Annotated in this window: 56 protein-coding genes, 1 other RNA gene and 1 pseudogene (1 of these 58 running past the window's edge); 29 read left to right on the forward strand and 29 right to left on the reverse strand. The window is 68.9% G+C overall.

Annotated elements, in window-relative coordinates:
• On the forward strand, nt 1–1,271 hold a 1,271-nt coding region (gene sucB, locus IE660_RS10115; protein WP_203568253.1), incomplete at its 5' end, for a 2-oxoglutarate dehydrogenase, E2 component, dihydrolipoamide succinyltransferase.
• Nucleotides 1,272–1,373: 102 nt separating this feature from the next.
• On the opposite strand, the gene IE660_RS10120 is transcribed toward sucB, so the two are convergent.
• Nucleotides 1,374–2,606 carry an alpha-amylase family protein gene (locus tag IE660_RS10120; RefSeq protein ID WP_203568254.1) on the reverse strand — a complete coding sequence of 411 codons (1,233 nt, stop codon included), beginning with the start codon at nt 2,604–2,606 and terminating at the stop codon, nt 1,374–1,376.
• 43 nt (nt 2,607–2,649) lie between these two features.
• On the opposite strand from IE660_RS10120, the gene lipB reads away from it, so the two are divergent.
• From lipB to IE660_RS10150, 6 genes are all read left to right on the forward strand, one after another.
• Nucleotides 2,650–3,360 carry a lipoyl(octanoyl) transferase LipB gene (gene lipB / locus IE660_RS10125; protein WP_407929019.1) on the forward strand — a complete coding sequence of 237 codons (711 nt, stop codon included), beginning with the start codon at nt 2,650–2,652 and terminating at the stop codon, nt 3,358–3,360.
• Between the two features lie 447 nt (nt 3,361–3,807).
• On the forward strand, nt 3,808–4,770 hold the full coding sequence (gene lipA / locus IE660_RS10130) for a lipoyl synthase (protein ID WP_203568256.1): 963 nt from the start codon (nt 3,808–3,810) through the stop codon (nt 4,768–4,770).
• Between the two features lie 15 nt (nt 4,771–4,785).
• Nucleotides 4,786–5,541, forward strand: coding sequence for a DUF4191 domain-containing protein (locus tag IE660_RS10135; RefSeq protein ID WP_203568257.1), 756 nt, complete (start codon nt 4,786–4,788; stop codon nt 5,539–5,541).
• 21 nt (nt 5,542–5,562) lie between these two features.
• Nucleotides 5,563–7,401: an ABC-F family ATP-binding cassette domain-containing protein gene (locus IE660_RS10140; protein ID WP_203568258.1), complete on the forward strand. Its 1,839-nt coding sequence runs from the start codon at nt 5,563–5,565 to the stop codon at nt 7,399–7,401.
• A 76-nt stretch (nt 7,402–7,477) separates the two neighbouring features.
• A complete protein-coding gene (locus IE660_RS10145) occupies nt 7,478–8,062 on the forward strand; it encodes a 1-acyl-sn-glycerol-3-phosphate acyltransferase (RefSeq protein WP_203568259.1) in 585 nt (194 codons plus the stop codon).
• 151 nt (nt 8,063–8,213) lie between these two features.
• A complete protein-coding gene (locus tag IE660_RS10150; RefSeq protein WP_203568260.1) occupies nt 8,214–9,587 on the forward strand; it encodes an MATE family efflux transporter in 1,374 nt (457 codons plus the stop codon).
• A 319-nt stretch (nt 9,588–9,906) separates the two neighbouring features.
• On the opposite strand, the gene IE660_RS10155 is transcribed toward IE660_RS10150, so the two are convergent.
• Nucleotides 9,907–10,680: a sugar phosphate isomerase/epimerase family protein gene (locus IE660_RS10155; RefSeq protein ID WP_203568261.1), complete on the reverse strand. Its 774-nt coding sequence runs from the start codon at nt 10,678–10,680 to the stop codon at nt 9,907–9,909.
• Between the two features lie 161 nt (nt 10,681–10,841).
• Between IE660_RS10155 and IE660_RS10160 the strand changes: the two genes are divergently transcribed.
• Nucleotides 10,842–11,696 (forward strand): SDR family NAD(P)-dependent oxidoreductase, encoded by an 855-nt coding sequence (locus IE660_RS10160; RefSeq protein WP_203568262.1) that lies wholly within the window; start codon nt 10,842–10,844, stop codon nt 11,694–11,696.
• 63 nt (nt 11,697–11,759) lie between these two features.
• On the forward strand, nt 11,760–12,953 hold the full coding sequence (locus tag IE660_RS10165; protein WP_203568263.1) for an ROK family protein: 1,194 nt from the start codon (nt 11,760–11,762) through the stop codon (nt 12,951–12,953).
• A 2-nt stretch (nt 12,954–12,955) separates the two neighbouring features.
• Here the strand turns inward: IE660_RS10165 and IE660_RS10170 are convergent, their stop codons facing one another.
• The 4 genes from IE660_RS10170 to IE660_RS10185 all read right to left on the reverse strand — a co-directional run bounded on the left by IE660_RS10170 (nt 12,956) and on the right by IE660_RS10185 (nt 16,510).
• Nucleotides 12,956–14,077 (reverse strand): Gfo/Idh/MocA family protein, encoded by a 1,122-nt coding sequence (locus tag IE660_RS10170; protein ID WP_203568264.1) that lies wholly within the window; start codon nt 14,075–14,077, stop codon nt 12,956–12,958.
• A gap of 73 nt (nt 14,078–14,150) precedes the next feature.
• Nucleotides 14,151–15,320 (reverse strand): glycosyltransferase, encoded by a 1,170-nt coding sequence (locus tag IE660_RS10175; RefSeq protein WP_203568265.1) that lies wholly within the window; start codon nt 15,318–15,320, stop codon nt 14,151–14,153.
• Nucleotides 15,317–15,748: an RDD family protein gene (locus tag IE660_RS10180; protein ID WP_203568266.1), complete on the reverse strand. Its 432-nt coding sequence runs from the start codon at nt 15,746–15,748 to the stop codon at nt 15,317–15,319. The genes IE660_RS10175 and IE660_RS10180 overlap by 4 nt, the downstream gene beginning before the upstream one ends.
• A gap of 60 nt (nt 15,749–15,808) precedes the next feature.
• Nucleotides 15,809–16,510: a PadR family transcriptional regulator gene (locus IE660_RS10185; protein WP_203568267.1), complete on the reverse strand. Its 702-nt coding sequence runs from the start codon at nt 16,508–16,510 to the stop codon at nt 15,809–15,811.
• A 109-nt stretch (nt 16,511–16,619) separates the two neighbouring features.
• Here IE660_RS10185 and glnA (IE660_RS10190) point away from each other — a divergent pair, with 109 nt between their 5' ends.
• Together glnA (IE660_RS10190) and IE660_RS10195 are read left to right on the forward strand one after the other, a co-directional pair.
• Entirely contained in the window at nt 16,620–18,041 is a 1,422-nt protein-coding gene (glnA, locus tag IE660_RS10190; RefSeq protein WP_203568268.1) for a type I glutamate--ammonia ligase, read from the forward strand.
• 175 nt (nt 18,042–18,216) lie between these two features.
• Nucleotides 18,217–19,023 (forward strand): aminoglycoside N(3)-acetyltransferase, encoded by an 807-nt coding sequence (locus IE660_RS10195; RefSeq protein ID WP_203568269.1) that lies wholly within the window; start codon nt 18,217–18,219, stop codon nt 19,021–19,023.
• 170 nt (nt 19,024–19,193) lie between these two features.
• On the opposite strand, the gene IE660_RS10200 is transcribed toward IE660_RS10195, so the two are convergent.
• On the reverse strand, nt 19,194–20,870 hold the full coding sequence (locus IE660_RS10200; RefSeq protein WP_203568270.1) for an MGH1-like glycoside hydrolase domain-containing protein: 1,677 nt from the start codon (nt 20,868–20,870) through the stop codon (nt 19,194–19,196).
• Between the two features lie 107 nt (nt 20,871–20,977).
• Between IE660_RS10200 and IE660_RS10205 the strand changes: the two genes are divergently transcribed.
• Complete coding sequence (locus tag IE660_RS10205) at nt 20,978–21,694, forward strand: SDR family NAD(P)-dependent oxidoreductase (RefSeq protein ID WP_203568271.1); 717 nt, start codon at nt 20,978–20,980, stop codon at nt 21,692–21,694.
• A 5-nt stretch (nt 21,695–21,699) separates the two neighbouring features.
• On the opposite strand, the gene IE660_RS10210 is transcribed toward IE660_RS10205, so the two are convergent.
• The 6 genes from IE660_RS10210 to IE660_RS16420 all read right to left on the reverse strand — a co-directional run bounded on the left by IE660_RS10210 (nt 21,700) and on the right by IE660_RS16420 (nt 24,906).
• Nucleotides 21,700–22,314: a hypothetical protein gene (locus tag IE660_RS10210; RefSeq protein ID WP_203568272.1), complete on the reverse strand. Its 615-nt coding sequence runs from the start codon at nt 22,312–22,314 to the stop codon at nt 21,700–21,702.
• A gap of 197 nt (nt 22,315–22,511) precedes the next feature.
• Entirely contained in the window at nt 22,512–23,549 is a 1,038-nt protein-coding gene (locus IE660_RS10215) for an alpha/beta hydrolase (RefSeq protein ID WP_203568273.1), read from the reverse strand.
• Nucleotides 23,550–23,621: 72 nt separating this feature from the next.
• Nucleotides 23,622–23,771: a hypothetical protein gene (locus tag IE660_RS10220; protein WP_203568274.1), complete on the reverse strand. Its 150-nt coding sequence runs from the start codon at nt 23,769–23,771 to the stop codon at nt 23,622–23,624.
• Nucleotides 23,747–24,280 (reverse strand): hypothetical protein, encoded by a 534-nt coding sequence (locus tag IE660_RS10225; protein WP_203568275.1) that lies wholly within the window; start codon nt 24,278–24,280, stop codon nt 23,747–23,749. The genes IE660_RS10220 and IE660_RS10225 overlap by 25 nt, the downstream gene beginning before the upstream one ends.
• On the reverse strand, nt 24,262–24,399 hold the full coding sequence (locus IE660_RS10230; protein WP_203568276.1) for a hypothetical protein: 138 nt from the start codon (nt 24,397–24,399) through the stop codon (nt 24,262–24,264). The genes IE660_RS10225 and IE660_RS10230 overlap by 19 nt, the downstream gene beginning before the upstream one ends.
• Nucleotides 24,400–24,612: 213 nt before the next feature.
• The gene (locus IE660_RS16420; RefSeq protein WP_203568277.1) at nt 24,613–24,906 is read right to left on the reverse strand and encodes an excalibur calcium-binding domain-containing protein; all 294 of its coding nucleotides are present in this window, start codon (nt 24,904–24,906) and stop codon (nt 24,613–24,615) included.
• On the opposite strand from IE660_RS16420, the gene IE660_RS10240 reads away from it, so the two are divergent.
• Nucleotides 24,811–25,344, forward strand: a complete 534-nt coding sequence (locus IE660_RS10240) for a potassium channel family protein (protein ID WP_328701943.1) — start codon at nt 24,811–24,813, stop codon at nt 25,342–25,344. The two genes, IE660_RS16420 and IE660_RS10240, sit on opposite strands and share 96 nt — an antisense overlap.
• 52 nt (nt 25,345–25,396) lie before the next feature.
• Nucleotides 25,397–26,176, forward strand: coding sequence for a nuclease-related domain-containing protein (locus IE660_RS10245; RefSeq protein WP_203568279.1), 780 nt, complete (start codon nt 25,397–25,399; stop codon nt 26,174–26,176).
• Nucleotides 26,177–26,203: 27 nt separating this feature from the next.
• Here IE660_RS10245 and IE660_RS10250 read toward each other — a convergent pair whose 3' ends face one another.
• The 3 genes from IE660_RS10250 to IE660_RS10260 are packed head-to-tail and all read right to left on the reverse strand — an operon-like array spanning nt 26,204 to nt 29,835.
• Nucleotides 26,204–27,445 (reverse strand): vWA domain-containing protein, encoded by a 1,242-nt coding sequence (locus tag IE660_RS10250; protein WP_203568280.1) that lies wholly within the window; start codon nt 27,443–27,445, stop codon nt 26,204–26,206.
• Entirely contained in the window at nt 27,445–28,578 is a 1,134-nt protein-coding gene (locus tag IE660_RS10255; protein WP_203568281.1) for a P-loop NTPase family protein, read from the reverse strand. Before IE660_RS10255 ends, IE660_RS10250 begins: the two co-directional genes overlap by 1 nt.
• A 12-nt stretch (nt 28,579–28,590) precedes the next feature.
• On the reverse strand, nt 28,591–29,835 hold the full coding sequence (locus tag IE660_RS10260; RefSeq protein WP_203568282.1) for a hypothetical protein: 1,245 nt from the start codon (nt 29,833–29,835) through the stop codon (nt 28,591–28,593).
• Nucleotides 29,836–29,996: 161 nt separating this feature from the next.
• On the opposite strand from IE660_RS10260, the pseudogene IE660_RS16665 reads away from it, so the two are divergent.
• A pseudogene (locus IE660_RS16665) lies at nt 29,997–30,194 on the forward strand (DUF7662 domain-containing protein); the annotation flags it as partial.
• 162 nt (nt 30,195–30,356) lie between these two features.
• Nucleotides 30,357–31,319, forward strand: a complete 963-nt coding sequence (locus IE660_RS10265; RefSeq protein WP_203568283.1) for a DUF6884 domain-containing protein — start codon at nt 30,357–30,359, stop codon at nt 31,317–31,319.
• A 63-nt stretch (nt 31,320–31,382) separates the two neighbouring features.
• Here IE660_RS10265 and IE660_RS10270 read toward each other — a convergent pair whose 3' ends face one another.
• A complete protein-coding gene (locus IE660_RS10270; protein WP_203568284.1) occupies nt 31,383–31,877 on the reverse strand; it encodes a DNA/RNA helicase domain-containing protein in 495 nt (164 codons plus the stop codon).
• Between the two features lie 112 nt (nt 31,878–31,989).
• Between IE660_RS10270 and IE660_RS16425 the strand changes: the two genes are divergently transcribed.
• The 3 genes from IE660_RS16425 to IE660_RS10285 are packed head-to-tail and all read left to right on the forward strand — an operon-like array spanning nt 31,990 to nt 36,663.
• Entirely contained in the window at nt 31,990–32,805 is an 816-nt protein-coding gene (locus IE660_RS16425) for an NYN domain-containing protein (protein ID WP_203568285.1), read from the forward strand.
• Nucleotides 32,806–32,848: 43 nt separating this feature from the next.
• Nucleotides 32,849–36,244 carry a GH92 family glycosyl hydrolase gene (locus IE660_RS10280; protein ID WP_203568286.1) on the forward strand — a complete coding sequence of 1,132 codons (3,396 nt, stop codon included), beginning with the start codon at nt 32,849–32,851 and terminating at the stop codon, nt 36,242–36,244.
• Nucleotides 36,245–36,291: 47 nt separating this feature from the next.
• Nucleotides 36,292–36,663 (forward strand): hypothetical protein, encoded by a 372-nt coding sequence (locus tag IE660_RS10285; RefSeq protein ID WP_203568287.1) that lies wholly within the window; start codon nt 36,292–36,294, stop codon nt 36,661–36,663.
• A 247-nt stretch (nt 36,664–36,910) separates the two neighbouring features.
• Here the strand turns inward: IE660_RS10285 and IE660_RS10290 are convergent, their stop codons facing one another.
• Nucleotides 36,911–39,904, reverse strand: a complete 2,994-nt coding sequence (locus tag IE660_RS10290; RefSeq protein WP_203568288.1) for a bifunctional [glutamine synthetase] adenylyltransferase/[glutamine synthetase]-adenylyl-L-tyrosine phosphorylase — start codon at nt 39,902–39,904, stop codon at nt 36,911–36,913.
• 134 nt (nt 39,905–40,038) lie between these two features.
• On the opposite strand from IE660_RS10290, the gene IE660_RS10295 reads away from it, so the two are divergent.
• A complete protein-coding gene (locus IE660_RS10295) occupies nt 40,039–40,806 on the forward strand; it encodes a sterol carrier family protein (protein ID WP_203568289.1) in 768 nt (255 codons plus the stop codon).
• A gap of 13 nt (nt 40,807–40,819) precedes the next feature.
• Here the strand turns inward: IE660_RS10295 and glnA (IE660_RS10300) are convergent, their stop codons facing one another.
• Nucleotides 40,820–42,121 (reverse strand): type I glutamate--ammonia ligase, encoded by a 1,302-nt coding sequence (glnA, locus tag IE660_RS10300; RefSeq protein ID WP_203568561.1) that lies wholly within the window; start codon nt 42,119–42,121, stop codon nt 40,820–40,822.
• Between the two features lie 139 nt (nt 42,122–42,260).
• On the opposite strand from glnA (IE660_RS10300), the gene IE660_RS10305 reads away from it, so the two are divergent.
• From IE660_RS10305 to IE660_RS10320, 4 genes are all read left to right on the forward strand, one after another.
• Complete coding sequence (locus tag IE660_RS10305; RefSeq protein WP_203568290.1) at nt 42,261–43,124, forward strand: DUF2510 domain-containing protein; 864 nt, start codon at nt 42,261–42,263, stop codon at nt 43,122–43,124.
• Entirely contained in the window at nt 43,125–44,015 is an 891-nt protein-coding gene (locus tag IE660_RS10310) for a DUF2510 domain-containing protein (RefSeq protein ID WP_203568291.1), read from the forward strand.
• A complete protein-coding gene (locus IE660_RS10315) occupies nt 44,012–44,896 on the forward strand; it encodes a DUF2510 domain-containing protein (RefSeq protein WP_203568292.1) in 885 nt (294 codons plus the stop codon). Before IE660_RS10310 ends, IE660_RS10315 begins: the two co-directional genes overlap by 4 nt.
• Nucleotides 44,897–44,977: 81 nt before the next feature.
• Nucleotides 44,978–45,859 carry a DUF2510 domain-containing protein gene (locus tag IE660_RS10320; RefSeq protein ID WP_203568293.1) on the forward strand — a complete coding sequence of 294 codons (882 nt, stop codon included), beginning with the start codon at nt 44,978–44,980 and terminating at the stop codon, nt 45,857–45,859.
• Nucleotides 45,860–45,868: 9 nt separating this feature from the next.
• Here IE660_RS10320 and IE660_RS10325 read toward each other — a convergent pair whose 3' ends face one another.
• A complete protein-coding gene (locus tag IE660_RS10325) occupies nt 45,869–46,108 on the reverse strand; it encodes a hypothetical protein (RefSeq protein WP_203568294.1) in 240 nt (79 codons plus the stop codon).
• Nucleotides 46,109–46,154: 46 nt separating this feature from the next.
• On the opposite strand from IE660_RS10325, the gene map reads away from it, so the two are divergent.
• A complete protein-coding gene (gene map / locus IE660_RS10330) occupies nt 46,155–47,024 on the forward strand; it encodes a type I methionyl aminopeptidase (RefSeq protein ID WP_203568295.1) in 870 nt (289 codons plus the stop codon).
• 30 nt (nt 47,025–47,054) lie between these two features.
• Nucleotides 47,055–47,603: a pyridoxamine 5'-phosphate oxidase family protein gene (locus IE660_RS10335; RefSeq protein WP_203568296.1), complete on the forward strand. Its 549-nt coding sequence runs from the start codon at nt 47,055–47,057 to the stop codon at nt 47,601–47,603.
• A 1-nt stretch (nt 47,604) separates the two neighbouring features.
• Here the strand turns inward: IE660_RS10335 and rnpB are convergent.
• The 4 genes from rnpB to IE660_RS10355 all read right to left on the reverse strand — a co-directional run bounded on the left by rnpB (nt 47,605) and on the right by IE660_RS10355 (nt 50,852).
• Nucleotides 47,605–47,972: RNase P RNA component class A (gene rnpB, locus IE660_RS10340), an RNA gene on the reverse strand.
• Nucleotides 47,973–48,018: 46 nt separating this feature from the next.
• Nucleotides 48,019–49,467, reverse strand: a complete 1,449-nt coding sequence (locus IE660_RS10345; protein WP_203568297.1) for an RNB domain-containing ribonuclease — start codon at nt 49,465–49,467, stop codon at nt 48,019–48,021.
• A 26-nt stretch (nt 49,468–49,493) separates the two neighbouring features.
• Nucleotides 49,494–50,228 (reverse strand): zinc ribbon domain-containing protein, encoded by a 735-nt coding sequence (locus tag IE660_RS10350; protein ID WP_203568298.1) that lies wholly within the window; start codon nt 50,226–50,228, stop codon nt 49,494–49,496.
• 63 nt (nt 50,229–50,291) lie between these two features.
• Nucleotides 50,292–50,852, reverse strand: a complete 561-nt coding sequence (locus IE660_RS10355; RefSeq protein ID WP_203568299.1) for a histidine phosphatase family protein — start codon at nt 50,850–50,852, stop codon at nt 50,292–50,294.
• Between the two features lie 266 nt (nt 50,853–51,118).
• Between IE660_RS10355 and IE660_RS10360 the strand changes: the two genes are divergently transcribed.
• Nucleotides 51,119–51,574 (forward strand): SRPBCC domain-containing protein, encoded by a 456-nt coding sequence (locus IE660_RS10360; protein WP_203568300.1) that lies wholly within the window; start codon nt 51,119–51,121, stop codon nt 51,572–51,574.
• Nucleotides 51,575–51,673: 99 nt separating this feature from the next.
• Here the strand turns inward: IE660_RS10360 and IE660_RS10365 are convergent, their stop codons facing one another.
• Entirely contained in the window at nt 51,674–52,117 is a 444-nt protein-coding gene (locus IE660_RS10365) for a deaminase (protein ID WP_203568301.1), read from the reverse strand.
• Nucleotides 52,114–53,043: an acyltransferase domain-containing protein gene (locus tag IE660_RS10370; protein ID WP_203568302.1), complete on the reverse strand. Its 930-nt coding sequence runs from the start codon at nt 53,041–53,043 to the stop codon at nt 52,114–52,116. Before IE660_RS10370 ends, IE660_RS10365 begins: the two co-directional genes overlap by 4 nt.
• Before the next feature lie 64 nt (nt 53,044–53,107).
• Here IE660_RS10370 and IE660_RS10375 point away from each other — a divergent pair, with 64 nt between their 5' ends.
• Together IE660_RS10375 and corA are read left to right on the forward strand one after the other, a co-directional pair.
• Complete coding sequence (locus tag IE660_RS10375) at nt 53,108–54,607, forward strand: aminopeptidase P family protein (protein WP_203568303.1); 1,500 nt, start codon at nt 53,108–53,110, stop codon at nt 54,605–54,607.
• A 1-nt stretch (nt 54,608) separates the two neighbouring features.
• Nucleotides 54,609–55,637: a magnesium/cobalt transporter CorA gene (gene corA, locus IE660_RS10380; RefSeq protein WP_203568304.1), complete on the forward strand. Its 1,029-nt coding sequence runs from the start codon at nt 54,609–54,611 to the stop codon at nt 55,635–55,637.
• A gap of 104 nt (nt 55,638–55,741) precedes the next feature.
• Here corA and IE660_RS10385 read toward each other — a convergent pair whose 3' ends face one another.
• Nucleotides 55,742–55,978 carry a hypothetical protein gene (locus tag IE660_RS10385; protein WP_203568305.1) on the reverse strand — a complete coding sequence of 79 codons (237 nt, stop codon included), beginning with the start codon at nt 55,976–55,978 and terminating at the stop codon, nt 55,742–55,744.
• A 250-nt stretch (nt 55,979–56,228) separates the two neighbouring features.
• Nucleotides 56,229–56,720 (reverse strand): hypothetical protein, encoded by a 492-nt coding sequence (locus IE660_RS10390; protein WP_203568306.1) that lies wholly within the window; start codon nt 56,718–56,720, stop codon nt 56,229–56,231.
• Nucleotides 56,713–56,720, reverse strand: the end of a protein-coding gene (locus IE660_RS10395) for an SAM-dependent methyltransferase (RefSeq protein ID WP_203568307.1). 637 nt of this gene lie beyond the right edge of the window; 8 of the gene's 645 nt are visible here — the last part of the coding sequence; the start codon falls outside the window, past its right edge; its stop codon occupies nt 56,713–56,715. Before IE660_RS10395 ends, IE660_RS10390 begins: the two co-directional genes overlap by 8 nt.

Here is a 56,720-nt window from a genome sequence, read left to right on the forward strand (position 1 = left end):
TGCTCGAGATCCGCGTCCAGGAGGACGAGACCGCCGAAGTCGGCGCCGTCCTGGCCGTGATCGGCGACGCATCGGCTGCCCCGGCTGAAGAGGCTGCACCCGCCGCACCGGCGGACGAGGCCCCGGCTGAGCAGGCACCGGCCAGCGACGAGGCCGAGGCCAAGCCCGAGGCGACCGCGCACGCTGAGCCCGAGGCCCACGAGGAGCCGGTCGAGGCTGCCGCCGAGAACCAGGAGCAGGCCCCACCACAGCCCAAGGAGCCCTCGAAGGTGTCGGCCACCAACGAGGTCGCCCCACGGCGCGGCTCGGACTCCTCCGATGCCTATGTCACCCCGCTGGTGCGCAAGATGGCGGCCGAGCAGGGTGTCGAGCTGAGCGAGATCAAGGGCACCGGTGTCGGTGGTCGGATCCGCAAGCAGGACGTGCTGAGCGCCGCCGAGGCCAAGAAGAAGGCCGCCGAGGAGGCCGAGAAGGCCAAGGCCGCCCCGGCTGCCGAGTCGAAGGCCGAGGCTGCTGCGGCTCCGAAGGCTGCGGCTGCGGCCGACGAGTCGGGCAAGCGGGGCACCACCGAGAAGATCACCCGCCTTCGGGCCACGATCGCTCGGCGGATGGTGGAGTCGCTGCAGGTCTCGGCCCAGCTCACCGCCACCGTCGAGGTCGACATCACCGCGATCTCACGCCTGCGCGCCCAGCACAAGGACGAGTTCAAGGCACGCAACGGTGCCTCGCTGAGCTACCTGCCGTTCATCACCAAGGCGTCGGTCGAGGCGCTCAAGGCTTTCCCCAAGGTCAATGCCACCATCGACACCGAGGCCGGCACGATCACCTACGCCGAGTCCGAGCACATCGGCATCGCGGTCGACACCGAGAAGGGCCTGCTCGTCCCGGTGATCAAGGACGCCGGTGACCTCAACATCACCGGTCTGGCCAAGAAGATCGCCGACCTGGCTGCTCGCACCCGGGCCAACAAGGTCACCCCGGACGAGCTGGGCGGTGGCACCTTCACCATCACCAACTACGGTTCGGCCGGCACCCTGTTCGACACCCCGATCATCAACCAGCCGCAGGTGGCGATCCTGGGCACCGGTGCGCTGGTGAAGCGTCCGGTGGTCGTCGAGGACGCCTTCGGTGACGAGACCATCGCCATCCGCGACATGATGTACCTCTCGCTGAGCTACGACCACCGACTGGTCGACGGCGCCGACGCGGCCCGCTTCCTGTCGTCGGTCAAGGCCCGGCTCGAGGCAGGCGACTTCGCCGGCGAGTTCTGATCGTCCGGTCTTCTCGACCACGCAACTGCGCCCGGGGCTTCTGCTCCGGGCGCAGTGCTGTTGGTGCTGGTCGCGTTGGGCTGGGTGTGTCGCTGGACGAGGTCAGCGCTGCCAGACCACGCCCTCGGGGCCGGTGATGGTGACCCCGGGCGGGTCCAGGCGCAGCGTGGTCTCGAGCCACGCCTCGTCCGACTCGGTCGAGGTGGTGCGGTAGGTGAAGCTGCGGTTGGCGACGTCGACCGCGCGGCTGCGGGCGTTGACCAGCCACGGGTGGCGGCGGCGCAGCCCGATCAGATCCTGGTGGGTTCGCATGGCGCCGGCCCCGAACGGCGACAACTCGTCCGGGCCGTCCGGGAAGGGGGGACGCACCTCGTCGTCCCCGCCCAGGGCGTCGGACTTGGTGCCGGTGTAACCCTGCTCATCGCCGGCATAGACCGAAGGGATTCCAGCGGTGGTGGCGAGCACGGCCATGGCGAGCGGGACGAGGTCGGCGCCGACCTTGGTGGCGATTCGGGTGACGTCGTGGTTGCCGACGAAGGTCTGCGGCACGAACGTGGCGAGCAGGTCGTCGTGGCGGCGCATCGTCCACTCGAGCTCGAAGAAGTTGCCGTCGACCAGGCTCGACCAGATCGCCTTCCACAGTTCGTACTGGGTGAGGCTGTCGACGCCGCTCTCGCGGACGAAGGCCGGGTAGTCACCGTGGATCACCTCGGCCAGGAACCAGGCGTCGGGGTGGTCGGCGCGCACCCGGTCGATCGTCTCGCGCCAGTAGTCAGTGGGCACGGAGTAGGCGGCGTCGAGGCGCCAGCCGTCGATGCCGCGGCGCAGCCAGTGGGTCATCACCTCGACGGCCAGGTCGCGGGCCTCGGAAGTGGAGTGGTCGAGGCGGACCAGATCGCCGTGGCCCTCGAAGACCTCGGCGTGGTTGACCAGCGGCGAGTTCTGCTCGACTGCGGGGTGTTCACGGCCGACGTGGCTGAAGACGCCGTCGAGGACGATTCGCAGGCCGCGTTCGCGGCAGGCGGCGACCAGGGCGTCGAAGTCGGCGTCGTCGCCCAGGCGTGGGTCGATCTGGAAGTGGTCGGTGGTGTCGTAACCGTGGCTGGTCGAGGCAAAGATCGGGCCGAGCAGCAGGCCGGAGCAGCCGAGGGCGACGGCGTGGTCGAGCCAAGCGGTGAGCCGGCTCAGGCGGTGCGCCTGCCACGGCTGGCCGTCGGGAGCGCCGTCGCTGGGGCGGATCGGGGCACCGACGAAACCCAGCGGGTAGACGTGCCACCAGATGGCGTGACGGGTCCACTCGGGGGTGGGCTGGGCGGTGAGCGCGGTCTGGGTCACCCGCCCACCCTACGGCGGTTGTCGCTGCGGGTGGAGGGGTACCATCGCAGCCGTGAGAAGGCTGCAGCGCGAGTACCTCGGATTCGCCGACGACCCCGCGTCGCTGCTGGCCTACCGGCCGTGCTGGGACTACCAGCGCGAGGTGCTGGGCGAGGTGGCGGAGGAGGCTCGTGGCGACACGGTGCTGTACGTGGAGCACGAGCCGGTCTACACGGCGGGACGACGAACCACCCCCGAGCAGCGTCCGTTCGACGGGACCGACGTGGTCGACGTCGACCGCGGCGGGTTGATCACTTGGCATGGGCCGGGGCAATTGGTGGGCTACCCCATAGTGAGGTTGCCTCAAGGTGTGGGTGTGGTCGACCACGTGCGGCGTGTCGAAGAGGCGATCATCCGCTACCTGGCGTCCCTCGACCTGGTCACCGGACGCATCAAGGAGCGCACCGGGGTCTGGTTCGGCGCCGACGGCGATCGTCCCGAGCGCAAGGTGTGCGCGATCGGCATCCGCGTGAGCCGGCGGACGACGATGCACGGGTTCGCGCTGAACCTGACCAACGACCTGGCCCCGTTCGAGAACATGATCCCCTGCGGCATCCCGGACGCCGGCGCCACGACAGTGCAGGCCGAACTCGACGCGCAAGGCCAAGGTCGACGGGCACCGACGCTGCTCGAGGCGGCTGAGGCGCTGCACCCGCTGCTGGAGGAGTTGCTCGCCTTCGAGCCCTACACCCCCAGCCCCGACGTGGTGCGCTGAGCCTCGTCCAGCTGGTCGCTCGCCGACCGGACTCCCCCGCTCAGCAACCCGGCACACCTTGGATCACGCGGCGCATGTGCAAACGTGTGCCAGGTGAGCCAACCTGGCCCGCGCTGACAGCAGTGACGTAATCGCGTCCACCGTGGTGACCGTTGATGCGCCTGAGCGAACACCAAGGTCGGCCTGATCTCGGCGGGAAACCCTCGAATGACCACGACTTTCACGCCACAAACCGGGCAGCGGACGAGGCACCTGGTCGTCCAGCCCGATCAGCGGCGGGAAACCATCGAATAACAGCGCGTTTCACGCCACAAACCGCTGGGCCCCGCCGGCGATCCGCCCGGCCCCACCCAGAGGCCAAGCACGCCCCACCGGCCAGCCCGTCTCCGGCCACCGACCCCACCACGCTCGCGGAGGCCCCTGTCAGGCCGGGGTAAGCTGGCTGATGTGACTATTGCTCCTGAAGGCCGCCGCTTGCTTCGTGTCGAGGTCAAGAACGCCGAGACCCCGATCGAGCGCAAGCCCTCGTGGATCAAGACAACCGCGAAGATGGGCCCCGAGTACCGCGACCTGCAGAACCTCGTCCGTGAGGGCGGCCTGCACACCGTGTGCCAGGAGGCCGGCTGCCCCAACATCTTCGAGTGCTGGGAAGACCGCGAGGCCACCTTCCTGATCGGCGGCGACTCGTGCACCCGGCGCTGCGACTTCTGCCAGATCGAGTCCAAGAAGCCTACCGGCTACGACACCGGCGAACCGCTGCGGGTGGCCGAGAGCGTGCAGCAGATGGGCCTGCGCTACGCCACCGTCACCGGGGTGTGCCGTGACGACCTCGAGGACGAAGGCATCTGGCTGTACTCCGAGACCATCCGCAAGATCCACGAGCTGAACCCGGGCGTGGGCGTCGAGATGCTCGCGCCCGACTTCTCCGGACGACGTGAACTGCTCGAGCAGTTGTTCGACACCCGTCCCGAGGTGTTCGCCCACAACGTCGAGACCGTGCCGCGGATCTTCAAGCGCATCCGCCCGGGCTTCCGTTACGAGCGCTCGCTCGACGTGCTCACCATGAGCCGCGAAGCCGGTCTGGTCACCAAGTCGAACCTGATCCTGGGCATGGGCGAGACCCGCGACGAGATCTCCCAGGCCCTGCGCGACCTGCACGGCGCCGGCACCGAGATCATCACGATCACCCAGTACCTGCGCCCGGGCCCGCACCTGCACCCGGTCGACCGCTGGGTCAAGCCCGAGGAGTTCGACGAACTCGACCAGGAGGCCCGCGAGATCGGCTTCGTCGGAGTCATGTCCGGACCCCTCGTCCGTTCGTCCTACCGGGCCGGCAGGCTGTACCGTCAGGCGATGGCGGCGCGCGGCACCCCGGTCGAGGAAGCCAGCACCGCGACCACCACCCACTGACGAAGAGGCACGACGATGGCGAGCGAGAAGGCCAAGGAACTGGCCCGGCAGCAGAAGGCCGCGGCCAAGGCAGAGAAGCTGCGCAGGAAAAACTCCGACAACCCCCGCGACTGGGGCCAGTGGAAGCAGATCACCGAGACCTACAAGCTGTCGGCGCAGTACGACAAGAAGCTGCACCTCTACGTGATCGGTGCGGTGGTCGCCTGCATCCTGCTCGGTGTGCTGCTCGGCCTGCTGATCAGGCCGTGGTGGATGTGGACGCTGATCGGCCTGATGTTCGCCGCACCCGCCGCCCTGTTCGTCTTGCTGCAGCGCTCGAAGAAGGCCACCTACAGCCGCTTCGCCGGCCAGGCAGGCTCGGGTGAGGTCGCGCTCAACATGCTCGACAAGAAGTGGACGACCAGCCCCGCGATCGCCGTGACCCGGCAGATGGACGTCGTCCACCGAGCTCTGGGCCCCACCGGGCTCTACCTGATCGGCGAGGGCGACCCGAATCGGATCAAGGCACTGCTGGCCACCGAGGCCAAGCGCCACGAGCAGGCCTCGCGGATCGTCAAGCCCACCACGATCATCATGGGCGACAAAGATGGACAGGTCCCGCTGCCCAAGCTCGCCCAGCACATCAAGAAGCAGCCCAAGACCCTCGACGCCGCCCAGATCGCCGACGTGGCCTCGCGCCTCAAGGGCCTGGACGCCATGCGTCCCAAGGTGCCGCTGCCCAAGGGCCCGCTGCCCACCCGGGTCTCGCGCAACGCCATGCGCGGCCGCTGACTTTCGTGACGGCAGCCTGACGTGGCCGGCGTCAACCTGGTCAACGCCGAGAAGATCTCGAAGACCTACGGCACCCGCACCCTGCTCGACGAGGTCAGTCTCGGCCTGTCCGCCGGCGACGTGATCGGCGTCGTCGGACGCAACGGCGACGGCAAGACCACCCTGCTGGGACTGCTGACCGGGTCGGTAGAACCCGACAGCGGACGAGTGACCCGCACCGGCTCGATCTCGATCGGCGTGCTCACCCAGGCCGAACAGGTCGTCGAGGGACGCACCGTGCGCGACCTGATCGTCGACGGTGCCCCCGACCACGTCTGGGCCGCCGACAGCTACCGCCGCGACGTGGTCGAGGAGTTGCTCGACCAGATCGACCTCGACGCCGAACTGTCCCGGCTCTCCGGCGGGGAGCGGCGCCGTGCCGGCCTGGTCGCCCTGCTGCTCGGCCACCACGACCTGCTGGTGCTGGACGAGCCGACCAACCACCTCGACGTCGAGGCCGTCGGCTGGCTGGCGACCCACCTGGTCACCCTGCAGCAGCGCGGCACCGCGATGCTGGTGGTCAGCCACGACCGCTGGTTCCTCGACGCCATCTGCACCCGCATCTGGGAGGTGCACGACGGGGTGGTCGACCCCTACGACGGGGGTTATGCCGCCTACGTGCTCGCCCGCGCCGAACGCGCCCGGCAGGCCGCGGCCACCGAGTCGCGCCGCCGCAACCTGCTGCGCAAGGAGCTGGCCTGGCTGCGTCGGGGTGCACCGGCGCGCACCTCGAAGCCCAAGTTCCGCATCGACGCGGCCAACGTGCTGATCGAGGACGAGCCCGCGCCCCGCGACCGGCTGCAACTGGAACAGTTCTCACTCACCCGCCAGGGCAAGGACGTGATCGACGTCGACCGGGTCGATGTCGACCTGCCCAGCCTGGACGGTGAACCCGGCCGCACCCTGCTGAAGAACCTGACCTGGTCGATCGGCCCCGGCCAGCGGATCGGCATCGTCGGGGTCAACGGATCGGGCAAGACCACCCTGCTGCGGGTACTGGCCAAGGAACTGGAACCCACCCGCGGCCGGGTCAAGCACGGCAAGACCGTCCGGTTGGCGCACCTGAGCCAGAACGTCGCCGGCACCGAACCCTCGGGTGTCGTGCCGCCACTGGATGACCGCGACCGGGTGCTGGAGTCGGCCAACCGCGTGCGCCAGGTGGCCGTGGCCGCCGGCGGACGAGAGATCTCCTCGTCCCAACTGCTCGAGGACTTCGGGTTCAGCCAGGGAAGACTGCACACCCCGGTGGCCGACCTGTCGGGCGGTGAGCGGCGTCGGCTGCAGTTCCTGCGACTGCTGCTGGCTGAACCCAACCTGCTGATGCTGGACGAGCCCACCAACGACCTCGACATCGACACCCTGACCGTCATCGAGGACCAACTCGACCGCTGGGCAGGCACACTGCTGGTGGTCAGCCACGACCGCTACTTCCTCGAGCGGGTCTGCGACGTCACCTATGCGCTGATGGGTGATGGACGATGCGTGCTGCTGCCCGGCGGGGTCGAGCAGTACCTCGACGCGCGGCGGGCACGTCAGGTCGGCCCACGCCAGTCCGAACGGGTCGGGCAGGACGAAGCTCCGGCTCCTTCGGAAGCGCCGGTGAACGCAGCGGCGGCACGACAGGCCAAGAAGGACCTCGCCCGACTCGAGTCGCAGATCGCCAAGCTCGGCGCACGGCGCGAGAAGCTGCACGCCCAGATGGCAGAAAACGCCTCTGACTACGCCAAGCTCAGTCAGTTGCAGGACGAGGACGCTGCCATCGGCGCCGAACTCGACGCCCTCGAGACCCAGTGGCTCGAGGCGGCCGAGGCCGCCGGCTGACCCTGCCCCACCCACCGGGGGTCTCATCTGGAGCGCCCAGCCCCCCGCATGGCTACTGCACCGTAAGTTTGGGCGCATGATCGTCCGACCCCTGATCGCGCGGCTCTTCTGGGCACTCTCGCGGTACGAGTTCCGTTCCCAGGCACCCCAGGCCCAGTCCGCCGTGCTGATCGGGGCCCCGCACACCTCGAACTGGGACTTCGTGCTCATGCTCGCCATCGCCTGGCGCCAGGGCATCAAGCCCAAGTGGCTGGGCAAGCACACTCTGTTCAAGCGTCCGTTCGGCCCGGTGATGCGGGCGCTCGGCGGCATCCCGGTCAACCGCGCGAACCCCGCCGGGTTGGTGGACGAGATCGTGGCCGCCATCCGCAAGGACCCCCGGACCATGCTGGTGATCACCCCCGAGGGCACGCGCCACAAGGGCACCCACTGGAAGTCCGGCTTCTACCGGATCGCCCGTGAGACCGGCCTGCCGCTCGTCCTCGGTTACGTCGACTCCGCCACTCGGACGAGCGGCCTCGGGCCGACGATCCACCTGACCGGCGACGTCTCGTCCGACATGGACCGGCTGCGCGAGTTCTACGCCGACAAGCGCGGTATCCGGGCTGATGACTTCACCATCCCCCGGCTGCGCGAAGAGGACGAACTGACCACCGGCTGACCCCGACCGAGCCACCCGAGGACCACGCCGTGAGCAACCCAAGCGGCGCCGGGGTGAATCGTTCAACAAATGTGGCTCCGTACCTTCCCGCCGGGCCCAAACTTCCCTAGGGTGAACGCGTGATCAGTTTGCCTGCGCGGGGCGGCTCCCGATGAGTCGCTGGATGACCCGTGACCGGTCGTACTACCGCAACCTCGTGCTGCTGGCGCTGCCGGTCGCCGCGCAGGGGCTGATCGCCTTCCTGGCCACCTTCGCCGACAACCTGATGGTGAGTTCGCTGGGCGACGGCGCCGTCTCGGGCGTCTACTTCGCCAGCCAGGTCAACATCCTCATCCAGATGTTCGCCAGTGGTCTGGCCACGGTGATCGTCATCCTGTCGGCCCAGTACTGGGGACGAGGCGACACCGACACCATCAAGACCATCATGGCGATCGGTCTGCGGCTGACCGCGCTGGTCGGGGCGATCATCTCGGTGGTCTGCATCCTGTTCCCCTCGCAGGTGCTGGCGGTGTTCACCTCCGACCCGGCGGCCGCCGCCCAAGGTGTGATCTACCTGCGCGTCGTGGCGCTGTCATACGTGTTCTTCTGCCTGACGCAGGCGCTGCTGAGTCTGATGCGCGCGGTCGAGACCACTGTCATCGGCATGGTGATCACGCTGATCTCGCTGGTGATCCACGTCACCCTGAACGCTTGGTTCATCTTCGGCCTGAACTGGGGCGTCGCCGGGGCCGCTTGGAGCATGGTGCTGGCCCGCATCGGTGAGCTGGCTGCTATCGCGTTCTACGTGCTCAAGGTCGACAAGAAGCTGCGCGTTCGGCTGAGCGACCTGACCCGCCGGAGTTCGGCCATTCTGCGCGACTACGGACGATACGGCTCCCCGCTGGTGGCCGGTGAGTTGGTGTGGAGCATCAACCTGATGGTCAACTCGATCATCTTCGGGCACTTCTTCGACGCCGCCGTCGCCACCGCGGTCTCGATCGCCAACACCATGGCAACGCTGGCGTTCATCACATTGTCGGGCCTGGCAGCCGCGGTCGGCATCATGACGGGCAAGACGGTCGGCGCGGGCAAGGTCGAGTTGATGAAGGAGTACGCCCGCACCACCCAGGTGATCTTCCTTGTCGTCGGGTTGTTGACCGGTGCGATGGTGGCCGCGCTCAACCTTCCCTTCGTGTCGCTCTACGCCCACGGCATCAGCGCCGAGGCGGCGGCCCAGGCCCAGATCCTGATCTGGGTGATCGCGGTCACGATCGTCGGCAGCGGCTACCAGATGCCGGTGCTGTTCGGGCTGGTGAAGTCCGGCGGCGACATCACCTTCGTGTTCAAGAACGACACGATCTTCGTGTTCGGCGTCGTGTTGCCGTCGGCACTGATCTCGGCCTTCCTCGGGGCTCCGGCCTGGTGGGTGTTCGCCTGCCTGAAGTCCGACCAGATCCTGAAGTGCTTCGTGGCCGTGGTCAAGGTCAACCGCTTCAACTGGATGAAGAACCTGACCCGCGAGCGGGAACTCAACGCCGTCGCCTGAGACACGGCTGGTTGAGCGCCAGCCAGCCGCTCGACCCGGCCGCGACGGGCACCTTGCGGCCGCGACGGGCAGTTTCCGACTGCGACGGGCACCATGGTTGCCGACGAGTACTGCACACCGTGCCCGTCGACAACTTGGGTGCGCGTCGTCCAACTTGGCTGCGCGTCGTGCGCGAAGGACGAGCGTCGCCTCGCGGCAGCCCGCGCCGACGCGGCACATCTTGGGTCACTTGGCACAGGTTCGAACGTGTGCCAGGTGCGCAACCCTGTGCCAGGTGCCGGGACGAGGTGGACCCCGGGTCTCAGGCGTCGCTACTCGATCAGCGAGTGGCGGGGTCGTTGTCCAGCAGCCACTGACGGCTGCGGAGCACCGCATCCAGCGTGTCGCCGGCGAACAGGTCCAGCCCGATCACCCGAGGCACGTCGGGCACCATCGCCAGGAACCTTGGCCAGTCCAGTTCGCCGTCACCGACCGCCACCTGGTCGGCGTTGCTGCCGCCAACAGCCGGCCCGTCCTTGAGGTGGAAGGCGAAGATCCGCTCCCCCAACTCCTCGATCAGGGCCGGCACGTCGGCCCCGCCGATGGTGGCCCAGTTCGGGTCGAACTCCACCCCAACCCCCGGCCCGACGTGGTCGAACACCTCGAGCAGGGCAGCTCGTCCGTCGATCTGGGTACGCACCTCGTCGTCATGGTTGTGGAAGGCGATCCGCATGCCATGGGCACCAGCGATCTCGGCGGCGGCGTTGAGGTCGTCGGCGATCCGACGCACCGAGTCGCGGTCGGCCCACCGCTCGGCCGGGAACATGGGCTGCATCAGCAGCTTCACCCCCAGCTCGGCGGCCGCCCCGATGGTCTCGCGGCGTTGGTCGTCACTGACCATCTCGCCGTGCGCACTGGGCGTGGTCAGCCCGAGCCGTCGCACCGCCGGTTCGAACAGGTGGCGGGTCTGGGCCACACCGAACGGCTCGACGCTGGCGAACCCGGCCTCGGCCAGGCGCTCCAACGTCGGCTCCCAGCCCATCGTCTCGAGGATCTCTTCGTGCAGGCTCCACAGCTGCACCGAGATCGGTGGGGTCGGCCAGCGGTTGATCATCGGCGTTCCTCTCGTCCGGCGTCGAGCATGGCCAGGGCCCCGGCCCTCTGTACGGAGCTTGTCACCATGGCGCCGTTGTACCACGGTGGGCGGTGGCCGACAGGGGTGACGGCCCGTCTAGGCTGGTGCGACACACACATCCACCACCGAGGGGGAACCCCATGGCCCAGCGAGTCTGGCTGATCACCGGAGCGGGACGAGGGATGGGGGTCCACTTCGTCCGGGCGGCCCTCGAGGCCGGTGATGCGGTCGTGGCCACCGGACGCAACCCCGAGACGGTCACCTCGGCGTTGCGCGAGGCACTCGGCGTCGACCACGAGAACCTGCTGATCACCAAGCTCGACGTGACCCAGCCAGCCGACGCCGAGGCCACCGTCGCCGCCGCCAAGCAACGCTTCGGACGCGTCGACGTACTGGTCAACAACGCCGCCAACTTCTACGGCGGCTACTTCGAGGAGTTCACCCCCGAGCAGATCGACCACCAGTTGCAGACCGCCTTGGTCGGTCCGATGAACGTCACCCGCGCGGTGCTGCCGGTGATGCGCGAACAGCGTTCGGGTCACGTGCTGTCGATCTCGTCGGGTGCGGGGCTGATGGGGTTCGAGTTCAACACCGCCTACTCGGCAGCGAAGTTCGGCATGGAGGGCTGGATGGAGGCGCTCGCCCCCGAGGTCGAGCCGTTCGGCATCCACACCACGATCGTCAACCCCGGCTTCTTCCGCACCGAGCTGCTCACCCAGGACTCGGCCAGCTACTCCACCCCGTCGATTCCCGACTACGCCGAGCGCCACGCCGCCCAGGTCGCCAACTACGAGTCGATGAACGGCCACCAGGAGGGAGATCCCGCCAAGCTCGCCCGAGCCTTGGTCACCATCGTCAACGAACCGACCCCGCCACAGCGATTCATCGCCCTGGCTGCGATCGTCGAGGTCGCCGAGCAGAAGGCCCACACCCTGCTCGCCCAGGCCGACGCCTATCGCGAGTTGTCGAGTTCGCTCGCCCACGACGACGTCTGATCCGTCGTCATGCCGAATGCGGAGCATCACCTGAGGCTCAGCACCCCACCCCTGTCGGCACGAGTGAGTTCGACCGTTGTGGCCAGCACGGTCATGAAGTTGATCGCCAGTCGGGCGGCGGTGACCAAGGCCGACATCGTGCGGGTCTCCGGCCTTGCCCGCACCACCGTCGACAACGCGCTCGCCCCGCTGTTCACCACCGGCGCGGTGCGCCATGCCGGGATTCGTCCTGCGGTCGGTCGGGGACGACCAGCCGAGGAACTCGAGATCGCCCCCACCTACGGGGTCGTCCTGGTCGCCGACTGCGGCGTGCGGGCCGCCAAGTTGGCGGTGTTCGACTTCGGCCAGCAGGTGCTCGCCTCGAGCCAGGTGCCGATCGACCTGTCCCGCGGTCCCCAGCCGGTGCTGGACGACGTGATCGCCGGGTTCACCGACCTGGTCGAGAAGGCGGGGGTTGCCGACGCGCCGCGCACCGCCGTGATCGGCCTGCCCGGACCGGTCGACCAACGGCACGGGGCGGTGGTTCGTCCCCCGCTGATGCCCGGCTGGGACGGCTTCGGGGTGGTCGCTGCCCTCTCGGAGGCACTCGGCTGCCAGGTGCTGATCGAGAATGACGTCAACCTGCGCGCTCTGGGCGAGCAGCGGGTGTTGTCGGAGGCCATCGGGCCGCTGGTCTACCTCAAGTGCGGAACCGGCATCGGTTCGGGCCTGGTCACTGCCGACGGCATGCTGCTGCACGGCGCCGATGGTGCCGCCGGCGACATCGGTCATGTGCGCGTGGTCGGATCGGACGACCCCTGCCCCTGCGGCAACACCGGCTGCCTCGAGGCGTATGCCTCGCTGCGCGCCCTGGCCGGCGTGGACGACTCCGAGGGCGAGGCCAGCTCGGAGCAGGTCGAGCAGTTCCTCGACGTCCTGCGCGCCCGCGACGCCCGCGCGGTGGCGCTGCTGCGTGACCGGGCCCCGGCGATCGGTGAGGTGGTGGTCAGCCTCGTCCACGTGCTGAACCCGGCGATCGTCGTGGTCGGGGGCGCCATGGCTGCGGCCACCGACGACCTGCTCGCCGCGGTGCGCTCGGTGGTCTACCAGCGCTCGCTGCCGCTGGCGACCCGCAACCTCACCATCACCGGCCCGCAACTCGGGGACGACTCCGGCTTGTACGGGGGGCTCGCCCTCGGCCTGGAGGCGGCGATGGAACCCGCTGCCCTGCACGACCGGCTTGCCGCGCTGCGGCCGGGACGACGCCGAAGCCGCTGAGCTCACGCCAACTCAACCCACTGGCGCTGCTGGGCCGAGGTGAGCACCGCGTCGACCACGCGTGCCGCCCGTGCCCCGTCGGCGAAGGTCGGCAGCCCCTCGGGGCGGTGCCCGGCGATCGCGGCATAGGTGTCGGCGATGAACGCCTCGAAGCAGTAGGCGTACCCCTGGGCGTGCCCGGCAGGCAGTGCCGACAGCCGGGCCGCGTCGAGGTGGTTGGTGCGCGGGTCGCGGACGATCACGGCGGTCTGGTTGAGGGTGGCGATCGAGGCCTCCTCGGGGTGCTCCTGGTCGAAGACCGCGGCGCCCTCGGAGCCGTCGACCTCGAACCAGAGCCGGTTCTTGCGGCCGGCCGAGACCTGGCTGACGGTGGTCTGCACCGGCACACCACTGCTGGTGCGGAACATGGCCAGCGCAATGTCCTCGGTGGTGACGTCGGCCAGTTCGCCGCCTGCTCCCCCGCTGAAGGCGGCTGCCGAGCCCGACGGACGCTGCGGGTGGGCGATGCTGGTCATCGCGCTCACCTCGGCCAGGTGCTCACCGCTGACGAACTCGATCAGGTCGGCCCAGTGCGAACCGATGTCGGCGAAGGCCCGCGAGGCGCCACCGTCGGCCGGGTCGACGCGCCAACTGGCGACGTCGCGCGGCAGCATCCAGTCCTGGGTGTACGACCCGTGCAGCAACAGCATGCGACCCAACTCCCCCGACTGCACGCGCGAGCGGATCTCGCGCACGACCGGGTGGTAGCGGTAGACGAAGGGCACCGTGGCGATCACGCCGGCGCGCTCGGCCACGCGCTCCATCTCGGTGGCCCCGGCGGCCGACATGCCCAGCGGCTTCTCGCAGACCAGGTTGATGCCGGCCTCGAGGGCCGCCAGCGCCATCGGGGCGTGCATCTTGTTGGGGGTGCAGATGTGGACGACGTCTGGTTTGTCGGCGAGCAGGTCGTCGAACGAGGCGTAGCCGCGGTCGATGCCCCACTCGTCGGCGACGGCCTGGGAGCGCTCCGGGCTCGAGGCGAGCACACCGACCAGCTGGGCGCTGGCGAGCAGGGCGCCACGCCGGTGCAGACCGGCGATCATGCCTCCGCCGGCGATGGCGACACGCAGTGAGCGGTGGTTCATCTCGTCCTCCAGGGTTGTTCGGTGACACCACCGTAAAACACCCTGCTAGGACTTATATACGTCTTGAAAAGGTTTAAACAGGGCGCTCTGCAGCGCCCTGCTGGAGGCCGGTTCGGTAGACCTCGAGCAGTTGCCCGGCGACGGCCTCGGGGCTGAAGCGCTCGGACACATGCGACCGCAGTGCCGCTGGGTCGAACTCGTCCAGGCGGACGATCACGCGCTCGAGTGCCTCGGCGACCTCGTCGGGGGACTCTCCGCTCCACTCCCCCACGGTCTCGTCGACGAACTCGTCCGGCCCGGGGATCCTGGGAGCAACCACGGGCAACCCGGCAGCCAGCGCCTCGGCCCAGACCACGCCGAAGGTTTCGTGGGTGCTGAGCATGGCGAAGAGGTCGTGCTGTCGGTAGAGGGCGGTGAGTTCGTCACGGGTGGCTCGTCCGGGCAGCTGCACCCGGTCGTCCAGCCCGAGTCGCCTGACCTGCGCCAACAGCGCTTCGCGCTCGGGGCCCTCGCCGACGATGGTGAGGCTGACGTCGTCGCGCCGGTCCGCCAGCCGGGCGAACCCGTCGACCAGCAGCGACATCCGCTTGCGAGCGATCAGGTTGCCGGTGGAGATGATCCGCACCCCGGCATGTTCGGTGCGGGGCTCGGGCTGGAACTGTTCGATGTCGATGACGTCACCGACCACGTGGGCCTCGACCCCGAACCGGTCGCGAATCACCCGGGCGAGAGCGGACGAGACCGCCAGCACCCGGTCGGCGCGGTAGGCCCGCTCGGCCAGCCAGCGCAGGTCGTCGGCGATGGTCGGCGCAGTCAGCCTGGAGTAGTGCTCGGTGACCACGACCAGCGGACGGTCCTGTTGCGGGGTGTGGGCGGCCACCGCCGCACCCCACGCGCAGAAGTGGGCGTGGACGACGTCAGGTCGTCCGTGACGAGCGACGATGCGTCGGTACAGCGCCCGCCATGCCAGCCCCGCGAGGCCATGGTGCAGCCGGGTGGGCAGGGCACCCAGCGGCACCGAGAGTGCCTCGACCCGGACGCCCGAGCCGTCGACCGACGAGGCGAACCCCCACCGGCGCCAGCGCCGCACCGAGCGCAGGTCGAGCGCGGCGTGCACCACGCTGGCCCCGGCGTCGGCCAGGGCTCGGGCCTGGTCGAGCTCGAAGCAGCCCAGCAGCGGTGAGGCGGGCGAGGGCAGGCCTCGTCCAACCACCGCCACCCTCAGGGCGGCCTGTTCGGTCATCGGCGGTTCACCACGGCCAGCCCGAGCGCGATGTCGACGATCGAGCGGCGCTCGGCGCCGATCACCAGTGACGGGATGACCAGGCACTTCAGCGCGGTGCGAATGATCGCCTGCCACCAGCGGATGGGCGCGCCGGACAGCTGTGAGACGCCGATGCGGGCCAGCAGTTGGCCGAAGCTGCCGCCGGTGACGATGGTGAAGATGGTGGCCTCGACGAAGAAGACCGTGAGCGGCATCCACATCCGCCAGTTGTTGTCGTAGAGCACGCCCGACCCGAAGGCCCCGACGGCGACGGCGAGGCTCGCGGCCCAGTCGACGATCAGGGCGGCGAAGCGGGCCCGCCACGAGGCCAGCGAGCCGCGTCCCTCGCGGGGCAGGCCGATGCTCTGGCCCGGGTAAGCGGGTGCGTCCTCTGTGGTCTGGCTCACGGGGCGAGCCTAGCGGGCGCGGCACGGTTCGAGCCGCGTGCCGCGGGTGTGCCGGTCGGCTCAGGCTGCGGTGACGCTGGCCCAACCCCGACGGTTGTTCAGCATGAAGTCGTGGCCGCTGTCGGGGTGGCGCTCTCGTCCACACCGCAGGCAGCGCAGGTAGTAGGCATGGTGGTTGGCCACGTCGGTGATCACCCTGACATCGTCGTGGCGGCGAAGCCGACACCGCAACGGCATGGGCACGTGCGGGATGGCCAGGGCACGCCGCCACCAGATGATCCGGCTCAGCAGCGAGCAGGCGTCGGTGATCGGGTGGGTGCTGGCGGCCAGTTCGCCACCCACCTCCTCGTCGAAACGCTGCCGGACCTGCCTCGGCAACAGGTGGACGATCGCAGCCAGCACGTAGTCGTCCAGCCGGGTGGCGATGAAGCTCAGGTTGGGCTCGGGAGGAAGGTCGAGGTCCTGCACCGAACGCTCGTCCTCGCTGTCGCGCGCGGCCAACTCGAGCCTGGCCAGTTGGTTGCCCATCGGGGTGAGGCTGTAGAGCCGACGACGGGGACGACCGGTGTCGCGCGGGTCGGTGCCGTCCCAGCGGCTGGTGACCCACTCGAAGCGTTCCAGCTCGGCCAGGATCGGCATGAGCACACCACTGAGCACCCCGGTGGCCTCGCTGATCTCGAGCGGGAACTGGGGTTGGTTGGTCCCCCACGCCAGGTGGTCGAGCACGACGAGGGTGGCGTGGCGCATCTTCGGCCCCCTCATGGCACCAACGATACGCGGCGTTACATGACCGAAACACTCGGGAAACTGCCGGGCAACACCCCCCAAATAGGTTCACACGTGTTCAGCACGAACCACGATGGAGGAACACATGTTCAAGGGCGCAGACGACCTGCTCGCCTACCTGAAGGACGAGGGCGTCGAGATGGTCGACGTCCGCTTCTGTGACCTGCCCGGCGTGATGCAGCACTTCACGGTGCCCGCCGGCTCGTTCGGCCCGGAGGTCTTCGAGGACGGGTTGGCCTTCGACGGCAGCTCGATCACCGGCTTCCAGAAGATCCACGAGTCCGACATGGCGCTGCTGCCCGACCCGACCACCGCGTTCCTCGACCCGTTCCGCAAGGCCAAGACGCTGGTCATCAACTTCTTCGTGCACGACCCGCTGACCAAGGAGCCCTACAGCCGCGACCCGCGCAACATCGCGCGCAAGGCCGAGGCCTACCTGGCCAGCACCGGCGTGGGCGACACCGCCTTCTTCGCCCCCGAGGCCGAGTTCTACGTCTTCGACGACATCCGCTTCGAGACCAAGCAGAACGCCTCGTATTACCCCATCGACTCCGAGGCCGGTGCCTGGAACACCGGCCGGGTCGAAGATGGTGGCAACCGCGGCTACAAGGTCAAGTACAAGGGCGGCTACTTCCCAGTCAGCCCTGTCGACCACTTCGCCGACCTGCGCGACACCATCGTCAAGCAGATGGAGGCTGTCGGCCTGATCGTCGAGCGCGCCCACCACGAAGTCGGCACCGCCGGCCAGGCCGAGATCAACTGGCGCTTCGACACCATGCTGTCGAGCGCTGACAACGTCATGAAGTTCAAGTACCTGGTCAAGAACGTGGCCTGGGAGGCCGGCAAGACCGCCACCTTCATGCCGAAGCCGATCTTCGGTGACAACGGTTCGGGCATGCACGTGCACAGCTCGATCTGGGATGGCGGCCAGCCGCTGTTCTACGACGAGAACGGCTACGGCGGACTGAGCGATCTGGCCCGCTGGTACATCGGCGGCATCCTCAAGCACGCCCCGGCGCTGCTGGCCTTCACCAACCCGAGCGTCAACAGCTACCACCGTCTGGTGCCCGGCTTCGAGGCCCCGGTCAACCTGGTCTACTCGCAGCGCAACCGTTCGGCCTGTATGCGCATCCCGATCACCGGCTCGAACCCCAAGGCCAAGCGCGTCGAGTTCCGCTGCCCCGATCCCTCGTCCAACCCCTACCTGGCGTTCGCGGCCATGCTGCTCGCCGGTCTGGACGGCATCCAGAACAAGATCGAGCCCCCGGCCCCGATCGACAAGGACCTCTACGAGCTGCCCCCGGAGGAGCACGCAGAGGTGCAGCAGGTGCCCGCGTCGCTGGGCGAGGTGCTGGACGCGCTCGAGGCCGACCACGAGTTCCTGCTCGCCGGTGACGTGTTCACCCCCGACCTGATCGAGACCTGGATTGAGCTGAAGCGGGCCGAGATCGACGCCATCCGGCTTCGTCCCCACCCGCACGAGTTCGAGCTCTACTACGCGATCTGAGTCACGCGTGGCCTGAGGCACGAGTTGTTTGAGGCGCCGGGTCACCCATCGCGCACCTCTGAGCCCTTTCCTGCACGAAAATCGAGTTCCCGCACCGTCTTTGGTGCGGGAACTCGTTTTTGGTGCGGGGGAAGGGTGGACGAGGGGCCGCCGGCAGGCATGGGATGCTGGCGCCATGGCTGAAGCTGATGTGGTCGCCGCCACCGACACCCCTCGGACCCGCACTTCCATCGCGGACGACCTGCGTCGGCTCGGCCTGTCCGCTGGTGACGTGGTGGTGCTGCACAGCAGCGTCTCGTCCATCGGCTGGGTCGCCGGAGGTGTGGTCGCCGTACTGCAGGCCTTTCAGGACGTGCTGACCGAAGCCGGCACGCTGGTCGTCCCCACCCACACCTCGGACCGCACCGACCCACAGCACTGGCAGGCGCCCCCGGTCCCGGCCGAGTGGGTTCCGGTGATCCGGGACGAGGTACCCGCCTTCGACCCGGCGCTGACGCCGACCCGCGCCATGGGGATCCTGCCCGAGACGTTTCGCACCTGGCCGGGGGTTCGCCGCAGCAGCCACCCGCACAACTCGTTCGCCGCGTGGGGTCGGCAGGCGGACGAGATCACCCGCGACCACGCGCTGGCCTGGTCGATGGGGCCCGAGTCACCGCTCGACCGAGCCAGGAACCTCGGCGCGCGTGTGGTGCTGATGGGCACCCGCCGCTGCACGATCCTGCACCTGGCCGAGGTGCTGGCCGACGTCTGTGAGCAGCAGACCCAAGGGGCCGCCGTGCTGGTCGAGGGCGAGCGCCGGTGGGTGACCTTCCCCGAGTGGGTCCACTCCGACGGGGGCTTCCACGACATCCTGGACGAGCACTGCGCTCGGCACGGCATCACGCCGGGTCTGGTGGGCAACGCCAGCACGCTCGTGCTCGATGCGAGCACGCTGGTGGACGAGGCGGTCGTCCACCTGCGCACCCATCGTGGGCGCCCCTGAGGACGTTCCATCCCCGCCTTGAACCCGTTCCCCCGCCCCAAAATCGAGTTCCCGCACCAACGTTGGGGCGGGAACTCGATTATGGTGCGCGGGAAGGCGTGGCCGCGAGGTCGAGTGACAGGCGGACGACTCCAGGCGAGGACAGCCCCCAGCGGCCAGAATGACCCGCCCTACTCGGCGCTGAACCAGAACGTGGAGTCGCCGTTGATCTGGCGGGTCTCGACGCGTCCGCTGGGCGAGACCACCCGCAGGATGAACTCGTCGTCGGTGACCAGGCGCACCGTCCACCCCCAGCCGGTGGGCTCAGCGACCAGGTCTGCCTGCTTGCCGAAGAACCAGTAGTTGTCGATGCCGACCCGCACCTGGCGCTCGGGCAACTGCCAGGTGATGCAGTTCGCCTCGGCGTCGGCGGTCACCCCCACCACATGGCTGACGAAGAAGCCGATCGGTCCGATGCCTGACCATCCGATGAAGTCGCGGCGGTTGTTGTCGCCGGGACCAACGTGGTCGGGCGCGCTGCACTCGTAGACGGTGCCGGTGCCGTCGTGGATGCGGGCCAGGGCGTCGACGTGGTTGTGTGCGATCCGCCTGGCAAGGTCGTGCAAGCCGTAGCGGTCGAGCCCGGCCACCACCATCTGGTTGGTCGGCGCCCACACAGCCCCACGCCAGTAGCCACCCTCGGGGTCGAAGTCCGGCTCGTCGGCCGGCACGGTCGGCACCATGTGCACGCGGGCGAAACCGTCGGGGTCCTCCAACGCGCGCACCAGGGCGTGTGCCCGCTCGATGGGGGCGACCCCCGAGATCAGCGCCCAGAACGCGGCGATCGTGCGCACCGGGGAGCGCTCGAGGTTCTCATCGAGATCGAAGTAGAACTGGCGCTGCTCGTCCCACATGTGCTCGTTGACCAGGTCACGCAGCCCCAGTTGCCGCTCGACCAGCAGGCTGAGGTCGGCGCCGGTGCCTCGTCCGTGCCGTTCGAGGGTGGCGGCGATGTCGAGCAGGTTCTCGGCGAACAGCACCATCTGGCAGGCGGTGTCGACCCCGAAGCCCAGGTACTGGTTGCGCGGCGAGTTGTCCATGCTCGCCCAGTCGGTGGCATAGAAGCCGGACGAGTGCCGCAGCTGGTCGTCCACCGCCTGGAAGTAGGCGTACAGCGGTGGGAAGACCCGCTCGAGTCGTCCGATGTCGCCGGTCTGGCGGAAGCTCAGCAGCTCGGCCCAGGCGAAGACGAAGTTGTTGTGCGCGTCGAGGGTGAGCCGGGGTTGGGTGCTGGGTTCGCGTCCCAAGTCGATGCGGCGCACCGAGTGCAGCCGCTGGTCGATCGGCTCGGCCTCGATCGCCCCCTGCTGCCAGCCGCGGTGGAAGAACGAGTAGAGGCCGTCGTCGTCGAGGTTGGTCCACCACAGGAAGTCGAGGCCGTCGTCGGCGTAGATCTCTCGGCAGATCTCACCGTTGTCGTGCTGACGGGCGTAGAAGTTGTCGAGCGAGCGGATGCCGGGCAGGTAGGGGTGGAACAGCCGGGCGAACATCGTGATGAAGGCGGTGTCCCAGAAGAAGATGTTGCCGTTGAAGGCGGCGTCGAGGAACGGGGTGACCAGCGGGCTGCCTTCGTCGGGCTCGCGTCGGTTGCGGAACAGCACGTCGACGCAGAAGTCGTAGCAGTCGCGAAAGTCGGGCCGGCCGTCGATGTAGGGGCCGGGCAGGCGGCTGCGCACCTCGTCGAACGGTGGCATCGCAGCGGGTTCGGGCTCGGGAGTGAACCACTGCCCTCGAGGTGCTGTCTGGATCGTGCGGTAGCGCTCGGCCCAGACCGATCCCTGCGGCAGGAGGTGAACTTCTCGTCCCATGGGGTTCTCCCTTGTCTTCTTCCAGTATCCGCCCATTCTCAAGGCCCAGCAACCAAACCAGCGGTCGTCCTCGGGTGGGGTCATCGGCTCCCTCGTAGGGTGGGAACATGGCACTCATCCTGGTCACCGGTTCGTCCACGGGCCTTGGTCTCAACGCCGCGCAGGCGCTGGTCGACGAAGGGCACGAGGTGGTGGTGCACGCCCGCTCGGCCGCGCGGATCGAGGGTCAGCCGTGGCTGCAGCAGTTGCTCGGTGCTGTGCACGGCGACCTCGGCACCCACGAGGGCGCCCGGGCGGTCGCCGAGGCCGCGAACGCGTTCGGACGATTCGACGCCGTGATCCACAACGCCGGCGTGATGGATGGCCCCGTGGCCGAGGTCAACGTCGACGCCCCGTACCTGATGACGGCCTTGATGGAGCGACCTGCCCGGTTGGTCTACCTGTCCAGCGACATGCACCGTGGTGGCTCGGCGTCGCTGCGCGGGCTGTCTGGACGAGGACGCGTCAGCTACTCCGACAGCAAGCTCTACGTGACGGCACTGGCGATGGCGGTGGCCCGGTTGTGGGACGACGTCTGCTCGCACGCGGTCGACCCGGGCTGGGTGCCGACCCGGATGGGCGGCTCCGGCGCCCCGGACGACCTGACCGCGGGGCACCAGACCCAGACCTGGCTGGCCACCGCCGACAACGTGAAGCCGCGCACCGGCGGGTACTGGTACCACCGGAGCACCCAGACCCCGCACCGATCGGCACTGGACGAGAACTTCCAGGACGAGTTGTTGGCGGTGCTGGAGTCGCGCACCGGGATCGCTCTGCCCCGCTGACGGCGTCAGCTCGCGGCGGTGCCGCCGACCCGGGTGACCAGGTCGGCCGCCCACACGCGGGCATCGGCGGCCACGTCGTCGAGCGGACGAGGCGGCAGCAGGTCGTCCCAGTGCGACAGGAAGGTGCCACGCAACTGCAGCATGCCGGTGGGCCGGGCATAAACCCACCAGTGCAGGTGCTCTCCCCCATCGCCCCAGCGGGCGACCTGGATGCGAGGGACCGACATGGTCGCGGTCGCGGTCTGCTCGAGGGCGGTCAGCAACTCCCCTTGTCGGCGGGCCTCCTCGGGGGTCATGGTGGCCAGGTCACAGTGGCGGCGCGGCATCAGGAACATCGCGAACGGCAGGGATGACGACCTGGCCGGCACCACGAAGAACAGTTCGTCCCACCAGACCGCACCCCCGGTCGCGGGGTCGGCTCCGGTGGCGCAGCTGTGGCAGTCGACCCCGCCGACACCGCGGCGATCAGGTTCGGTCTCGACCGGCTCGTCGAGTGCCTTGACGGTGAGTTCGCCAGTCCAGGGCCAGCTGGTCCACGAGGGCAGGTCGGTCTCGCGGTGGCCATCGTCCTCGATCGCTCGGACGACGCGGTCGTACCACTGGCGCGGGGTCTCTGGCATGGGGCCACTGTGGCACGGCTGGAGCTCGGTCAATTGCCGGGTTTGATGGTTTCGCGCCACGCGATTCGCCGGATCGATCGCATTTGGCCGTTTTCGGCAATCGCGTGGCACGAAACCATCAAACAGCTGCCAGCACGTGCGGCGGCAAGTAGGTCGGGGCCCCGCTCAGAGTGCGCCCGCAGCGCGCCGCAGCTCCCTCAGGAGCGGAACACTCGGGGGGCTAAGTCGCGCAGGTGCCGTCGCCAACTGGTGAAGGTGTGGCCGTTGGTGCCCTCCACCTCGATGAAGGTGTAGCTGACGCCGAACTCGTCGAAGACAGCCCGGGTGTTGACGTTGTTGGGCCAGGCGGCGTCCATCTCGTCGCAGTAGATGGCGTGCAGGATCGTCTGGTCGTTGATGGCCGGGTTGTCGAGCAGGTGACGCCCCTCAGTGCGGAGCCAGTCGATGCCGTCGGGGAAGTAGCCGGAGCTGAAGTCGCCGTACCAGGCGAAGACCCCGGGCCGCATGATCAACGTGTCCCAGGTGAAGAAGCCGCCCATCGACAGCCCAGCCAGCGCTCGTCGTGAGGGATCGGTGGCGACCGGGTAGGCCTTCTCGATGGCGGGCAGCAGGTTGTCGACGATCTCGTCCGGTGCCTTGTCAGCGGGTGGGACGACCAGCTGCCCGGGTCCGACGTTGCCAGACAGCATCATGGCCGGCATCACCACCAGCATCGGCGTGATCGCGCCATCGGCCAGCAGGTTGTCGAGGATGATCGGCGCTCGTCCCTGCACGACCCAGTCGAGCTCGTCACCACCACCGCCGTGCATCAGCACCAGCAGCGGCAGCGGCTCGTCGTGGGTTCGCGGCGGTGACCAGACCATTGCCCGGCGCTCAGTTCCCACCACCTCGGAGTGGTAGGTGAGCGGCTCGACCCGTCCGTGGGGGACGTCGCGCTCCTGGAAGAACTCGGTGCCCGGCCCTGGCACCATCAGCATGGTGTCCTGCGGGTGGGCCTGGACGACGGTGGGGTTGTCGGGGTCGGCGGTGGGGACGCCGTCGACCACGAAGTGGTACTCGTACCACTCCGGCGGCAGCGGACCGACGGTGAGGCTCCAGATGCCGTCATCGTCCTTGGCCATGGGGATCGCCTCCGGTGGCCACGGCAGCCAGCCGCCGACCAACCCGACGCTGGTGGCCTCGGGTGCGGCGAGGGTGAAGGTGACGGTGCGATCGGGGTGCACGGTGGTGGCCATCGGGTGCTCCTTGCCTGCGGTTGTCACCAACCTACGTGCGGCGTGGCCCTTCTGGCCTCCAACCACCCAGGCTCACGACAGCTGGATCACCGTGCAGCCCTCGTTGCGCCTGGCCACGGCCACCAGGTCGTCGCGCCACAGCTTCACCGGCGCGGGCAGCGGATCGCCGATCTGCCTGCCCGTCCGAGCGTGCGGAGTCAGACGGGCCTCGGACCCCAGCACCCAGACGACTCCATCACGCAGCAACCGGGGTCTGGCGGGTGGTGGCCGAGCACTCGTCCTTGTGCGACGTGCTGGGCGGCGAAGTACTTGCGCTCCCAGAACGTGCTGCCGTCGTTGGCCGACAAGCCGCGGATAGTCATCACGTCGGGCCGAGGTTCGCCACCGGCCACGGCGTCGGCAGGGCCGCTCTGCACCACCACGACATCGCCGGCGGCTCCGACCACACCGAACGAACTCCTGACCCGGCCGTCCCGACGTGGTTCGGGCGCCACCACCGGGACGACCCAGCGCGTGCGTCCGGTCCGTCCGTCGACGGCCATCAGTGAGGCTCCAGCGTTCTCGGTGTCGGGGATGTCCTGGATCGCGGCCAGAGCCAGCGCCTCGGTGGTGTCGTGCAGCTGGAAGCCAAGCGAGACGCTCTGGCCGATCTCGAGTTCGGCACGCCACCGCGGATCCTTGGCGTAGCTGGACCACAGCTGCTCACCGCTGGTCAGGTCGACCGAAGCCACAGCGCCGTAGCGCTCGGCGTCCGGGAAGCCCCGGTGACCATCACCAGGTCGGACGACATCCAGACGCTACCGATGCCGACCAGACCACCGGCGTTCTCGAGCACGACTTCTTGGTTCAACGACGGCATGCGTGGCGGTGCGGACTGCACGGTTGAACTGGTGCTGGTGGCTCTGTTTCGCGAGGAGCCGAGGCCACATCCGGCGAGACCGAGTGTGGCGGAGGCAGCGGCGACAGCGAGCAGGCTGCGTCGTTGGAGGCGAGTGGGTTCGGACGAGGTCCCGGGTATGGCGCTAGGGACGCGCGGGATGGGCCGCGGCGTTCCCACAGATGATCACTCGCAGGCGACGCCGTCGTTGTCGCGATCGAGATGGCTCGCGTAGCCCGGTTGGCCGCGGTAGATCGGTGCGGCACCTGCCGCGCGAGCTTCGGAGCAGTTCTTGTAGTAAACGTCCTTCGGAGCCGCGGTCGTGGGCTTGGGCGCCGGCGCCTTCTTCGTCGTCGTGGGCTTAGGCGCAGGGGCCTTTGAGGTCTGGACGGCACATGGACGGTCTGGGGCGCCTTCACAGTCGATCTCGTCGTCCGGCTCTTCCTGGCAGAGAACCGCAGGATGTACGCGCTCAGTCACTGGTACGACGTGGCCTTGGTGCTGGTGCCGATGCTCCGACCACTTCGGCTTCTGCGACTGTTGGCTCTTCTGCGCATCCTCGACAGGTCGGCGGCGGGCACGGTGGCCGGACGCGTGCTCGTCTACGTGACTGGCGCTGCGGGCATGGCCGTGCTGCTGGGGGCTCTGGCGGTGCTCGATGCGGAGAGGAAGTCGCCCGAGGCCAACATCACCGACTTCGGGGACGCTCTCTGGTGGGCCTGCACCACGGTCACCACGGTCGGGTACGGCGACCGCTATCCGGTGACCGGCGAGGGACGAGCGGTCGCTGTGGTGCTGATGGTCATGGGGATCGGCGTGGTCGGAGCGGTGACCGCAGCGGTCGCCTCGTGGATTCTGCGGCGGGCCCAGGTCTCGGAGGAGGCAGGCGCCAGACCTGAGCGGAGACACGGTCTCTGACACCCCTTCAGACCCGGCTGCTCCCAGGGGCCCGCTTGCCTAGACTGAGGAAGTGGCCCCCGACAAGCGCCTGGACGGCAAACCCAGCAAGGCAGGGGCGAGCGCGCACCAGAACTACCGCGAAATGCGCAAGGCCTGGCTGAGGCGCAAGCGCCGCTACTTCGCTCTGTTCGGTCTGGCTTGGTGGGCGTTCTTCGTCGTCTCGCAGATCATCGGCATCATCTACTACGCCTACCGGCCCCACTGGTCCGTGATCTGGGGAGCCGGATTGATCGCGGGCGCGATGATCATGGGATGGCTGATCCTTCGTGACTCGCCGCCGTCATCGATCGCGAACTGGCAGACCGGGGCGTGGGGCGAGGAACGTACGGCAAAGGAGTTGGCCAAGCTCCCGAAGGAGTGGACGGTCCTTCACGACATCGACACAGGACGCGGCAACATCGACCACCTGGTCGTGGGACCGGCAGGGGTGTTCGTCCTTGACACGAAGAACTGGTCAGGGACGGTCGAGGTGTCCGGGTCGGTGGCGTTCATCACTCCTTGGGGTGCCAAGCGGCCGAACCGGTGGGATGGTTCGTCCGCCGTGCTCTCCCTGGCTCGGCAGACGTCTGACCGCATCGCCTCTGTCAGCCGAATCCGCCAGTGGGTGAACGCGGGGGTGGTGATCTGGTCCGAGTTTCCCGAACGAATCAGCGGCGAACGAACTCCCTTCATTGCAGGTGACCACCTGGTGGAGTGGCTCACCTCGCAGCCGACCCGGTTGCAGCCAGAGCACGTCGAGCGGGTGACCGCGGCCGTTAGGGGCGCGTGGGCCACCCCTCGCACCAGCTAGCTCTCTCGCGCCCCCATTCCTGTTGACTCAGTCGGCCAGGCACTCCACCCGCACCGCCCATTCCGGCGTCGGCGGACGAGGGAAGGAGCGTCGTCCCAGCAGGGCCACCACCACGGGCGCCCGCAGCGGAGGTCTTGCCGGCCACGGAGTGAACCCGTCGGTGATCACGACCACCACGTCGGGCCGGGGGCGGGCCTGCACCGCCGCCTCCAACCCCTTGCGCATGTCAGTGCCGCCACCACCGGCCAGCACCACGTCCTTGGCCCTCGAAACCCGGCCTGCGGTGTGCACCTCGGCGTCGACCGAGTAGACCGTCACCTGCGTCCCAGCCACCCCGAGCACGGCGATCGCGCCGTCGACCTCAGCCATCGCCCGTGACAGCAACCCGTCGTCGATGCTGGCCGAGGTGTCGACCACCATCGCGATCTTTGGCACCTGTCGGTGCTGCCCGGGCAGGACGACGCCGCGCACTGACCCCGCCCGGCGCGACGGCCGGGAGTAGGTGAAGTCGCCTCGTCCAGACGCCCACCCCACGCAGCGACGCACGGTCCGGGCCAGGATCGGCTCCCACGGCACCACCGGCTGCAGGGTCTCGCGCACCCAGCGCAGCAGGTTGGCCGGCACGTTCCCGTGGTCGGTGATGTGGCCCTGGAAGTCGATGGCCACCTGGTGGCGGATCTCGTCGGCCTCGAACCGGGTCACCGCTGCCGTCGCCGCGTCGGGGTCCAGTTCACCAGCGCGTCGGATGCCATCGGCGCCACTGCCGCAGCCCTCGCCGTGGGGCAGCGACCCGTCATTCCCTCTCCCATTGGCTGGCATCCGTGTGAGAGTGGCGAAGTACTCCTCCGCCGAGCGTCCCAGTGGCAGCCGGTCGTCGGCGTGGGCTGGGAAGGGTTCGGGGACGAGTTCGTCCAGGGTGAGGGTCTCGCGGATGGTCAGGTCGCTGGCGGTCTTCCAGGCGGCGTGGTTGGTGACGTCGACGCGCTGGTCGCGGGCCCGGTTGGCGTGATCCGACAGCAGGTGCCAGACCAGGTGGGCCATCTCGCGGGCGACGTCAGGCACCGGGGTCTGGTCGAGCCAGTCGGGGTTCACGTAGATCCGCCACCACTCGTCGCAGGTCATCCGTTCGACCTCGTTCGACGGCACGGCCACCAGCGCATACAGGGCGTGGGTCAGGTAGGGCAGGTCGCGAGGTGCGTCGTTCTGGCGGGCGACCACCGGCGGGCTGATCAGCCACAACTTGGCCGCGGCGATCTTGTCGAGGTCCATCACGCCGCCCCGGGCAGCAGTCCGGCCAGCGCGAGCGCCGGGGCGAACACCTTGATCGACGACGGCACCGGGCACCCGACGGGGCGGATCTCGGGCCGCATCAGTGCCCGCACCACCGGCACCGCCGGGTCGATGCTGGTCGCCTTGGCGGCAATCCCGCAGACGTCCAGCGCGGCCGTCCAGCGTTCGGGGGTGGGTTCCCGGACGACCGCGGCCAGCACCGACTGCAGCACCACGTAGACCCGGTCGGGCCGCACCCCGTGGAAGGCGGCCAGCATCGGGTTGCTGAGCAGGTCGTCCGGGTCGGGCAGGTCGCGCACCGACGCCCAGCGCAGGTACTCGAACGCCGCAGCACTACCTAGGCACCCCTCGACCAGCAGCCGCCTCACGTCGTCCCCAGCACCGACGGCCCGGGCGAACGCGGCCAGGCGCGCGGCGTAGTCCCAGGTGCGTGGGGTGGGGAAGGCTCGTCCGCGGTCGGTGGTGTCGCCGGGAATCGCGCTGAGCAGCGACGGACGGATCCGCAGGAACCCCGACACGAAAACCCGCTCGCGGTCGAGGTGTCGCTGGTAGTCAGCAGGTTCTTGGTGGACCGGCATGGTCGGCCACTGACCGGTGACCAGGCTCTCGGCATACACCTCGTGCGGCAGCGCCCAGTCGAGGTGGACGAAGCGTGAAGCGGTGGGGGCGGCGAGTTCCCAGCCCGCGGCAGCCACGTCGGCGGGGTTCGCGGCAGCGACGAACGAGACGCTGTCGGGCAGCACGAGGTTGCCGACCTGGTAGTGGGTGAGCGGACGAAGGGCCGCAGCCTGCAGCGCCGGTGAGGCGGTGGAGAACTCGTCGAAGAAGGCGATCGAGGGTCCGTCGTGCTCGGCCAGCCGCTTGGCCCAGCCGGGTGGGGCAAGGTTGACCGACCCGTCGGGGGTGACCACCGGCAGGCCGGCGAAGTCGGAAGGTTCGCTGTGGGTGATGATGACGGTCTCGACGTGCCAACCCTGGTCGGTCACCGCCTCGACGGCCGCGGTCTTGCCCTCGCCGGGGTTGCCCCACAGCAGCGCGGGGATGCGGGCACTGACGCAGATGCCGAGCGCCTGGAGCGCGTTCTCGTAGTCGAAGCGGGTGGTGATGGTCATGGCATCCGTCCTTCAGGTCGTCGTGCTGTTCGCGGTGGCGAGGGCCGTCGCGAGGCGTTGGGGGTCGGACGGGGCGTTGTCGCCGAGGTCGGCCAGGTGGGCGGGGAGGTCGTCGAGTCGTCGGACGCCGGCGCGCAGGGCTCGCATCACGGCGGGGGCTGATCCAAGGACGGCCAGCAGTGCGCCGAGGTCGGAGCGAAGCGGTGGGTCGGGACACTGGGCTGGGCCGTCGGGCGGGACGACCCGGTCGACGAGGGTGTCGAGGGCGCCGGCGGTGGGCGGGTCGGTGGCGCTGACCTGGGCGAGGACGAGGAGTTCCCTGCGCGACAGGGTGCTGCCGGCGGCGTTCCAGGCGATGACGAAGCTGGCGGCGCGGGCGGTCGTCCAGCGCCGGAGTGTGGCGAGGTGTTCGACGTCGTCGGGGTCGAGTCCGGCATGCACGGCGGTCAGGACGTCGGCGCGGCGAATGCCGAACCCGAGCCACCTTGCCCACGTGTCGGCGTCCGCGAGGTGGTGGGGCGCGTGCAGGCTGGCCAGCCACACCGCGGTGTCAGGGTCGGGGTGCTGGTCGATCACCTGTCGCAGCCAGGTGCGATCGACTGTGCCGTGGATGAGGTGGACGAGCAGGTCGACGGGCAGTTGCTCGCCAGGGATGGCGAACTCGACTGCCAGGGCATGGACGGTGTCGGGGTGCAGACCGGCCCGCCACAGGTCGGTGAGTCCCCAGGCCTCGCGGATGAGTGCAGCGGTGCGCTGAGCTGTGGCAGGTGGACGATCGAACGTCCCCCAAGCCCTGGCGGCACCATCGATGAGGTTGCCCAGTTGCCACTCGGGCACGTCGTGCTGCAGGGCCAGGTGGGCGGTGGATCGCAGGTGGGCGGCGACGATGGTGATCGTCCAAGAGGTCCCGTTGTGGCAGCAGCCCTTGATGCGTTGCCTGGGCGCAGGTCGCCACTTGTCGGCGGACGCGTGCTCAAGGTCGAGTGCCTGGTGGCGGGTCAGCAGCGGAAGGATCCGGCGGAACGCGGGGATGGTGCGCTCGACCAAGGTCAGGCAGGACGAGTAGCCGCCGAACGCCATCGCGACCCGCTCGGCGTCGAGGTCGTGCGGGGTCTCGACGGTCCAGTCGGGGTGGATGGTGACCGGGTGACTGACGTGGCTGCTGGTCGTGGCGTGGCTGCGACATTCGACGCTCAGCTCGAGCGCGCCACCGTCGGGGCCCGGCCCGATCGAGGTGCTGAGCTGGTGGAGGGTCACCCAGTTCAGTCTGGGGTGGGGGTCTGACAGTTTTCGAGGGCTGGTCGGGGTGAGATCTCACACAGCGGCGCTGACCAGCGGCGACGCGGGTGAGAACATCAGCACAGGAGGCTTAACCCCCCTGTCCAACAGACAAGCCGGAGCAAGATCTTGGGAGCGGCATGAACGCCTCGTGGCAACCTTTACGGGATCTTCTACGAGACGTCGATACCGAGATCACGCTGACCTGGAGGGAACTCGAGGCCCTCGTCGGCGGACTACCGCCATCCGCAACGAAGCATCGACCCTTCTGGGCCGGGGGTCGGGAAGGGTGGCCGGGCTTCCGGACGGTGAACGTGGTGATCGGACACCAAGTCACATTCGTGCGCCGCCTGGGGGTGAGCACGATGAGCACGGGCAGCGACAACACGAGGCCATCGCGAACTGCTGAACCGGAGCTACCCACACGCAGGAAAGCACCCGCCCACCTCCAGCGGGGGCCATCCGAAGCCCGTTCGGTATCCGCACCAGACTTGTACCTCGTGGGTTGCGTCTCAGGGAAGAGAACGACAGCGGCAAAGGCCAAAGACCTCTACACCTCGACCCTGTTCCTCAAGAGGCGATCGTACGTCGAGGACACAGGCAAGCCATGGTTCATACTCTCGGCCCTGCACGGCCTCGTCGACCCCGAAACAGTCATCGATCCCTACGATGTCGTGCTCGCCAGGGCGACCGCCCGGGAGCTCAAAGCCTGGGGTGAACTCGTCGTCCAACAGCTGCACGGCAGGCTCGGAAACCTCGACGGGTTGACCTTCGAAGCGCATGCGGGTCACAACTACGTCAAACCATTGTCCTCCCTGCTTGAGCGGAACGGAGCCACCATCACGAGCCCGCTCGCGCATCTGGGAATAGGGCAACAACTCGGGTGGTACAACCAGCTGGCAACTGAGCGGCTCAACGACGAGGCACAAAGCGCTCAGCCAATGTCGCTCGAGGCACTCCAGGAGGCAAGCGCTTTGACCCCCGACGAGTTCCTGGCAACCGGCGGTCTCGACCTTCGCAGCCCGGGGCTCTACACCTGGTGGATCGACGAAGCAGGTGCCGCCGATCTCGAACAAGGGCTAGGGCTCGCTTTGGAGCCGGGTCTCATCTATGCCGGGCTGGCCGGTGCCACTCGCACTGGCAGTGGTCGGAAGTCCCGTAACACCCTCTGGGGTCGTATCAAAGGCATGCACTTGGGCAAACGGGCAGCCTTCTCCACCTTCCGGCGGACGCTCGCCGCAATCCTCTCAGCAGGCAACTCCCCGGGTATCGGGGAGGAGTCACTCACCACCTGGATGAGGGCACACCTTCGGGTTGCGACTATGCCTGTGGAGGACGCGGACGTCCTCGATCACCTCGAGTCTCAGATGCTCAAGGCCCTTGACCCCCCGCTCAATCTGGCGAAGATGCCTACAACCGAGATTCGTAAGCGGGTCAGCGAACTACGCAGATACGAGAAGTGAGGTCGAAGACGCCCGAGCCCGTCCGGTGGGGTCGCTGACCCGCACTCCGCTGGGTGGGTGGCCCTATTCCGAGCACCTCCGCAGAAACGCCCTCAGCTCGGCGTCGCACACGTACACGTAGGTGCCGAGATCATCGAACAGCTTCAGGTCGTAATCGCCGAAGTCGCGCGGAGCCGGATCCCGTGCGTCCAACAGATCTCTGATGTAGCCGACGTAGTCAGAGTCGGCGCGCACGCGCATCTGGCTGACCAGCCGGTGGTGCCGGCCCTCGTGCCGGACGACCTCGACAAGGCTGCGGGTGGTCTCGACCGCCAAGTCAGCAGGTCTGACGGCTTGGAGTCCGTCAAGGAGGTAGATCTGATGGCGGCTCTGCTTGGCGATCCAGTCGATCTGCGTGGGCTCCGGGTCGTCCGTGCCGAACAGTTGCTCGTTGATCGCACGAAAGGCGGTGTTGAGCATGGCGGCCGACTGGGGAACTCGGTGGTTGAGTCGATGAGCGTCGTCGACGATGAGTAGGTCGTAACCCCGCTCATCCTTGCCAACGTCGAATGCGGACAAGACATCGTCTGCGTCCAGGCCATGAGTAGCGCGGACGTTCCCGCGGGAACGTCCCGGGCATCTCAGTCTTCGGGTGAACGACGCTCTCGCCCGGAGGGCCTAGGGTTGAGCCGTGGACACCGACAGCAACTCGACGCGAATCGCCGTGCTCATCGACTGCGACAACGTCACACCCAGGCATGCCGAAGCGTTGCTCGAGGAGTTGGCAAAGTTCGGCACCCCCACCATCAAGCGCGCCTACGGCGACTGGACAACCTCGAACCTCGCCGGGTGGAAGAACGAATTGCACCGGCACGCCATCCAGCCGGTCCAGCCGTTCGCCTACACCGTCGGCAAGAACTCCAGCGACTCCGCCCTGATCATCGATGCCATGGACCTGCTGTGGCAGGGCAACGTCGAGGCGTTTGCCCTGGTCTCGTCCGATTCGGACTTCACCCGGCTGGCGACCCGGCTGCGCGAGTCCGGCAAGCGCGTCTACGGCTTGGGCATGCGCAAGACCCCCGAATCCCTGCGCCGGGCGGTCGACCAGTTCATCTTCCTCGAGTTGCTGCACGAGAACCGGGACGAGGCGACTCGGCCCGACCCGGCGCCAGTGCCGGACGTGCTGGCTGAAGACCCTGCCACAGAGACTGATGAAACCCCGCCGACCGTGCAGATTAACCTGCAGAGCGCGCTCACCAAGGCGATCAATGCCACTTCAGGGGACGACGGCTGGGCGTGGCTCGGACGAGTCGGCGAGCATCTGAGCCGCACCCACGCCGACTTCGACCCGCGTGCCTTCGGCCATCAGAAGCTCAGCACCCTTCTGAGCGAGCAGGCGTACCTGGAGACCCGTGCAGACGGCTCGCGCAGCCAAGTTCGGCTCAAGCAGAAGAAGGCTCCGTCCCGGAGGTCTCGGTCGAAGGCCTCCGACTCGAGTAGTCACTGACCAGCCCAGCCAGCGCGCCACCTGAGTTCTAGACTCGTCGCCCATGGATCTCCCCAGCGGCCTGACCCTGACGCCGTCGTCCGGACCGGACGACCCGAGCAGCTCCACGGCCAATGTCGGACTGGTGCCCGGCCAGGTCTGGCATTACGCGATGGATGGCGCAGGATCGGCACCCTTGGACGTTCCCGCGGGAACGTCTGGCGAGCTGCTGCTGGCAGTGTTCCCGGCGCTGACCTTCTCCGGTGAGGTGGCCAACCACTCGTCGCTACTGGTCGGCCTGGACGTGATCGCTGCCGACGGGACGAGGCGCACCCTGACCGACCAGCACGGGGGCCCGTTCAGCGCCGACACGATGGGCGCTTGGGTCACCGACCAGTGGAACCTTGTCCGGCTCGACTTGTCCGAGGTCGACGAGGATGCGACGTTCGAACTGGTCTCGGGTGCAGCGTCGCGTGGGTACGGCTGGGTGCAGGTCGTTGAGCCTTCGATGTTGGAGGGCGTCTCGACACGGTCGCTCGGGGTCTCGACACGGTCGATCGTTCCTCGCGAGCTACTCGACCAACCACTCGACTGGGTGCGAACCACCCGGGGCAGCCACAACCACTCGGGCACCTCGATCTCGCGGGGCAACACCTTCCCGCACGTGAACCTCCCCCACGGCTTCAACTTCCTCACCCCGGTCACCGACGCGCGGTCGTCGCGTTGGCTCTACTCCTGGCATGGGGACGCCCGCGACCCCGACCCGCGTCCCTGCCTGCAGGCCTTCGCGTTCTGCCACCAGCCCTCTCCCTGGATCGCAGACCGGTTCGGGTTCCAGCTGATGCCGTGGGCCCGCAAGGCCGACGCCGACGTGTTCGGACGACAACTCCGGTTCAGTCACGCCAACGAGCTGGATCGTCCGCACCACTACGCGGTGACTTTTGGGAACGGGCTGCAGGCCGAGATGACGCCGACCTCGCGGGCGGGGGTGTTCCGGTTCGTCGCGCCGGGGATGGGTGGTCCCGACACGTCGCTCGTTCCTCGCGATCACTCGACCGACCAGGAAGGCGCTCGTTCCTCGACCAACCAGCCGTTCGGCGTCATCCTCGACCAGGCCTTCTCGGGCTCGCTCAGTGTCACCGAGCTCCCTGACGGGCGCGCGTCCTTCACCGCCACCATCGACCCGGGCTTCGAGCGCAACCGGGGCCCCTACCCCGCCTTGCAGGGCTATGTCTACGGCGAGACCCGCCAACCGGTCACCGCCCGCCGCACCTGGACCCGCGAGGGCATCCCCGAACTGCCCGGCAACGTCGGACGCTGGATCACCAGGCACTGGCCGCGCTGGGCCCGTCTCCCAGTCCGACGCCAGCAGACCGTCGTCCTCACCGCCACCGACCCCACCCAGCCACTCGAAGTGGCCGTCGCGATGAGCTTCATCTCCACCGCCCAAGCGCGCCGCACCCTCGAACTCGAGGTCGGCGACGCCGGCTTCGACGAGGTCCGATCCCGCGCCGAAACCGCCTGGCACGACGTGCTCGACCGGCTCGAGATCGAGGGAGCCACGCCTGACCAGCTCACCACCGCCTACTCCAACCTCGCTCGGCTCTACTCCTGGCCCAACGAGCACCACGAGAACCTCGCCACCGGCCCCGATGCCGCGACCAACCCCACCTGGGGCTACGCCTCCCCCTGGCGCGACCTGCGCCACAACCACGGCCGCCACCACTCCGGCGCCCATGTCGTCCGCGGCCAACTGCACGTCAACAACGGCTACTGGGACACCTACCGCACGTGCTGGCCGGCCTATCACCTGTTCACCCCGCGCCTGGCCCGCACCCTGCTCGACGGCCAGGTGCAGGCCTACCGCGACGGCGGCTGGACCGGACGCTGGGTCGCCCCGGGTCCACTGGACTGCATGGTCGGCACCAGCTCAGACCAGGTCTTCGCCGACGCCGCCAGCCACGGCATCCGCTTCGACGAGGTCTCGGCCTACGACTCCGCCCTGCGCAACGCCACCACCCCGGCCCCCAACGACGTCGTCGGCCGCAAGGGCATACGCAAGGGACGCTTCGTCGGCTGGATCGACACCGACACCGACGAGGGCTTCAGCTGGTCGATGGAGAACGCCACCTGCGACGCGACCCTGGCGCGCTGGTCGTCCGACCTGGCTGAACGCGCCGACGAACTGGGCGTACCGCAGCGCCGCGCCGAGTTCTGCGCCAACGCCCTGATGTTCCGCAACCGCGGACTCAGCTGGTCGGCCCTGTTCGACGACCGCACCGGCTTCCTGCAGGGACGAGGCACCGACGGCAGCTTCCGAGTCGAGCCTGGCGACTTCGACCCACGGGTCTGGGGCACCGACTACACCGAGACCAACGCCTGGGGCATGGCCTTCCACGCACCCCAGGACGGCGCCGGTCTCGCCGATCGCCTCGGCGGTGAACACGCACTCGCTGACAAGCTCGAACTCGCCCTCGCCAGCCCTGAGGACGCAGCCGCGTCCACCTCTGGGCACTATGCCGCCGGCATGCACGAACGGCTCGAGGCCCGTTCGCTGAGGCTCGGGCAGATCGGCATCAGCAACCAGCCCGCCCACCACACGCCGTACATGTTCGCGTTCACCGGCGAGCACCACCGCACCCAGTGGCTCACCCGCGAGATCCTGCACCGGTTGTTCGTCGGCTCCGACATCGGCCAGGGCTACCCCGGCGACGAGGACAACGGCGAGATGAGCGCCTGGTGGCTGTTCAGCGCCATGGGCCTCTATCCACTGCACCTGGCCTCGGGCGAGTACGTGATCACCGCGCCACTGTTCGAGCGGTTCAGCTTCCGCCGCGACAACGACCGGACGATCGAGGTGCGCGCGAGCGTGCCCGAGGGGATGGGCGTGCGCGAGTGCCGCTACATCCAGTCGGTGGCGCTCAACGGCGAGGTCTGGGACGACGTCACCGTGCCGATCTCGGTCTTCGAGGACGACGTGCTGCTCGAGGTCGGGCTCGGGCCCGAGCCGTCGGACTGGGCGAAGGAGTCGCGTCCGAAGTCATTGAGCACCTGGCGCGGCTCGCCCGGACCGCTGTGGCGGACGTGGCAGTCGGACCTGACCCTGCGTGCGCAGGTCGAGCGCCACGACGCCAGCGGGGCGAGGCTGTCGACCGGGCTGGTGGACGACCAGGGGGAGGCCGAGGACTGGGGGCGTGGCGACCGGCTGCTGCTCGGCTGGGAAGAGCCGGTGGCGTGCTCGCTGCTGACCCTGACCACCGACGACCGCGACGCTCCCCCACTGCGGATCGACGTGCGGCTGGAGGGATCGGAGGAATGGCAGCCGCTGCACGTCGGGTGGCGTTCGGCGCTGTGGGCCGACCAGACCCAGGCGTACCTGGTGGAGCCCGAGGGGCCCGTGCGGGCCCTGCGGCTGACCGCCGATGGCCCGGCGAGGCTGAGGCAGCTGGAGCTGTACTAAGAGGGGCGGCGGCTCGATCCCACTGCCGGGCGTGCTGGAATTTCGGCGTGAACACTCCCCTGACCTTCGTCACTCAACTCCCCCGCGACGACGGCTGTGGGGTGGTGGTCCTGCAGATGCTGAGCGGACGGACCTACGACGAGATCGCCGCGATCATCGACTGGCCGATCCCGGGCGTGCACTACAGCACCTGGACCGAGATTATGGCTGGCCTCGACGCACTCGGCATCGCGCACGGTGAGGTCATGCCGGCCGAGACCTGGGACGAGGTGACAGGGCTCGCCGTGGTGCACGTCCAGCCCGATCACTTCATACTGGTCGACTTGGACCGAGGGCTGTTCTACGACCCGGGGCAGGAGGCCGGTCCGCAGACATCGAGCGAGGCAGTACCGAGGAGTTGGCTGCCGGTTCGGCGGTGAGCCCTGTTCGGGGTTTCGAGATGCTCGCTGACGCTTGCACCTCAATCGGCGCCAAACGTGAAGACTCCGCTCGGCGTGAACGCTCGAGCGGAGTCTTTGGTCTGCCCAGGGTGAAGGACAGACACCCCCTCGTCAGGTCCGTGCCCCCACACGAGCCTTCCACAGCAAACTTTATGCCCGCTCAGGTCGCACTGGAAGCCCGATCAGGATGTTGTTAACAGAGGTCACTACGGCCTGATGACAAGTGTCACTCGCGTCCCCAGAAGTAGTGTTCGACGACCCTCGCAGCCCGTCGCGCGGCCCTGCGATGGTCCTCCAACAGCTCCGACGCGCGCCCCGGCCCGTACCCCAGCAGCACAGTCACCGACGGCAGGTCTCCGGCGTCCGACGGAATCACGTCACTGGCTCGTCCCCGCGACAGCATGATCGCGTTCCTGATCCGACTGGCCAGCACCCACGCCTCACGCAGGGTCGCCGCCGCACTGCTCTCGATCAGCTCGGCATCCACCGCTGCCTGCAGCGCCGCCAGGGTCTCGGTCGTCCTCAGCCCGGGGTGCTCGTCACCCAGCCGTCCGGCGTGCTGCAACTGCAGCAACTGCACCGTCCACTCCACATCGCTCAGCCCACCGGGACCGAGCTTCACGTTGCGGTTCGGGTCGGTGCCACGCGGCACCCGCTCGACCTCCATCCGCGCCTTGAGCTTGCGGATGTCGGCAAGCTGGGCTCGGCTGATTCCCTCGGCCGGGTGACGCCGGGGACCCACCTCGTCCAGCAACGTCTGCACGGTCTCGCGGTCGCCGGCACCGTGCCCGGCCCTGACCAGGGCCTGCGCCTCCCACGTGTCGGACCAACGCTGGTAGTAGGCCAGGTAACTCGACAGCGACCGGACCATCGGCCCGCCCTTGCCCTCGGGACGAAGGTCGGGGTCGAGGTCGACGCCGGGGTCGGGCCCGGGAGCAGTGAGCCACGAGCGCAGCTTGGTGACCACCTGCCCGGCCTTGCGGACCGCGTCGGGGTCGTCGGAGTCGGCCACCACGAACATCGCGTCGGCATCCGACCCGTAGGCCATCTCACGGCCGCCCCACCGTCCCATCGCCACCACGCCGAGCCGAGGCGGGTCCTCGACCTCGGCCAGGGCCAGGTCGAGCGCCGCGTCGACGGTCGCGCAGGTCAGGTCGGTGAGCGCGTACCCGACCCCGGTCAGGTCGATCCGGTCGGTCAGGTCGGCGACCGCGATCCGGAACAGTTCACGGCGCCGCACCGCCCTGATCGCCTTGATCGCATCGGCCGGGTCGCGATGCCGTCCGGCGACCGCCCGCATCGAGGCGGTCAGGTCGTCCACGCTGCGCGGGGTGAGTTCGGCGTCGTCGGCGAGCAGTTGGACGGTGTCGGGTGCCCGCTTGAGCAGGTCGACCACCAGGCGGCTGGTCGACAACAGCCTGGCCAACCGCTCGGCCATGGCGCCCTCGTCGCGCAGCGCCCGCAAGTACCACGGCGAGTCGCCCAACGCCTCCGACACCTGCCGGAAGGCCAGCAGACCGTGGTCGGGATTGGGCGCCGAGGCCAGCCAGCCCAGCATCGCCGGCATCAACTGCCGCTGGATCTGGGCTGCCCTGGTCGTGCCGCGGGTGAGTGCCTCGATGTGGCGAAGCGCCGCCGCCGGGTCGTCGAAGCCGAGCGCACGCATCCGGTCGCGGGCCGCATCGGGGGTGAGCCGCAACTCCGGCGACGGGATCCTCGCGACCGCCTCGAGCAGCGGGGAGTAGAACACCCGCTGGTGCAGTTGGCGCACCTGCCTCGCACTGTCACGCCACGCCTCGAACAGGTCGTCGTCGACCCCGAGCCGCATCGCGCGTCCCAGCGCGCGCACTGCCGACGGATCATCGGGCACCAGGTGGGTGCGCCGCAGCCTCGCCAGCTGGGCCCGGTGCTCCATCGTCCGCTGGAACCGGTAGGCCCGGTCGAGTTCGGCGGCGGGGGCTCGTCCGATGTAGCCACCGTCGACCAGCGCGTGCAACGCCGGCAGGGTGGCCCGCACCCGCAGCGACTCGTCGGCTCGTCCGTGCACCAGTTGCAGCAACTGCACGGTGAACTCGGTGTCGCGCAGGCCGCCCTCGCTGAGCTTGATCTCACGCGGGCGCTCTCGCGAGGGAATGTGGTCGACCACCCGCTGGCGCATCGACTGGGTCTCGGCCATGAAGTGCTCACGCTCGACGGCACTCCACACCATCGGTGCCAGCATCGCCACGAACGCCTCGCCCAGCTCGAGGTCGCCGCACACCGGACGGGCCTTGAGCATCGCCTGGAACTCCCAGTTGCGCGCCCACTTGCGGTAATAGGCCTCCATGCTGGCCAGCGTGCGCACCAGCGGCCCGGCCTTGCCCTCGGGACGAAGCGCGGCGTCCAGTTCCCAGATCGAGCCGCCCTGGCCATGCCCAGAGCACACCCGGGTCATCGCCCCGGCGACCTTGGTGGCCACCTGCATCGCCACCTCGGTCGAGGTGTCGTCATCGGCCGGTTCGGCCACGAACAGCACGTCGACGTCGGACAGGTAGTTCAGTTCCTGCGCCCCGCACTTGCCCAGACCGATCACCGCAAGCCGGGCACGCGCGTGCTGGGGTACCTCGAGCCGGGCGATCGCCAACGCCGCGTGCAGCACCGCGTCGGCCAGGTCGGACAGTTCACCGGCGACGTCGTCCATGATCGTGACCGGATCAGGATGGGGCAGGTCGCGGGCAGCGATCCGACACAGCTGGCGACGGTTGGCCAACCTGAGCCGGTCGCCCGGAGCCATCGGACGAGGCCCGTCATCCTCAGCCACCTCGTTCGAGGCCATCATCAGATCGGGGTGCTCAGGATCCGGTTGGGCACCCACGGCGGCGAGCAGGTCGTCGCGGATCTCGTCGGACGACCAGCGGCGCGGCTCGTCCAGCACCACCTCGACATCGGCTGGGTGGCGGACGAGGTGGATGCCGAGCGCGTGGCTGCCGCCCAACACCCCCAGCAGTCGGGCGAGGGCGTCGAGGTCGTCGCGCAGCCGGGCCGGCAGGTCGGGGCTGGCGTCGGCCAGGTCGGCGAGCAGCGCCAGCGCCTGGTCGGGGTCGGGGACCCGCTCGAACAGGGCCAGTTGGTCGTCGAGGACGAGCCCTGCGGTGGCCAGGCGTTCCAGCGCCACTGTGGACTCGGCCGCGGTGATGCCGCGGCGAGCCAGTTCGCCCGGGGTGGTCTGGATGCGGTTCACCGCCCCTCCTCGTCGCTGCTTGTCGACAACGAATCTAGTGGCTCGGTGGCCGATAGAGTTCGTGAGCACGACGTTCGATGTCAGGTCACCGAGTCGTCACCGACTCGACACCTGATCTGCGTAGCTTGCGGGAGGTGACCATCGTGGCAGCACGCAGCGACCGTGCCCTGCGCCGAGTCTGCACCGCCACCCTGGACCAACTGCGCTCGATCCTGCCCTCGCCCACCGCGTCCGGTTGGGTGCCGGCCAACCCCGGGCGAGCCCGCCAACACGCCGGTCAGGTGATGTTCCTGCTCACCGACGCGTTGCAGACCCTGACCGCGCCCACGGCCCGTCGTCCCGCGAGCCTCTCGGAGCACCTGGCCAACCGCGGACGAGCCGACGCCACCATGAAGCAACTCACCACCTCGGTGGTCGGCAACGACCCGGCCGACGTGCTGATTCCCCAAGCCGGGCGCCTGTTCGCCGACCTGCAGTTGCAGCTCACCGCACCCGACCTGCCGGCCTCGGTCGAGACGCTGTTCGGCACGGCGAAGCTGATCGACTACCTGCGCGGGGTGCTGGTCGAGGCGATCGGAGTCGCCCTGCGGGAAGACCTGGACTGCCCCGATGATGCTCTGGTCGAGGCGAGCCGGGCGTTGGCGGCAGTGTTGGCCGAGCGCCACCCGGGAGCCAGCATCGAGGTGCGCGTGCCCCCGGCGGTGGCGGTGCAGGTGGCGCTGCTCGGGCAGGGGCCCACCCACACCCGCGGCACCCCGCCCAACGTGGTCGAGACCGACACCCGCACCTTCGTCCAGTTGGCGACCGGGGCGCTCAGCTGGGACGAGGCGCAGGCCCAGCACCTGGTGCAGTCGTCCGGGGCGCACGCGGCCGAGGTGGCCACCCTGCTGCCCGTGGTCTGACCCCGGCCGGAACTCAGAGCATCGGCAGGTAGCGGTCCAGCTCGAACGGGGTGACCTGACGGCGGTACTGGGCGAACTCGGCGCGCTTGTTGCGCAGGAAGTGCTCGAAGACGTGGCTGCCGAGGGTCTCGGCGACCAACTCCGACTTCTCCATCTCGCGGATGGCCTCGTCCAGGCTGCGCGGCAATTCGCCGATGCCCATCGCCTCACGCTCGCGCTCGCTCAGGCTCCAGACGTCGTCGTTGGCCTCGTCGGGCAACTCGTAGCCGTTCTCGATGCCGGCCAGGCCTGCGTTCAGCATCAGCGCGAACGCCAGGTAGGGGTTGGCCGCTGAGTCGATCGAACGCAACTCCACCCGGGCCGAGCTCTGCTTGTCCTGGCCGAACCGCGGCACGCGCACCAGCGCCGAGCGGTTGTTGCGTCCCCAACAGATGTACGACGGGGCCTCTCCCCCACCGGCCAGCCGCTTGTAGGAGTTGACCCACTGGTTGGTGACCGCGGTGATCTCGCGGGCGTGCTTGAGCAGGCCGGCGACGAACTGGCGTCCCACCGGCGAGAGCCGGGCCTCGTCCGAGGCGTCGTAGAAGGCGTTGTGGTCACCCTCGAACAGGCTCATGTGGGTGTGCATGCCCGAACCCGGGTGGTCGGTGAACGGCTTGGGCATGAACGTGGCCTGGATGCCCTTGCCGACCGCCACCTCACGGATCACCACCCGGAAGGTCATGATGTTGTCGGCCATGGTCAGCGCGTCGGCGTAGCGCAGGTCGATCTCGTGTTGGCCGGGCGCGCCCTCGTGGTGGCTGAACTCGACCGAGATGCCCATCTGCTCGAGCATCTCGATCGCGTCGCGGCGGAAGTCGGTGCCGGCGCCGAGGGTGGTGTGGTCGAAGTAGCCACCGTGGTCGAGCGGCTGGGGCGGCTGGCCGGGCTGGTAGGGCTTGAGCAGGAAGAACTCGATCTCGGGGTGGGTGTAGAAGGTGAAGCCCATGTCGGCGGCCTTCTTCATCGCCCGCTTGAGCACGTGGCGCGGGTCGGCGTAGCTGGGCGAGCCGTCGGGCAGGGTGATGTCGCAGAACATCCGGGCGGTGCCGCGCACCTGCTGGCGCCAGGGCAGCATCTGGTAGGTCGACGCGTCGGGGTGGGCGACCATGTCGGCCTCGTAGACCCGGGCGTATCCCTCGATCGCCGAGCCGTCGAAGCCGACCCCCTCGGCGAAGGCTCCCTCGACCTCGGCCGGGGCGATCGCCACCGACTTGAGCGACCCGAGCACATCGCTGAACCAGAGTCGGACGAAGCGCACGTCGCGCTCCTCCATTGCACGCAACACGTACTCGCTCTGCTTGCTCATGGGCCCAGTCTGCCGGGGGCCATGTTTCAGTGGGGTTACAGATCGCACCGGGGTCGCGACTGCCCGTTCACGGCCACTGAAACCGTCGGCTCCTACACTTGACCGCATGTCGCAGCCCGGTTGGTACCCCGATCCTGCGGGTCAGCCGGGCCAGTTCCGATTCTGGGACGGGGAGCGCTGGGGGCAGCAGACCAGTGCGACCCCCGGCGGCCCACCCGCGCCGGGCACGCCCCCGCGAGGCGGCGGCGGACGAATGATCGGCCTGATCGCCCTGGTCACGGTCATCGCGTTGGTCGCCTGGCTGGTCGTCCGCGGTCTCGGCGGCGGTGATGCCGCCCAAGAGGACACCAACACCTCGACCCCCACCGTCTCGGCGTGGGACGAGACCTCGTCCCCCACCGCCACCCCCAACCCGACCGACCCCGACAACGGCGGCAAGCCGGTCAGCTGCCCCGACCACTACGGAGCCTCCCGCCCCGACCCCGGACCGCGCGCCGGCCGCTACCACGGCGGCGGGCTGTCGTACGCCGAGGTGCCCGGTTGGACGCCCAGCGCCGGCTGGGGCGTCGACTGGGCCTACGACCGCGACGGGCAGCGCAACAGCGTCAACCCGCGCTGGGTGGCGCTGACCCTCGTCGGGCAGATCGACCGCGAGCACTTCCCCAGCCCCCAGGTCGCCGCCGGCCAGCTGATCAGCTGCCTGGCGTCGTCCTACTACTACCGAGACATCACCGGACGCCAGGACACCTCGTCGCAGGCCGTCACCATCGACGGCCGCTCGGGCTGGAAGCTGGTCAGCGAGATCCGGGTCAAGGACCACGACGTCGAGGGCGACGTCATCCAGGTGATCGTCCTCGACATCGGCCGCGAAGGCCAGTTCAGCATCTTCGTCAGCGAGGCACCGATCGGCGACCAGGACCGGATCGCCAAGACCGAGGCCGCAGCCGCGTCGCTGCGGGTGGAGGGATAGATGAGTCAACCCGGGTGGTACCCCGACCCCGCCGGCCAGCCCGGACACTTCCGCTACTGGGACGGACAGGGCTGGAGCCAGGAGTCCACGCCCAACCCGAGCATGGGCGCACCGACCGGTGCGCCCGGTGGGCCGTCGTCCCCTTACGGCACCCCGCAGCGCGGTGGGCTCGGACGAACCCTCGGCATCGTCGCCGTCATCGCCGTGGTGGCCCTGGTGGCGTGGCTGGCGATCAGGGCGATCGGCGGCACCGACACCGTCGGTGAGGACACCAACACCTCGACCCCGACCGTCTCGGCCTGGGACGAGACCTCGTCGCCGTCGGCCACCCCGTCGTCACCCGATCCGTCGGGGTCGGGGGCGCAGGTGAACTGCCCCGACCCGGGCACCGCCCACAGCCCTCGCGGTGCAGTCAACGGACGCATCAGCGGCGGCGGGTTGTCGTTCGCCGAGATCCCCGGCTGGGAGGTCACCGGCGGCTGGGGGCTGGACTGGGCCGACGACCGCCACGGCCAGCGCACCACGGTCACCCCCGGCTGGGCCGCGATCGCGGTGGTGGGCGAGGTGCCCCAGCAGCGGCACGCCGACACCAAGACCGCCGCCCGCCAGTTGATGTCGTGCATGGCCTCGTCCGACTACTACCCCACGCTGACCAAGCGGGTCGACAAGGCCCTCGAAGAGGTCACCGTCGACGGCGCGAAGGGCTGGCGGATCACCAGCGAGCTCTACGTGTCGGGTCGCGACGTGAAGGGCGACATCGCCGTGGTCGTGGTGCTCGACATCGGTGACGCCGACACCTTCAGCGTCTACGCGTCGAACTCGACCATCGAGCACGAACCCAGCATCAAGGCCGTCACCGAGGCGATGAACAGCCTCAAGGTCGAACGGTGAGCCAACCGGGTTGGTACCCCGACCCGGCCGGCCAGCCCGGACAGTTCCGCCACTGGGACGGCACGCGTTGGAGCCAGACCACCCAGTCGACCCCGACTGGTCCGCCGCCGGGCGCGGGTGCCCCTCCCGGGGATGGCGGGGGTCGTCGAGGCGGGCGAGGGCTGGTGCTGGTGGTCGCTGCCCTGCTGGTGGCGCTGGTGGTCGGTCTGGTCGTCCGCAACCTCGGCGGCGACGACGCTGCCGGGGGCGGGGTGGACACCTCGACCCCGACCGTCTCGGCGTGGGACGAGACCTCGACTCCCTCGGCGACTCCCTCGTCACCGAGTCCATCGGGGGTGACGACGGTGGCCTGCCCTCCCGGGGTCGACCCCGGTGAACCGGGTGACGTGGTCAACGGCCAGATTCGGGCGTCCGGGTTGCAGGCGCCAGTGCCCGACGGTTTCGACTCGACCTACCGGATGGTGCCTTGGCTGACCGGCACCGCCCAGGTCTGGAAGAGGATCGGCGACACCACCTGGGTGCACACCGTCACGCTGGGACGACTGCCCGCCGGCACCAAGCTGGGTGACGTGCAGCAGTCGGCCAAAGCACTGATGGACTGCTGGACCAGCTCGGACCGCTACCCCGGCCGGCAGAGCCGCACTGACCTCGAAGCGCAGGCGGTCACCGTCGATGGACGACCCGGCTACTGGATGCGCGCCGACGTGACGGTCAAGGACTCCGACAACCCGACGATCAGGGGTGGCCGGGTCGACGTGATCGTGATCGACACCGGCAACGCCGCGGGCTACTCGGTGTGGCACTCCGCGGTGCACCTGGGCGACGAGCAGGTGCAGAAGCTGGTGGACGAGTCTCGAGCGGCGCTCAAGGTCACCGGCTGATCAGCACCCACGGATCAGGACCGCACACCCCCTGTCCACAGGCGACCGGGCCGGTGAACGCCCCGGACCTAGACTGGCGCCATGTCGATGCCCGGTTGGTACCCCGATCCCGCTGGTCAGCCCGGTCAGTTCCGCTACTGGGACGGCCAGGGCTGGAGTGCCGAGACCACGCCCAACCCCGGGCAGACCCCACCTCCGGGCGCTCCCGGTGGCACCGGCGGCAGTCCCTACGACGAGCCCCGCCGGGGCGGGGCGGGACGAATCGCGGCAGCCGTCGCGGTCGTGCTGGCGCTGGCGTTGGTGGGCTGGCTGGTCGTCCGGTCGTTCAACAACGACCAGGTCGTCGAGGGTGACACCAACACCTCGACCCCGACGGTGTCGGCGTGGGACGAGACCTCGTCCCCCTCGGCCACCCCGAGCCAGCCCAAGGACACCGGCGCGACCATGGTCGAGTGCCCCAGCGGCCAGACCAGCCAGGGCCAGGCCCGTGACGGCCGGCTCTGGGGAGGCGGCATTTCGGTCGAGTCGCTGGGCTGGCGACCCGGTGGCATCCAGCTGTCGTGGGTGCACGACCTGTCGGCCGAGACCAAGACCATCCAGCCCGGCTGGTTCTCGGTGTCGGCGGTGGGCGCGGTGTCGGTCGCGGACGGCTTCGAGGACCCAGAACGTTCGACCCGGATGATGATGAGCTGCTTCGCCAGCTCGGGCTACTACACCGGTTTCACCGGCCGCAAGGACGTGGTGGCCGAGAAGGTCACCATCGACGGCAAGCCCGGGTTCCACCTGCGCAGCGAGATCTACGTGCAGGGTGTGCCCAACGTGAAGGGCGACATCGTCGACGTGGTCGTGATCGACACCGGTAGCCCGGAGTCGCTGGCGATCTACTTCTCGTCCGCCACGATCGACGACGGCCCGGTGATCGCCGAGGTCGACCGGGCGAGGAACAGCATCAAGGTCGGGTAGGTCAGCACCTCAGTGCTTGAACGGACCCCAGCCCTGCTTGTCGTCCTCGTCGATGTCGCCGTCCTCGTCGGTGTCGTCGTTCCACCGCGGGTCGGTGTCGTAGGCCTCGTTGCGTTCATCTGAGCGCTCGAGCGCGCGGGCGGCCTCGGCGGCGTTGGTGTAGGGACCCAGCCGGTCGGCGCTCCTGCAACCCTCACGGACCTCGACGGTCTTGTGCTCCAGGCACCAGTACCACTGCTCGTCGCTCATCGTGCTCCCATTCGTGGAGGTCTCCACTGCCATAGACTCGACTGTCGTGACTGCCATACAGCCCTTCCCGGTGAGCCCGATGCGGAGCGTGCCCGCCCACATCGAGCGCCCCCACTACGTGGGTCGTCCGGCTCCTCAACCGTACATGGGCTCCCACGTGCAGTCGGCGGAGACGATCGAACTGATGCGCGAGTCCGGCGCCATCGCCGCGTCCGCCATGCACGAGGCAGCCAGGGCGATCGAGCCCGGGGTGACCACCGACGAACTCGACCGAATCGTCCACGAGTTCTGCCTCGACCACGGCGCCTACCCGTCCAGCCTGGGCTACCGCGGCTTCCCCAAGGCCTGCTGCACCTCGGTCAACGAGGTGATCTGCCACGGCATCCCCGACGCTCGTCCGCTCGAGGACGGTGACCTGGTCAAGATCGACGTCACCGCGTTCAAGAACGGCGTGCACGGTGACAACTGCGGCACCTTCTTCTGCGGTGAGGTGGACGAGCCGTCGCGCCTGCTCACCGAACGCACCCAGGAGGCGATGAACCGGGCGATCAAGGCGGTGCGCCCTGGTCGTCCGATCTCGGTGATCGGACGCGTCATCGAGAGCTTCGCCAAGCGATTCAACTACGGCGTGGTCAGGGAGTACACCGGCCACGGCGTGCACACCGCCTTCCACTCAGGGCTGGTCATCCTGCACTACGACGAGCCGCGGTTGGACACGAAGATGGAGGTCGGCATGACCTTCACCATCGAGCCGATGCTCGCCCTGGGCGATGCCAGCAACCACCAGTGGGACGACGGGTGGACCGTGGTCACCAACGATGGTTCGCGCGTGGCACAGTTCGAGCAGACCATCGCGGTCACCGAGAGCGGCGCCGAGGTTTTGACGGTGCCCAGCCTCACCACACCGTTGTACTGACGTTGCACTGACCAGAAGGGGGCGGTCGCCATGGCGACCCAGTACGCCACGATCGAGCCGCAACTGCGCGAGTTCATCGAACAGCAGCAGATGTACTTCGTCGCGACCGCGGCACCCACCGGACGAGTCAACGTCTCGCCCAAGGGCCTGGACACCCTGCGGGTGCTCGACGAGGGCACCGTGATCTGGCTCAACGGCACCGGCTCGGGCAACGAGACCGCCGCGCACGTGCTCGCCGACCCGCGGATGACGGTGATGTTCTGCAGCTTCGCCGGCAAGCCCTGGATCCTTAGGCTCTACGGCACCGCGACCATGACCCAGCCCGGCGACGAGCAGTGGGACGAACTGTCGTCCCACTTCCCGCCGTTGCTCGGGGCCCGACAGGTGTTCACGCTCAAGGTCGACCTGGTGCAGACCTCGTGCGGGTTCGGCGTGCCGCTGTACGACCACGTCGACCAGCGCGACCTGATGCCGAAGTGGGCGAACGCCCGCGGACCCGAGGGCATCGAGAAGTACCAGCAGGACAAGAACGCCGCCAGTATCGACGGGTTCCCCACCGGGCTGCCGGCCCAAGGCTGAGGGGACGAGTCGGCCTGTAAGCCGGATTCTGTGGCTGCCGAAGCAGCCGGTGATCATCCATCTGCGACGGCTGTTGCCAACCGCCTTCCACCGAAGTGGTGCAACCTACCCGGACGCTCGGGCGAGCAGCCCTCGGTCGCGTCCTGTCTGGTCTTGCTCCGGGTGGGGTTTGCCGAGCCACCCCAGTCACCTGGGGTGCTGGTGGTCTCTTGCACCACCGTTTCACCCTTACCAGCGTTGCCGCCGGCGGTCTGTTCTCTGTGGCACTGTCCCGCGGGTCGCCCCGGGTCGGTGTTACCGACCACCCTGCTCTGTGGAGTCCGGACTTTCCTCAACACCTCGCGGTGCCGCGATCACCCGGCCGACTCGTCCGTCGTCCAGTCTACGGCCCGAGCGCGGGTGGGCACACCTGGCGTCAGCGGGCCTCGAACTCGATCCGACCCTCGGCCAGGTTGACCCGGGTGAGCTTGGCGGTCACCTCGTCGCCCAGTTCGACCGCTCGTCCTCGCACCGGACCCTCGACCGCAGGGTCGGCCACCGACAGGATGCCCGAGCCCTTGCGCTTCTGGTCGACCTGGATCACCACGCCGGTGAAGGTCTCGCCCTGACGGTGCTGCAGCACCAGCGCCTCGACCAGGTCGTTGATGCCACGCTCGTAAGCCTTGGCGCGCCGGTCGGAGTCGTCCATCACCTCGGGCAGCCAGTCCAGCGCCTCGACGGCCCACTGCGGAACGTCCACACCGGCCGAGATGGCCAGGCAGATCTCGCCCACGTAGCGGTCGACCAGGCGGCGCAGCGGCGCGGTGGTGTGGGCGTAGTTGGCGGCCAGCGCCCCGTGCACCAGTTGCTCGGCACGCAGCCCGTCCTCGATCACGGTGTAGCCGGCGCCGCGGAACAGCCGCACGCAGCTCATCATCATCGCCTGGTCCTCGGGCTGGGTCGGGTCGAGTGAGCGGACGAACTCGGCGTAGTCCATGTCACGCGGCCAGCTCAGGTCGAGCGACTTGGCCACCTTGCGCAGCGTGTCGATGGTGCGGTCGTCGGCCGGGGGCAGGGTGCGCAGGATGCCGACGCCTTCCTCGAGCATCATCTTCGCGGCGGTGTAGCCGGTCATCAGTGAGATCTGGGCGTTCCAGCCCTCGTTGGGCAGCGGCGCGCGGTACTCCAGCTGCCAGACGCCGTCGTCGGTGGTGACCTCCTGGTCGGGCAGGTTCAGGCTGACGCCGCCGCGTTCGACCTCGAGTTGCTGGCGCAGTTCGCCGACCTGCTTGAGCAGCATCATCGTCGGGTGCGCGGTGCCGGCGTCGATCTCGGCCTGCACGTCGGCGTAGTTGAGCTTGGCGCGGCTCTTGACCAGGGCGCGTTCGACGGTGGCGTCGGTGACCTCGCCGCAGTCGTCCAAGTCGAACCGCCAGACCAGGGCGGGACGAGCCACGTCGTCCGGCAGCAGGCTGGCGGCGCCCTCGCTCAGCTCCGGCGGGTGCAGCGGGCTGCGCGAGGTGGGTGCGTAGAAGGTCTGGCCGCGGCGCTTGGCCTCGAGGTCGATCGCCCCGCCGGGACGAACCCAGGCCGCGACGTCGGCGATCGCGTACCAGACCCGGAACCCGCCGGCGTCGGCCTGCTCGATCAGCATCGCCTGGTCGAGGTCCATCGAGGTGGGCGGATCGATGGTGACGAAGTCGAGGTCGGTGCGGTCGACGTGGCCGAGCGAGGCGTCGTGGCCGCGGGCGAGCACCAGCTCGACCTCGGTGTACACCTCGTCGGGGAAGCTCTCGGGGATGCCGAGTTCGTCCTTGAGGTTGGTCCATCCGGCCACGATCTCGTCGGGGAATCCGTGTTCGACGACGGTCTTGCGTGCGGGCATGGCGTCCTCTCGGGGTGGTGGTTGCGTCAGGCGGTGGCGGGGCGGACGAGGATGCGGCCGCACTCCTCGCAGCGCAGCACCTCGTCGGCGGGGGCGGCATTGTAACGGCGCAGGTCGGCCAGGGTGGCCTCGAGCTGGCAGCCGGTGCAGCGGCCGTCGGCGAGTGCAGCGGCACCCGACCCGATCCGTGCACGCAGGCGCTCGTAGAGGTCGATCAGCTCGGCGGGGATGTCCTTGGCGGTGAGGTCACGCTCGGTCGCCAACTCGGCCAACTCGGTGTCGATCTTCGCGAAGTGGGCGTTGCGCACCGCGACCTGCTCGCGTCCGGTGGCGTCGACCTCGGCACGGCGGGCGGCGATGGCGTCGCGCTCGGAGGTGAGGTCTTCGATCACCTGCATGACCTCGAGTTCGTCGTCCTCGAGCTTGGCGATGCGCACCTTGAGGTGCTCGATCTCGTCGAGCATGCCCGACAACGCCTTGGGGTCGGTGATGGCACCGGCGTCGACGCGCTGCTGGTTGCGGACGAGGCGTTCGCGGGCTGGGGTGAGGTCGGACTCGAGCCGCTCCTGGTCGACCTCGACGTCGCTGAGGCGGGCGTTGGCTGCGGTGAGCTCGTCGCTGAGCAGGCTGCGCTGGCGGCCCAGGTCGGCGAGGGTGGCGAGCACCGGAAGGGTGGCGCGACGGTGGGTGGCCTGCGCGATCGAGGTGTCGATGCCGGCCAGGTCGAGCAGTCGACGCTGGTCGCCCGGTGCTGCCTGCATGCGGGTTCCTCCCCTGTGGTGGTGTGTCTGCGACTCTAGCGGGCAGGCCCTGCCCGCGGGCGGTCAGGAGTTCCAGCGGATGATCGCCGGCGACTCCTTCTCGTAGCCCAGCACCGACACCGAGCCGGTCTCGAGCGGGAACGACTGGCCGCGGGCGATGTCGATGCCGAGCCAGCACAGCGCCAGCACGCGCAGCGAGTGGCCGTGGCCGAAGACGAGGGCCCGCTCGACCCCGGACTCGTGCACCCGCTCGACCACTTTGGTGAGTCGGTTGATCACCTGGGTGCGGCTCTCGCCGCCCGGGATGGGGTGGGTCCAGATCCGCCATCCGGGGTGCTGCTCGCGGATCTGCTTCGAGGTCAGTCCCTCGTAGTCGCCGTAGGCCCACTCGACCAGGTTCTCGTCCACCTCGGCGTCGGGGAACCCGGCCAGTTCAGCGGTGCGCCGGGCCCGGACGCGTGGGCTGGTGAGCACCAGCCCGTAGTCGTTGCCGCGCAGGCGCTCGCCCGCGGCCTTGGCCTGGTCGATGCCGTCAGGGAGCAGGTCGAGGTCGGTCACCGAGGTGTGGCGGCCATTGCGGCTCCACTCGGTGGCACCGTGACGGACGAGGTGCAGTTCGCTCATGCCCCGACCCTAGGCGAGCCGGGTGGACTCCGGGTCGTCCGAGCCCGATGCCGGGCGGGGCCACTTGCGTGCAGGCATCCGGGACCTGGGCCCAGGACAGCTTCTGCCGCCGCACTGGGGAGTGCTTCCGTACTGGAAGCACTCCCCACGGAGCTGGGCCTGGGGTTCAGGGGAGCTCGCCCGCAGCCTGGGGCGGCTGCACCCTCTGGGGTGGGCTGATCGACCCTTCGGTGGCCCTTGCTCGGGTGCTCGGGCAGGGTGGAACGATGACTGATGCGACCAAGCTGACCGTCCAGCGCGTCATCGACGCCCCTGCTGACGCCATCTTCGACCTGCTCACCCTGCCCCAGCGGCACAAGGAGTTCGACGGGTCGGGCTTCATCGTCTCCGACGACCGCACCCAGCGAATCCAGGCGGTCGGTGACGTGTTCACCATGAACATGTCCGGCGACCACATGGGTGGCGACTACCAGACCGACAACCACGTGATCGCGTTCGTCCCCAACCAGGTGGTGGGCTGGCAGACCGCGCCGGCCGGCACCGAGCCCAAGGGCTGGAGCTGGGTCTATACCCTCACCGCCCAGGGTCCGCAGAGCACCCAGGTCGAGCTGGCCTACGACTGGTCGAAGGTGGACGACAAGGACATCCTCGCGATGATGCCGCTGGTCAGCGAGGCCGAGCTGGAGGACTCGCTCAACCAGTTGGCCTCCGCCGTCGCCTGACCGCACTTCCGCCGCACCGCAGCCCGCACGGGCACTCGCTTCCGCCGCACGCCCGCGCTTCCCCCGCAGGTGGGGCGCCAGCCACCGGGACGAGCACCCTCAGGTCAGCGCGTCGACCTGGATTCCGGCGGCAGTGAGGATCTGGGCTCCGCTGGGCAACCCCGACTCCACGCGCGCCTGCTCGGCGTAGGCGGTGGCATAGACCACCCTGACCACCCGCCGGGAGTTCACGATCAGCCGGGCACAGGTGGCGCACGGCTCGTGGGTCACGTACAACGTGTGCCGCTCACCGTTCCAGTTGGCCGCGAGCAGGGCATTCACCTCGGCGTGGATGAACCCGCTGAGCCCCTGCTCCATCGACTCCCGCTCATTGGGCTCGCCGGCGGCTCGTCCGTTGTAGCCCACCCCGACCACGCGGTTGTTGTGGTCGAGCAGGCAAGCCCCCACCTGCACCTTGGCGTCGGCGCTGCGGGTCGCCCACAGCGCCGCGGTCGCCAGGCCCAGGTCGTCGAAGCTGGGCCGACTCGAGGTGGGTCCACTCATCGGTAGCGACTCACCGGGATCCGACCCGACCCAGCCTGGATGTGCCCACCCGATCGCCACAGGTCGACGATCGAGCGGTGCAGCCGCGACCCGTAGGGCAACTCGTCCAGCATGTAGGGCAACTCCTGGCCCTTGGGCGGCTCGATGTTGAACGCGAAGTAGTAGCCGTCGCGGTCCGAGACCTGCACTCGTCCCAGGTCCCACAGCGCTTGGAACTTGGCGATGTTGGTGCCGGGCACCAGCTCCTGCAGTTGCGGGTCGAGCAGCCACGAGTGGCAGGTGAACCATTCCACGTGCGCCATCTCGGGGTAGTAGCGCGGCATCAGGTCGGCCGCCATCCGGAAGGCCTCCTCAACCGCCTCCGGTCCCAGCGGGCCGGTGTCAGGAATGTGCACCCCGATCACGTCGACCGCCTCGGCGTCCTCGCTCATGTCGACCTTGTGGTGGCTGAACTCGAACTCCAGGCGCCCCAACCACAGGAAGCCGTCCGACCACGCGTTGCGCAGCCAGTTCTGGTTGTGGTTCGAGGTGACGCCCTCAACGGCTCGTCCCTTGGCGATCTGGTGGCCGAAGTCGGCCAGTGCCTGCCACGACAGGTCCTCGGGGATCCCCCGCCGCAGGTGCGCGGCGTGCACCTCGTCGGCGGTCGCCAGCAGCGCCAGCGTCGGCAGTCCCCCGCGCATCAGGTCGTGGTCGGCCAGCGAGTCCTCGAACCCGGGGCGGTCGTCGTCGAACACGGTCAGGTACTGCCCGATGTAGGGCAACAGCACCCGGTCGGCCAGGTCCTGCACGACGGCCAGCTCATCAGGCCTCGTCAGCACCCCGTCGACCAAGCGCTGCAGGGGCTCACGATCGACCTCGTGCACCCCCAACTGCTGCCAGCGGGTGGGCCAGTCGATCTCATTCAGGCGCTGCGTGACGTCCATGGGCGTGAGCCTATGATGAGCGGTGCCCTGAGCGTCAGGGACCGTCCCCGAACAGGAGCCAACGATGAGCGACGAGCAGCCGAAACTCCCGAACCGCCAGACTCCGTTCTCCGAGGCGTTCAAGGAGTTCATCTGCACCGACTGGGAGCCCTACTCCGACGAGTTGCCCGCCCCGGTCGAGGCCGCCGCCTTCGCGGCCCAGCGCCGTGACGCCATCTCGGCCCTGTTCCCCGACGCCCGCATCGTCGTCCCCGCCGGTGGCCTCAAGGTCCGCTCCAACGACACCGACTTCCGCTACCGCCCGCACTCGGCGTTCGCGCACTTGACCGGCCTGGGCACCGATCGCGAGCCGGACGCGGTGCTCGTCCTCGAACCGGTCGACGGCCCTGACGGACCGGACGGCCCCGGCGGCCACGAGCCCACCCTCTACTTCAAGCCGCGCGCCCCGCGCACCGACCAGGAGTTCTACGCCGACGCCCGCTACGGCGAGATGTGGGTCGGCCAGCGTGAGTCGTTGGACGAGATGGCCGCGCTGTGCGGGTTCGCCTGCGCCCCGATCAGCCAGTTGGACGACCACCTCGCCAAGAACGCCGACTCCACCCAGATCAGGGTGCTGCGCGACGCCGACGCCGCCATCACCGCCCGGGTGGACGAGCTTCGCGCAGGCACCGAGCAGGCCAGCGAACTGGACGACGAGTTGCAGGTCGCCCTGTCGGAACTGCGACTGGTCAAGGACTCCTGGGAGGCCGAGCAGATGCGCAAGGCCTGTGCCGCCACCGCGATCGGCTTCGAGGCCGTGGTCGCCGACCTGCCCGAGGCGGTCAAGCGTGGACGAGGTGAGCGCTGGGTCGAGGGGATCTTCGGCCTGCACGCCCGCCACCAAGGCAACGCCGTCGGCTACGACACCATCGCCGCCGCCGGTGACCATGCCAACACCCTGCACTGGATCGGCAACGACGGCGACGTCAAGGACGGCGACCTGCTGCTGCTCGACGCCGGCGTCGAACTCGACAGCCTCTACACCGCCGACATCACCCGCACGCTGCCGATCAGCGGTCGCTTCACCCCTGACCAGCGCAAGGTCTACGAGGCCGTGCTCGAGGCCCAGCAGGCCGGCATCGACGCTGCCCAGCCCGGTGCCACCTTCTCCGACGTGCACGCCGCGGCGATCGCCGTGGTCGCGAAGTACCTGCACGAGTGGGGCATGCTGCCGGTCACGCCCGAGGAGTCGCTGTCGGAGAACGGCGGCCAGCACCGCCGCTGGATGGTGCACGGCACCTCGCACCACCTGGGCATCGACGTGCATGACTGCGCCCAGGCCCGCACCGAGAACTACCGCCAGGGCGTGCTCAAGCCCGGCATGGTGATCACCGTCGAACCCGGCATCTACTTCAGGGCAACCGACCTGCTCGTGCCCGAGGAACTGCGTGGCATTGGCGTGCGTATCGAGGACGACATCCTGATCACCGAGGACGGCAACGAGATCCTCTCGTCCGCACTGCCCCGCGACCCGGACGAACTGGAGGCCTGGATGGCGCCGCTGATGCGTGGTGAGCAGGCCTGACGTGGCCGAGGAGGTCGCACGTCCCGCGCAAAGGGCCCCCGATTCGGTGGTGGCCTGGGGGTGGTACCTCGACGGTGTGCGCCAGCCGGTCCACACCCTGAAGGTGGCGGTCGAGCGGGCGCATGCCGGTGAGGGTTTCGTCTGGCTCGGCCTCAAGGACCCCACCGACGAAGACATGGCCGGCTTCGCCCGCAGGTTCGACCTGCACCCGTTGGCCATCGAGGACGCCGTCGAGGGCCACACCCGCAGCAAGCTCGAACAGTTCCACCCGACGCTGTTCGCGGTGCTGTCGACGGTGGCCTATGTCGAGCACGAGACCCTGACCGAGTTCAGTGAGATCGTCTCGACCGGGCAGATCATGGTGTTCGTGGGTGAGCAGATGGTGCTGACCGTGCGCCGCGGCGAGCACACTCCCCTGCGGCACCTGCGTGCCGAGCTCGAGGCGAACCCCGAGTTGCTGGCGCGGGGGCCGAGCTACGTGCTCTACCGGATCTTCGACACCGTCGTGGACGAGTACCAGCGCGTGGTGGCCCAGATCGAGCGTGACGTCGACTCGGTCGAGGAGTTGGTGTTCTCACGCCAGGGCGCCCACGAGGTCGACCGGGTCTACCAGCTCAAGCGCGAGCTGATCGACTTCCGCCGCTCGGTGGTCCCCCTGGCCGCCCCACTGAATGCGCTGGCCACCCGCGAGTTCACCGCTGTCCCCCAGCACGACCGGGACTACTTCCGCGAGGTGGCCGACCACCACACCGAGATCCGTGAGTCCGTCGCCTCGTTCGACGACGTGCTGAGCACGCTCTTGCAGGCATCGCTGGCCAGGGCGTCGGTGGCCGACAACCAGGACATGCGCAAGATCTCGGCCGCAGTCGCGATCCTGGCGATCCCGACCACGATCGGTGCGATCTACGGCATGAACTTCGACAACATGCCCGAGCTGCGCACCCAGAACGGGTACTTCGTCGTGCTCGCGGTGATGCTGGTCTCGATGGTGGTCGCCTACCTGTTCTTCCGGCGCAACCGCTGGCTTTGAGACCTCCGTGATCACGGCGCTGCTGCTCGTGCGGTCTGGCAGGCGCTGCCTAGCCCGTTGGCGCCTTCCCCTGCACGCTGGGTGCGCAGAAGGGCGGACGAACCTCAGTCGGCGACCAACCGGGCGATCACCTTGGGCGCGGGCTGACGCAGTGAACTGAACGGTGGCACTGCGGTCGCCGCGATCACGATCGCCGCACACACCCCGATCACACCGACCACGACACCCCAGGGCCGCCCGACAGCGAAGGCACCGAACACCTCGTCGAAGTGCCGCGCCGGGATCACCAGCATCGCCCCGACCATCACGAAGGCCAGCACGGTGGCGGTGCCGACTCGCACTGCCCCGCACCAGCGCTGACAGTGCAGCGGCGGCGGTGACGATGACGAAGGTCAGCGAGACCGACAGTCAAGCCAACCGTGCTCCGCGCAGTTCGGCCACGTGCAGGGCGTTCACCGGATCTCCTCCCCCCCCCGCAGAGCGCAGCCTGGGCGGCCTGCTCGGAGAGCTGGGTCATCGCCGATGCCACCTCGGTGGCGCTGTGACGCATCAGCTGGCCGATCGGTTGAGCAGACTGAATCGGGCGTGAACTCAGAGCGCAGGAACACCCTTCGAGCGCAGCAGTCGTTCGACCTCACCCACCATGTCGGGGTCGAGAGGACACATCACCGCACCGGCCGCAACCCGGCGGTCGACCCCCTGCAGCCAGCGGGAGGCGTGGATCGGGGCAGGCGGAGTGGGGCGCACCACCAGCACCCGACCGCGTCGTCCGTCGAACACCCCGGCGGCGTCCACCTGGGCCCAGGTAAGCGACCAACTCGCCGCCGCGTTGGGCGCCCAGGCCACCCCCGGACGACGCAAGCCCTGGTCGTCGCTGAGCAGCACGGCACGCACGCTGCCCCGCCAGATGAACGCCTGACCGAGGAAGACCACCCCCAGGAACAGGCTGATCGCGACGCCGAACCAGTCGCCGGCGGCGGCTCGTCCGATCACCACGAACCCCATCAGGATCGCAGACGACATGTTCAGCACGACGATCCACTGGGCCACCCGGTCGGGCATCCGTGAGACCTGGTCAGCCAT

The organism is Aestuariimicrobium ganziense (assembly GCF_015352975.1).
Classification (GTDB): Bacteria; Actinomycetota; Actinomycetes; order Propionibacteriales; family Propionibacteriaceae; genus Aestuariimicrobium; species Aestuariimicrobium ganziense.

Bases quoted from the DNA above. Each gene is read 5' to 3' on its own strand.
- IE660_RS10185 (WP_203568267.1), bottom strand. From the start codon at position 16,510: ATGAGGGGGCCGAAGATGCGCCACGCCACCCTCGTCGTGCTCGACCAC.
- IE660_RS10215 (WP_203568273.1), bottom strand. From the start codon at position 23,549: ATGGCCACCACCGTGCACCCCGATCGCACCGTCACCTTCACCCTCGCC.
- IE660_RS10370 (WP_203568302.1), bottom strand. From the start codon at position 53,043: ATGGACGTCACGCAGCGCCTGAATGAGATCGACTGGCCCACCCGCTGG.
- IE660_RS10135 (WP_203568257.1), top strand. From the start codon at position 4,786: ATGGCGAGCGAGAAGGCCAAGGAACTGGCCCGGCAGCAGAAGGCCGCG.
- IE660_RS10390 (WP_203568306.1), bottom strand. From the start codon at position 56,720: ATGGCTGACCAGGTCTCACGGATGCCCGACCGGGTGGCCCAGTGGATC.
- IE660_RS10155 (WP_203568261.1), bottom strand. From the start codon at position 10,680: ATGATCAACCGCTGGCCGACCCCACCGATCTCGGTGCAGCTGTGGAGC.
- IE660_RS10280 (WP_203568286.1), top strand. From the start codon at position 32,849: ATGGATCTCCCCAGCGGCCTGACCCTGACGCCGTCGTCCGGACCGGAC.
- IE660_RS10360 (WP_203568300.1), top strand. From the start codon at position 51,119: ATGACTGATGCGACCAAGCTGACCGTCCAGCGCGTCATCGACGCCCCT.
- IE660_RS10250 (WP_203568280.1), bottom strand. From the start codon at position 27,445: ATGGACCTCGACAAGATCGCCGCGGCCAAGTTGTGGCTGATCAGCCCG.
- IE660_RS10345 (WP_203568297.1), bottom strand. From the start codon at position 49,467: ATGCCCGCACGCAAGACCGTCGTCGAACACGGATTCCCCGACGAGATC.
- IE660_RS10205 (WP_203568271.1), top strand. From the start codon at position 20,978: ATGGCACTCATCCTGGTCACCGGTTCGTCCACGGGCCTTGGTCTCAAC.
- IE660_RS10210 (WP_203568272.1), bottom strand. From the start codon at position 22,314: ATGCCAGAGACCCCGCGCCAGTGGTACGACCGCGTCGTCCGAGCGATC.
- glnA (WP_203568561.1), bottom strand. From the start codon at position 42,121: ATGGAGGAGCGCGACGTGCGCTTCGTCCGACTCTGGTTCAGCGATGTG.
- IE660_RS10355 (WP_203568299.1), bottom strand. From the start codon at position 50,852: ATGAGCGAACTGCACCTCGTCCGTCACGGTGCCACCGAGTGGAGCCGC.
- IE660_RS10160 (WP_203568262.1), top strand. From the start codon at position 10,842: ATGGCCCAGCGAGTCTGGCTGATCACCGGAGCGGGACGAGGGATGGGG.
- IE660_RS10255 (WP_203568281.1), bottom strand. From the start codon at position 28,578: ATGACCATCACCACCCGCTTCGACTACGAGAACGCGCTCCAGGCGCTC.
- IE660_RS10320 (WP_203568293.1), top strand. From the start codon at position 44,978: ATGTCGATGCCCGGTTGGTACCCCGATCCCGCTGGTCAGCCCGGTCAG.
- IE660_RS10325 (WP_203568294.1), bottom strand. From the start codon at position 46,108: ATGAGCGACGAGCAGTGGTACTGGTGCCTGGAGCACAAGACCGTCGAG.
- IE660_RS10200 (WP_203568270.1), bottom strand. From the start codon at position 20,870: ATGGGACGAGAAGTTCACCTCCTGCCGCAGGGATCGGTCTGGGCCGAG.
- IE660_RS10350 (WP_203568298.1), bottom strand. From the start codon at position 50,228: ATGCAGGCAGCACCGGGCGACCAGCGTCGACTGCTCGACCTGGCCGGC.
- IE660_RS10150 (WP_203568260.1), top strand. From the start codon at position 8,214: ATGAGTCGCTGGATGACCCGTGACCGGTCGTACTACCGCAACCTCGTG.
- IE660_RS10375 (WP_203568303.1), top strand. From the start codon at position 53,108: ATGAGCGACGAGCAGCCGAAACTCCCGAACCGCCAGACTCCGTTCTCC.
- IE660_RS10145 (WP_203568259.1), top strand. From the start codon at position 7,478: ATGATCGTCCGACCCCTGATCGCGCGGCTCTTCTGGGCACTCTCGCGG.
- IE660_RS10365 (WP_203568301.1), bottom strand. From the start codon at position 52,117: ATGAGTGGACCCACCTCGAGTCGGCCCAGCTTCGACGACCTGGGCCTG.
- IE660_RS10170 (WP_203568264.1), bottom strand. From the start codon at position 14,077: ATGAACCACCGCTCACTGCGTGTCGCCATCGCCGGCGGAGGCATGATC.
- IE660_RS10335 (WP_203568296.1), top strand. From the start codon at position 47,055: ATGGCGACCCAGTACGCCACGATCGAGCCGCAACTGCGCGAGTTCATC.
- IE660_RS10175 (WP_203568265.1), bottom strand. From the start codon at position 15,320: ATGACCGAACAGGCCGCCCTGAGGGTGGCGGTGGTTGGACGAGGCCTG.
- IE660_RS10195 (WP_203568269.1), top strand. From the start codon at position 18,217: ATGGCTGAAGCTGATGTGGTCGCCGCCACCGACACCCCTCGGACCCGC.
- IE660_RS10305 (WP_203568290.1), top strand. From the start codon at position 42,261: ATGTCGCAGCCCGGTTGGTACCCCGATCCTGCGGGTCAGCCGGGCCAG.
- glnA (WP_203568268.1), top strand. From the start codon at position 16,620: ATGTTCAAGGGCGCAGACGACCTGCTCGCCTACCTGAAGGACGAGGGC.
- IE660_RS10310 (WP_203568291.1), top strand. From the start codon at position 43,125: ATGAGTCAACCCGGGTGGTACCCCGACCCCGCCGGCCAGCCCGGACAC.